The sequence below is a fragment of the Maridesulfovibrio sp. genome, from assembly GCF_963677005.1.
Lineage (GTDB): Bacteria > Desulfobacterota > Desulfovibrionia > Desulfovibrionales > Desulfovibrionaceae > Maridesulfovibrio.
This window is the reverse complement of sequence record NZ_OY781616.1, coordinates 2538014-2595684: the sequence shown is the minus strand read 5'-3', so window position 1 is coordinate 2595684 and position 57671 is coordinate 2538014. Positions and strand designations below refer to the sequence as shown.

54 protein-coding genes, 1 tRNA gene and 1 pseudogene (2 of these 56 running past the window's edge) are annotated in these 57671 nt (G+C 46.0%); 23 read left to right on the top strand and 33 right to left on the bottom strand.

The annotated features are described in order from the left end of the window. The 6 genes from ACKU4E_RS11520 to ACKU4E_RS11495 all read right to left on the bottom strand — a co-directional run. Positions 1-303, bottom strand: the start of a protein-coding gene (locus ACKU4E_RS11520; protein WP_320171218.1) for a hypothetical protein. The gene continues 642 nt to the left of window position 1, outside the view; the window shows 303 of its 945 coding nt (coding positions 1-303); it begins with the start codon at positions 301-303; its stop codon lies beyond the left edge, outside the window. Positions 304-471: 168 nt separating this feature from the next. After that, entirely contained in the window at positions 472-1731 is a 1260-nt protein-coding gene (locus ACKU4E_RS11515) for an alpha/beta hydrolase (protein ID WP_320171217.1), read from the bottom strand. Between the two features lie 12 nt (positions 1732-1743). Further along, positions 1744-3351, bottom strand: a complete 1608-nt coding sequence (locus ACKU4E_RS11510; RefSeq protein WP_320171216.1) for a prolyl oligopeptidase family serine peptidase — start codon at positions 3349-3351, stop codon at positions 1744-1746. A gap of 656 nt (positions 3352-4007) precedes the next feature. Beyond that, a complete protein-coding gene (locus tag ACKU4E_RS11505; RefSeq protein ID WP_320171215.1) occupies positions 4008-5138 on the bottom strand; it encodes a hypothetical protein in 1131 nt (376 codons plus the stop codon). Between the two features lie 32 nt (positions 5139-5170). Continuing rightward, complete coding sequence (locus tag ACKU4E_RS11500; protein ID WP_320171214.1) at positions 5171-5566, bottom strand: hypothetical protein; 396 nt, start codon at positions 5564-5566, stop codon at positions 5171-5173. A 28-nt stretch (positions 5567-5594) separates the two neighbouring features. Further along, entirely contained in the window at positions 5595-6542 is a 948-nt protein-coding gene (locus ACKU4E_RS11495; RefSeq protein WP_320171213.1) for a DUF4365 domain-containing protein, read from the bottom strand. A gap of 239 nt (positions 6543-6781) precedes the next feature. Here ACKU4E_RS11495 and ACKU4E_RS11490 point away from each other — a divergent pair, with 239 nt between their 5' ends. The 10 genes from ACKU4E_RS11490 to ACKU4E_RS11445 all read left to right on the top strand — a co-directional run bounded on the left by ACKU4E_RS11490 (position 6782) and on the right by ACKU4E_RS11445 (position 16645). After that, positions 6782-7402, top strand: a complete 621-nt coding sequence (locus ACKU4E_RS11490; RefSeq protein WP_320171212.1) for a leucine-rich repeat domain-containing protein — start codon at positions 6782-6784, stop codon at positions 7400-7402. 158 nt (positions 7403-7560) lie between these two features. Continuing rightward, the gene (locus ACKU4E_RS11485; protein WP_320171211.1) at positions 7561-8340 is read left to right on the top strand and encodes a type IV toxin-antitoxin system AbiEi family antitoxin domain-containing protein; all 780 of its coding nucleotides are present in this window, start codon (positions 7561-7563) and stop codon (positions 8338-8340) included. Next, complete coding sequence (locus ACKU4E_RS11480; protein ID WP_320171210.1) at positions 8337-9269, top strand: nucleotidyl transferase AbiEii/AbiGii toxin family protein; 933 nt, start codon at positions 8337-8339, stop codon at positions 9267-9269. Before ACKU4E_RS11485 ends, ACKU4E_RS11480 begins: the two co-directional genes overlap by 4 nt. Before the next feature lie 73 nt (positions 9270-9342). Further along, positions 9343-9789: a hypothetical protein gene (locus tag ACKU4E_RS11475; protein ID WP_320171209.1), complete on the top strand. Its 447-nt coding sequence runs from the start codon at positions 9343-9345 to the stop codon at positions 9787-9789. A 1-nt stretch (position 9790) separates the two neighbouring features. Further along, entirely contained in the window at positions 9791-10417 is a 627-nt protein-coding gene (locus ACKU4E_RS11470; protein ID WP_320171208.1) for a class I SAM-dependent methyltransferase, read from the top strand. A gap of 195 nt (positions 10418-10612) precedes the next feature. Beyond that, positions 10613-12094: a DNA phosphorothioation system sulfurtransferase DndC gene (dndC, locus tag ACKU4E_RS11465; RefSeq protein ID WP_320171207.1), complete on the top strand. Its 1482-nt coding sequence runs from the start codon at positions 10613-10615 to the stop codon at positions 12092-12094. Beyond that, on the top strand, positions 12085-14049 hold the full coding sequence (gene dndD / locus ACKU4E_RS11460) for a DNA sulfur modification protein DndD (protein WP_320171206.1): 1965 nt from the start codon (positions 12085-12087) through the stop codon (positions 14047-14049). The genes dndC and dndD overlap by 10 nt, the downstream gene beginning before the upstream one ends. 1 nt (position 14050) lies before the next feature. Further along, complete coding sequence (dndE, locus tag ACKU4E_RS11455; protein WP_320171205.1) at positions 14051-14413, top strand: DNA sulfur modification protein DndE; 363 nt, start codon at positions 14051-14053, stop codon at positions 14411-14413. Positions 14414-14459: 46 nt separating this feature from the next. Next, positions 14460-16154, top strand: a complete 1695-nt coding sequence (locus ACKU4E_RS11450) for an ATP-binding protein (RefSeq protein ID WP_320171204.1) — start codon at positions 14460-14462, stop codon at positions 16152-16154. Positions 16155-16159: 5 nt separating this feature from the next. Next, the gene (locus tag ACKU4E_RS11445; protein ID WP_320171203.1) at positions 16160-16645 is read left to right on the top strand and encodes a hypothetical protein; all 486 of its coding nucleotides are present in this window, start codon (positions 16160-16162) and stop codon (positions 16643-16645) included. Here the strand turns inward: ACKU4E_RS11445 and ACKU4E_RS11440 are convergent. The 3 genes from ACKU4E_RS11440 to ACKU4E_RS11430 all read right to left on the bottom strand — a co-directional run bounded on the left by ACKU4E_RS11440 (position 16642) and on the right by ACKU4E_RS11430 (position 18962). Beyond that, positions 16642-17367 carry a hypothetical protein gene (locus tag ACKU4E_RS11440; protein WP_320171202.1) on the bottom strand — a complete coding sequence of 242 codons (726 nt, stop codon included), beginning with the start codon at positions 17365-17367 and terminating at the stop codon, positions 16642-16644. The two genes, ACKU4E_RS11445 and ACKU4E_RS11440, sit on opposite strands and share 4 nt — an antisense overlap. 36 nt (positions 17368-17403) lie before the next feature. After that, positions 17404-18201: a restriction endonuclease gene (locus tag ACKU4E_RS11435; RefSeq protein WP_320171201.1), complete on the bottom strand. Its 798-nt coding sequence runs from the start codon at positions 18199-18201 to the stop codon at positions 17404-17406. A 242-nt stretch (positions 18202-18443) separates the two neighbouring features. Next, positions 18444-18962, bottom strand: a complete 519-nt coding sequence (locus tag ACKU4E_RS11430; protein WP_320171200.1) for a hypothetical protein — start codon at positions 18960-18962, stop codon at positions 18444-18446. Positions 18963-19142: 180 nt separating this feature from the next. Here ACKU4E_RS11430 and ACKU4E_RS11425 point away from each other — a divergent pair, with 180 nt between their 5' ends. Further along, positions 19143-19652: a hypothetical protein gene (locus tag ACKU4E_RS11425; RefSeq protein ID WP_320171199.1), complete on the top strand. Its 510-nt coding sequence runs from the start codon at positions 19143-19145 to the stop codon at positions 19650-19652. Here the strand turns inward: ACKU4E_RS11425 and ACKU4E_RS11420 are convergent. The 5 genes and pseudogenes from ACKU4E_RS11420 to ACKU4E_RS11400 form a co-directional block, all read right to left on the bottom strand. Further along, positions 19649-20832, bottom strand: a pseudogene (locus ACKU4E_RS11420) (IS3 family transposase). The gene ACKU4E_RS11425 and the pseudogene ACKU4E_RS11420 overlap by 4 nt on opposite strands. 18 nt (positions 20833-20850) lie before the next feature. Next, the gene (locus ACKU4E_RS11415; protein WP_320171198.1) at positions 20851-21132 is read right to left on the bottom strand and encodes a hypothetical protein; all 282 of its coding nucleotides are present in this window, start codon (positions 21130-21132) and stop codon (positions 20851-20853) included. Next, positions 21125-22081 carry a hypothetical protein gene (locus ACKU4E_RS11410; protein ID WP_320171197.1) on the bottom strand — a complete coding sequence of 319 codons (957 nt, stop codon included), beginning with the start codon at positions 22079-22081 and terminating at the stop codon, positions 21125-21127. Before ACKU4E_RS11410 ends, ACKU4E_RS11415 begins: the two co-directional genes overlap by 8 nt. After that, on the bottom strand, positions 22068-22319 hold the full coding sequence (locus ACKU4E_RS11405) for a hypothetical protein (RefSeq protein ID WP_320171196.1): 252 nt from the start codon (positions 22317-22319) through the stop codon (positions 22068-22070). The genes ACKU4E_RS11410 and ACKU4E_RS11405 overlap by 14 nt, the downstream gene beginning before the upstream one ends. Positions 22320-22424: 105 nt before the next feature. Then, on the bottom strand, positions 22425-23558 hold the full coding sequence (locus ACKU4E_RS11400) for a hypothetical protein (RefSeq protein WP_320171195.1): 1134 nt from the start codon (positions 23556-23558) through the stop codon (positions 22425-22427). 365 nt (positions 23559-23923) lie between these two features. On the opposite strand from ACKU4E_RS11400, the gene ACKU4E_RS11395 reads away from it, so the two are divergent. The 5 genes from ACKU4E_RS11395 (at position 23924) to ACKU4E_RS11375 (ending at position 29496) form a co-directional block, all read left to right on the top strand. Beyond that, a complete protein-coding gene (locus tag ACKU4E_RS11395; protein ID WP_320171194.1) occupies positions 23924-25102 on the top strand; it encodes a tyrosine-type recombinase/integrase in 1179 nt (392 codons plus the stop codon). Positions 25103-25158: 56 nt separating this feature from the next. After that, on the top strand, positions 25159-25437 hold the full coding sequence (locus ACKU4E_RS11390; RefSeq protein ID WP_136675751.1) for a type II toxin-antitoxin system RelE/ParE family toxin: 279 nt from the start codon (positions 25159-25161) through the stop codon (positions 25435-25437). Continuing rightward, on the top strand, positions 25437-25733 hold the full coding sequence (locus tag ACKU4E_RS11385; protein WP_320171193.1) for a HigA family addiction module antitoxin: 297 nt from the start codon (positions 25437-25439) through the stop codon (positions 25731-25733). Before ACKU4E_RS11390 ends, ACKU4E_RS11385 begins: the two co-directional genes overlap by 1 nt. Before the next feature lie 68 nt (positions 25734-25801). Continuing rightward, complete coding sequence (locus ACKU4E_RS11380; protein WP_320171192.1) at positions 25802-27154, top strand: hypothetical protein; 1353 nt, start codon at positions 25802-25804, stop codon at positions 27152-27154. A 41-nt stretch (positions 27155-27195) separates the two neighbouring features. Next, the gene (locus ACKU4E_RS11375) at positions 27196-29496 is read left to right on the top strand and encodes an ATP-binding protein (RefSeq protein WP_320171191.1); all 2301 of its coding nucleotides are present in this window, start codon (positions 27196-27198) and stop codon (positions 29494-29496) included. Positions 29497-29802: 306 nt separating this feature from the next. Here the strand turns inward: ACKU4E_RS11375 and ACKU4E_RS11370 are convergent, their stop codons facing one another. The 8 genes from ACKU4E_RS11370 to ACKU4E_RS11335 all read right to left on the bottom strand — a co-directional run bounded on the left by ACKU4E_RS11370 (position 29803) and on the right by ACKU4E_RS11335 (position 39132). Continuing rightward, entirely contained in the window at positions 29803-32220 is a 2418-nt protein-coding gene (locus ACKU4E_RS11370; protein ID WP_320171190.1) for a S8 family peptidase, read from the bottom strand. A 135-nt stretch (positions 32221-32355) separates the two neighbouring features. Further along, positions 32356-33318: an ATP-binding protein gene (locus tag ACKU4E_RS11365; protein ID WP_320171189.1), complete on the bottom strand. Its 963-nt coding sequence runs from the start codon at positions 33316-33318 to the stop codon at positions 32356-32358. 80 nt (positions 33319-33398) lie between these two features. Beyond that, complete coding sequence (locus ACKU4E_RS11360) at positions 33399-34871, bottom strand: relaxase/mobilization nuclease domain-containing protein (protein ID WP_320171188.1); 1473 nt, start codon at positions 34869-34871, stop codon at positions 33399-33401. Further along, entirely contained in the window at positions 34862-35161 is a 300-nt protein-coding gene (locus ACKU4E_RS11355) for a MobC family plasmid mobilization relaxosome protein (RefSeq protein ID WP_407944112.1), read from the bottom strand. The genes ACKU4E_RS11360 and ACKU4E_RS11355 overlap by 10 nt, the downstream gene beginning before the upstream one ends. Before the next feature lie 266 nt (positions 35162-35427). Then, entirely contained in the window at positions 35428-37467 is a 2040-nt protein-coding gene (locus ACKU4E_RS11350) for a bifunctional DNA primase/polymerase (protein ID WP_320171186.1), read from the bottom strand. A 14-nt stretch (positions 37468-37481) separates the two neighbouring features. Then, positions 37482-37721 carry a hypothetical protein gene (locus tag ACKU4E_RS11345; RefSeq protein WP_320171185.1) on the bottom strand — a complete coding sequence of 80 codons (240 nt, stop codon included), beginning with the start codon at positions 37719-37721 and terminating at the stop codon, positions 37482-37484. A gap of 46 nt (positions 37722-37767) precedes the next feature. Beyond that, a complete protein-coding gene (locus ACKU4E_RS11340; RefSeq protein ID WP_320171184.1) occupies positions 37768-38988 on the bottom strand; it encodes a hypothetical protein in 1221 nt (406 codons plus the stop codon). Positions 38989-39056: 68 nt separating this feature from the next. After that, positions 39057-39132, bottom strand: a tRNA-Thr gene (locus ACKU4E_RS11335). 282 nt (positions 39133-39414) lie between these two features. Between ACKU4E_RS11335 and ACKU4E_RS11330 the strand changes: the two genes are divergently transcribed. The 3 genes from ACKU4E_RS11330 (at position 39415) to ACKU4E_RS11320 (ending at position 41390) form a co-directional block, all read left to right on the top strand. After that, positions 39415-40392 carry a lipoate--protein ligase gene (locus ACKU4E_RS11330; protein WP_320171183.1) on the top strand — a complete coding sequence of 326 codons (978 nt, stop codon included), beginning with the start codon at positions 39415-39417 and terminating at the stop codon, positions 40390-40392. 182 nt (positions 40393-40574) lie between these two features. Then, positions 40575-40901 carry a carboxymuconolactone decarboxylase family protein gene (locus ACKU4E_RS11325; protein WP_320171182.1) on the top strand — a complete coding sequence of 109 codons (327 nt, stop codon included), beginning with the start codon at positions 40575-40577 and terminating at the stop codon, positions 40899-40901. A 102-nt stretch (positions 40902-41003) separates the two neighbouring features. Further along, positions 41004-41390 (top strand): PaaI family thioesterase, encoded by a 387-nt coding sequence (locus ACKU4E_RS11320; RefSeq protein WP_320171181.1) that lies wholly within the window; start codon positions 41004-41006, stop codon positions 41388-41390. 389 nt (positions 41391-41779) lie between these two features. On the opposite strand, the gene ACKU4E_RS11315 is transcribed toward ACKU4E_RS11320, so the two are convergent. The 6 genes from ACKU4E_RS11315 to ACKU4E_RS11290 are packed head-to-tail and all read right to left on the bottom strand — an operon-like array spanning position 41780 to position 46935. Next, complete coding sequence (locus tag ACKU4E_RS11315) at positions 41780-42088, bottom strand: DUF6506 family protein (RefSeq protein ID WP_320171180.1); 309 nt, start codon at positions 42086-42088, stop codon at positions 41780-41782. A gap of 26 nt (positions 42089-42114) precedes the next feature. Further along, positions 42115-43095, bottom strand: a complete 981-nt coding sequence (locus ACKU4E_RS11310; RefSeq protein WP_320171179.1) for an NAD(+)/NADH kinase — start codon at positions 43093-43095, stop codon at positions 42115-42117. A gap of 57 nt (positions 43096-43152) precedes the next feature. Continuing rightward, entirely contained in the window at positions 43153-44124 is a 972-nt protein-coding gene (locus ACKU4E_RS11305) for an alpha-ketoacid dehydrogenase subunit beta (protein WP_320171178.1), read from the bottom strand. A gap of 46 nt (positions 44125-44170) precedes the next feature. Further along, entirely contained in the window at positions 44171-45130 is a 960-nt protein-coding gene (locus ACKU4E_RS11300; protein WP_320171177.1) for a thiamine pyrophosphate-dependent dehydrogenase E1 component subunit alpha, read from the bottom strand. A 58-nt stretch (positions 45131-45188) separates the two neighbouring features. Beyond that, positions 45189-45578 carry a Lin0512 family protein gene (locus ACKU4E_RS11295; RefSeq protein WP_320171176.1) on the bottom strand — a complete coding sequence of 130 codons (390 nt, stop codon included), beginning with the start codon at positions 45576-45578 and terminating at the stop codon, positions 45189-45191. A 7-nt stretch (positions 45579-45585) separates the two neighbouring features. Next, positions 45586-46935: a dihydrolipoamide acetyltransferase family protein gene (locus ACKU4E_RS11290; RefSeq protein WP_320171175.1), complete on the bottom strand. Its 1350-nt coding sequence runs from the start codon at positions 46933-46935 to the stop codon at positions 45586-45588. Positions 46936-47255: 320 nt separating this feature from the next. On the opposite strand from ACKU4E_RS11290, the gene ACKU4E_RS11285 reads away from it, so the two are divergent. After that, complete coding sequence (locus ACKU4E_RS11285) at positions 47256-49328, top strand: sigma 54-interacting transcriptional regulator (RefSeq protein WP_320171174.1); 2073 nt, start codon at positions 47256-47258, stop codon at positions 49326-49328. Between the two features lie 158 nt (positions 49329-49486). On the opposite strand, the gene ACKU4E_RS11280 is transcribed toward ACKU4E_RS11285, so the two are convergent. Both ACKU4E_RS11280 and ACKU4E_RS11275 read right to left on the bottom strand, forming a co-directional pair. Then, the gene (locus tag ACKU4E_RS11280; RefSeq protein ID WP_320171173.1) at positions 49487-51076 is read right to left on the bottom strand and encodes a HEAT repeat domain-containing protein; all 1590 of its coding nucleotides are present in this window, start codon (positions 51074-51076) and stop codon (positions 49487-49489) included. Between the two features lie 35 nt (positions 51077-51111). Then, positions 51112-51573: a chemotaxis protein CheX gene (locus ACKU4E_RS11275; protein WP_320171172.1), complete on the bottom strand. Its 462-nt coding sequence runs from the start codon at positions 51571-51573 to the stop codon at positions 51112-51114. A gap of 332 nt (positions 51574-51905) precedes the next feature. Between ACKU4E_RS11275 and ACKU4E_RS11270 the strand changes: the two genes are divergently transcribed. After that, positions 51906-53147 carry a nucleoside transporter C-terminal domain-containing protein gene (locus ACKU4E_RS11270; RefSeq protein WP_320171171.1) on the top strand — a complete coding sequence of 414 codons (1242 nt, stop codon included), beginning with the start codon at positions 51906-51908 and terminating at the stop codon, positions 53145-53147. A gap of 23 nt (positions 53148-53170) precedes the next feature. Further along, positions 53171-54916: a chloride channel protein gene (locus ACKU4E_RS11265; RefSeq protein ID WP_320171170.1), complete on the top strand. Its 1746-nt coding sequence runs from the start codon at positions 53171-53173 to the stop codon at positions 54914-54916. Here the strand turns inward: ACKU4E_RS11265 and ACKU4E_RS11260 are convergent. Beyond that, the gene (locus tag ACKU4E_RS11260) at positions 54913-55593 is read right to left on the bottom strand and encodes a transporter substrate-binding domain-containing protein (RefSeq protein ID WP_320171169.1); all 681 of its coding nucleotides are present in this window, start codon (positions 55591-55593) and stop codon (positions 54913-54915) included. The two genes, ACKU4E_RS11265 and ACKU4E_RS11260, sit on opposite strands and share 4 nt — an antisense overlap. 76 nt (positions 55594-55669) lie before the next feature. Continuing rightward, positions 55670-55858 (bottom strand): hypothetical protein, encoded by a 189-nt coding sequence (locus ACKU4E_RS11255; protein WP_320171168.1) that lies wholly within the window; start codon positions 55856-55858, stop codon positions 55670-55672. 353 nt (positions 55859-56211) lie between these two features. Here ACKU4E_RS11255 and ACKU4E_RS11250 point away from each other — a divergent pair, with 353 nt between their 5' ends. Then, the gene (locus ACKU4E_RS11250) at positions 56212-57276 is read left to right on the top strand and encodes an HD domain-containing phosphohydrolase (protein ID WP_320171167.1); all 1065 of its coding nucleotides are present in this window, start codon (positions 56212-56214) and stop codon (positions 57274-57276) included. A gap of 44 nt (positions 57277-57320) precedes the next feature. Here ACKU4E_RS11250 and ACKU4E_RS11245 read toward each other — a convergent pair whose 3' ends face one another. After that, positions 57321-57671, bottom strand: the 3' end of a protein-coding gene (locus ACKU4E_RS11245; RefSeq protein ID WP_320171166.1) for an AEC family transporter. Its footprint extends 615 nt past the window's final position; the window shows 351 of its 966 coding nt (coding positions 616-966); its start codon lies off the right edge, out of view — the gene reads right to left on this strand; the stop codon is at positions 57321-57323.

The window sequence follows — 57671 nt, the reverse complement described above, 5'->3', positions numbered from 1 at the left end:
GAAGAAAAATTCCGCCGAAGCCCCCGATTCAATGCTGATAAGAACGTTACGTAGCGGCATGGGCGACATAACGCCCCGCAAAAAAGTCGCACCTGTTAAAGGACGGTAGGTAATTGTAGGCCGATCTGTATACTTGGCGGTCCCGCCCAGCTCAAAAACCGAGCTGGTACTGGCCAGTGAGCTGTCATATATTGAACGAGACGCCCCAACCGTTCCGCCTGTTTCCATGGAATAAGCCGCAACGATTTCCCCAACATCCATGAAAAAAATCGGCTCAACATACCGTATTTTGATAATATTCAATAATATCTGCTTCTTCCACGAATCTGTGAGCGACATATTATATTCAATGCGGTCCCGTTCCACTCGCGGCGGCCCAATGGCAGCACAACCGGCAAACAGGAACAAAATCAAAATCGATATAAGTATTCGAAAGCTGTTTTGAAACACTGTACTGACCTCACCCGGTCCTTATTTGAACACTACATCCAGCCAGTCAAACAGAACCTGTCCCACTATGCTGCGATTTTCCATGAGGCAGTGGTTTGTGGCTCCTTCATTGGAAGGAGTAACTACCAGGGCACTTCTTGGGTCCGTGAAGTTGTCCAAAGCCTTTTTTTGCTGCCGCTGTACTTCCTTGCTGCGATATTCACCCTCTCCGACGATAAGCAGGGCCGGAGCGGCTATTTTACCTGCATCAAAGGTATTGCCGTTGTTGGCTTCAATCAGTCCCGAAGGCTTATCCACGCCGTAGCGCCAGCAGATTGACTCGACCACATTACCGTGAAAAGAAGTCCATCCTTCCATATCCTTTTTCGAAGCCACTGCGGCAGGCATGTCAGCGAAAAGCTTATGGGCATCCACCACTGCCGAACTCATGGCGATGGCTTTGATGCGTTTATCGTGCATAGCGGCCTGCGGAACAAAAAGTCCGCCGCCACTGATGCCGTAAGCAGCCAGTTTAGCAGGATCAACATCCTTACGTTTCAGGGCGTAATCAACCACAGCCTTCATAGGCACATTGGTATCAGTGCGGAAAACATACCCTGCATGGGGCATCATGCCCTGTCCGGGCAGGTCGACAGTCATGAAGTTGTAGCCACGGTCATGTGCCTGCCGCGCTATGTAGAAAAAGAGGTCTTCAATGTAAGTCTCGCCCCCGCCAATCATAAGCAGAGTTTTGGTCGGCTTGCCTGAAGAATCGGCTTTACGAAAAAATCCCGGCAGAACCGTATTTTCAAAGGGGATTTCAAAATACTCCAGCGGCGGATCAAAAAGCTGTCCCGCCTTTATCATAAGCGACCGGCTCTTGAGGCCGCGCTTTTGCAGTTCCGGATTATCCGGCAGCATGGCCAGCAAAGAAATGCGGTAATAGTAAGCAGCGCGTAAAAGCTGATCCCGTGCGCTAACCTTGTGCCCCTCTTTCAATGAGCGCTCTCCACGAGCCTCTACCCGACGGGCAAGCTCATACCATTCTTTCTGCCAACTGACTGCATCCCCGTCTTTGATCTGCGAAGCAGCATAAAATGCCTCGCCGATCTCTACGCCACCATTCCCGGCAGAACCGAGAACAAGGTTGCCAAAATGAAAATCCATATCAGCATCCTTGAAGAAGTAGCTGAAGCTTGTGGCGTGGGCATCAAACTTTTTGCCGTCTTCAGCTGCCTGAACACCTGCTGTTGACACTGCCAGCATTGCGGCCAGCAATACGAGAACCCTGAATTTCATCATGATCAGTTCCTCTTACTTCTGTTTGGGTTTGGCCCGTTCATCAAGCCAGTTCAATATACGTTCACTGGATACAAACGGCGCGCCTGACTGGCAGTGAAATTGTGCGCCATGATCGGTGTTAAACTCAAAGTAGCTCTTCTTGCACTTAAGACCGTTATAAAACTTTTTGGCCTGTGCGTTGGACCCGGCGATCTGGTCATTACTGGAATTGAGTACCAGCATTTCAGTATCAATTTTACCGAACACATCTTTCATTGTGTACTTTTTAAGCATGGTGAACAAATCGTAAGGAGTGGCAGCGTCAAAGGTCCAGAGCATCTGGTTGATGAACTGTTTCAGGTCCGGGTGCTTTTCCATTTCCGCATAGGCAAGTTTGTTCACATCCTTTTTTCGGCTGGATTTACCCACTCCATCACGAACCTCCTTTGGGAACTTGGTCATGGTGCCGTCAAAAACACTGTAGACTCCACCGTCGACAATGCCCCACCGAATACGTTTCTCGAATGCCAAGGCGCGGGGAACCAGATAGCCTCCCATGGAATAACCGATAATGGCCAGACGGTCAGCGTCCACCTCGGAACGGTTCAATGCATAGTCGACAACCGGACTGACAACCTTCTCCCAATCATATCTGAAGGGCAGCTTCTCAACAGAAATTGCCTCGCCCTGCCCAGGGCCTTCATAGATGAGGCAGTTATAACCGCGCTTGGCCGCCTGTACACCGAGAATGAAATAAAGATCCTCGGCGGTACCGTCGAGACCTGTCTGAATCATCAGCAGCGGACGTTTTTTGCCGCTGTTATCAGCCTTGATAAAATAACCCGGCAGAGTCGTCTTTTCATAAGGAATACGCACAGGTTCAATTCGCCCGCCGGAAAGAGCGGCAGCCTTGAGAAAACTTTTCCGGCCATCATCCCAGGCCAGATGTTTGCGCGGGTCGTCTTTTGAGAGATAAATTTCACTGGCCCGGTAATAATTTGTTGCTCGAAAGTAGGCTTGCCCGGCACTGATATCATGCCCGGAGGCAACAAATTCATCCCCCATGGAACGAACTCTGGCGGCCATTGAATTCCAGGATTTATACCAGCTTTCTTTGTTAAAATCCTCAACCCGGCTGGTGATGGTCAAGAGTTCGCCAAGATCGGATGCTCCAGAAGCTATAATGCCGAAACGCCAGAGACATTGAAAAACAAAGGATGCATCATTGAACATAAACCTGTTCAAGGCCCGATCTGCCATATCACGGGGTTTGTTGTTGGGTTTACCTCGGTAGGTGTCCCATTTGGTAATGCCCCCGCCAATATAAACCTGTTCCGGCAGGGGGAAATGCGTATGGATGAACAGCCATTTGCGTTCGACCCCGGCGTGATCCACAAGAGCGTCGGCCACGGCATTGAGCATGCCTTTGACATCATCATCGCTAAAAAATCCGGGCACATAGAGGTCTACATAAAGCGGTTTGTCGGTTTCCTTGCCTTCATACACCACATTGTCAAAAGTCTGCCAATAGTAGGTGATGAAGGACTCCTTGATCCCTGTAGCTCTGCTGACATCCTTACTTACCGCCGCCAGCACTTTGTTTACGTCCAGATTACAGGGCGGCGATGTGACTCTGACCATTGGGTCAGCAGGGTCGATACCTCCCGATCCCATGGCGGGAGTTTGCAAAAAACACACTGTCACCAACAAAAATAAAACCAAAGCATACTTTTCAATATTTATGAAACGAGACATGCGTGTAGCCCCCTGCTGCATAAGGTGACTGAGCTGACACCTAAGTTAATGATCATAAAATGTTGCGAGATGGCCACCCAGGAAACAAACGTCAGCCACTCCTAATTCGCACTGTATATTCCGACCAAGACAGTGTTGGTTTGTCAATTTCATTTCACGTGAATTCACGTGAAAAAACACAGGTGTTTTACGTAAAAACAAATTCACGTTTTTCACGTTGGGACTGTTTGACAAGGCCGTACCGCCACCACAACCTCCACCACATTCGCAAAAAAAGAAAAAGGGCTTACACATTACGTGTAAGCCCTTGATTTTGTTATGGAGCCAACGAGGCGAATTGAACGCCCGACCTGCTGGTTACGAATTGTCTGGCGGGAGATCAAATTTTGCGCCGGAAATGCCCGTAATCCCATAATTCATGAGCCCTCCCCATATTTCAGCCCATTTCCAAAACTGCCGAAAACTACCTAAAACTACCGAGTTTTGTACGCAGATTTGCGTACAATTTGCGGACAATTCATCTGATAGGCTGGTATAATTTTTCAAACGCTAAAATTAAATGTATTTGCTCCTTGTGGAGACAACTTCATCATTGTCCTAAAGAGACTGTCCGCTTGGGTTTTGATAGTGATTTCATCCTCGTCCTTATCAAATGCCCAATCGAAAGGAGCCCATTCACAAAATGATGTGTTCATCGGATCGCGATTTAATTTTTTAGCAATATTTTGTACATGCTCGCTTTGGACGGAACCATTGAGAATAAGTTCTACCCTCTTTGGGGCAGCAAAATGCCATCTATAATCGCATTGAGAAATTGAATCAAATGAGTCCCGATAAATTACAATTGCAGAGATATTTTCGAGATCCTTATCTGATATACCTATTTGGCTTGCCGCTTCAGAACAGTGAATGATTCCATTAATGGGGTTGCCGATAAGCCCTATAGGTTCATTTACCCCTACGTTATAAAAATCTGACAATGTCCAATTAATAAACAATATATTGAAATGTTCAATATTATCAACCTTTTCAAACTTATTAGATGCACTTTTTATGAAATCTTTGATCTTCAAAACCCGTGGAGGCATAAATTCAATATTTGCATTTTGGCAAAGCTCTTTAGCTAATGAAAATTGCTCTCGAGTTAATACCATATTTGGTTTGAGAATACCCCTTTTATCTTTTGGGATTGTTATAATTTTGGGAAAACATGGCGTCTTAACTTCTACATCAAAGACAACCCCATCATTGTACTCAATTCTGGCCTCTGGATTACTTTGCCCTTGCAACTTTGGTTCATAGGTAGCTTGCACTACTTTCTTTCCGGCAAAATCAGTCAAGAACCCCAGAACCATTACTTCCGAAAAAGCCTGAACAAATTGATCTTCAGAGTAATTGTCCTTTCCTGCTGCGAGTTGTCCTTTTATAAATTTTTCAATATCCTTTTCACAGAAATGACTCGCAAGCCGCTGAAGACCACACGAAAAATTAGCAACAAAGGTTGAAGCGATATCCATCTTTGCCCTATTTACGGCAGAATTTGATTTTATATTTTGGTGCTCCTCAAAAAACATAGGAGTTTGTCCATTCATAGCCTGAATCAAAAAATGCTCAGGAGAATATTCTTTCAACAATCCATCAGCTTCTGCTTCGCGAAGAAAAGTATCAAACACTTTGATTTCCTATATATTTGAAGGCACCTGAGTTATTCTACCCGTCGTGATTTCAAAATGATATTAATTGCCTCAATATCACGGTGTTCGAATTTCTCATATGTATTAGGAGTAAGAACAGTCTTCAAACCCAAAAAGGTCAGTACGATAGACGTCAATTCCAGAATCCACATACTCAATTTGCTATTTCCTTTATAGAACTCATACCCAGCGAAACAAAAAACACAAACCATAATTAAAATGGCTGTACAAATTACTCTTTTGCTTTTTGCTTTAAACTCTCGACGAAGGTTCTCCTTCCGAAAACGTCGTTCTAACAATAGCTCTTCATTTGAGCATTGGATAAATGGCTTCCCTACCTCATTGCCATCCCCAACGACGACATCCCCATTTACATTAAATACGCCACTATTATTAAAATCTCGCATATCTTTACTCATCTCGGTTAGTAATATTTTACCGAGCCTCCGAAATCAGCATCTCTTCACTACGCAAGAATTCATCTAATTCCAGAAACGAAGAACCAATATCGTTCAAACTTAAAATGAGCCTGTAGTGAGCAGTTTCGCCATCCTCGGAGCACGGAACTAGTCCTTCGGGAGGCGTGTACCACTCGTCAAACCCCATTGTGTAATAAACAATATCGTCTTCTTTATCATATCCGCCGTAACATTCAGCACACCAAACACCCTCTGCCTCTTCACGGTGGAGATCTTCATCAACGGCAAAAGAAGCCCATGGAATGACATAAGAGAGCGCATCTTCTATCGACATCCCAGCCCCATAAATCATAGGCCATTTCTTTTCGCCAAAATCCTTATGGTCACTACCTATTTTAATTTCAAATCTTGCTAAGGATTTATTTACCCAATCATTGAACTCGATATAAACTTCCCATCCATCATGAATAAGTTCCATCCACTCATGATCTAGTCTCAGCTTATTCATCTTTTGTATATAATCTGGGTAATTAGACAGACCCGCAATTTCCGTCAAAGCATTTGCATCAAGTTTCTTAGAAGCAGGGACAGAAACTTTGTATCCTTTACCTGTTCTGACAATCGTAGAATCATTTAAAGCCTGCCATACAAGCTCTTCCTCTTCAGGGTTTATCATCACCAAAATCACAGGAAGACAGTGTTCAGCCCAATATTCAGCATGCCTTTGGTCAGTCCTGAAAATATAATTTCCACATGATTTTTCTGAGAAATAGCTTTTCCCTGTTTTAATCTGAATAGCTATGAGTCTTCCTGTTGCCTCTCCATCTATTACGACTTCAACATGGGCATCAATACCGTGATCATGAATCACCTGTTCTCTAAATAACCACCCTAGCTTATTGAAGAACAGCTCTAGCGTTGAAACCCCTATCCGGTCAGTTGAAGAATTCTTATCTACTCCCACACTCCCCCCAAGTCTTATTTAAATTCTGGTAATAATTACTCCCCCGTCCTGTAATGAGTCAACACATTATAACTTCCTGAAACAAGCCTCTGAGACTGATTTTCTTAAATAAAAAGGAATCCCCTTATACAGAAGGTGGATGAGAAACTAAACACAGAACCATGTTCCGGTATCTGGAACGCAGAAGAGTTAAAGTAACCGCTACATTCAGCCAAAACCTCAACTGTGTTAGAAAGACAATGCCCAAAACATCGCACATATATGATCACAAGGTAAAATTTTGCATCGCCGGAACTATTTTCTATAAAATTTTCACCGCGAAAAGAAGCAAACAAACCTCGCTAACAATTTCCAGCTACGAGCTAAAGGAAGAACCAATTTTCGCCCCAGTACAATTACCGGACTTAATTGGTGAACTCAGCGATCTTGAAGAACTAAAAATTATTGGCGTAAATTTAACGAGCCTCCCCACTTCAATCGGGAAACTGACCAAACTTAAAACACTGCATCTACACAAGAACTTATTATCAGACCTACCGCCTTCATTTGGGAAATTATCAAATCTTGAAGAGCTGGACATAAAAAACAATTTATTTACAAATCTTCCTGATCCGATATGCAAACTGCCTCAATTGAAAAGACTGAATTTGAGTAGTAATCCGCTCACAGGCCTGCCTGACAACATTACGAAATTACAACATCTAGAAGAATTGGGCTTGAGTATGAACGTCTTTCAAGGAAATCCCCCATGCGGTAAAAAAATGCCTGCCTTAGAATGGATTCAACTACAGGATAATAAAATATCATCATTGAAAAGGTTGAAAAATCTGTGCTTAGAAGGTCATTCCATTTCCGTTTGATAAAGGTACAAAGCTCCTTCCCTTCATTAACAACTGTAGGTGAAGCAGCCTATCGTTAGTTTAATTTTACCCCAGATAGCACTCTATACACATACTAATCAGCATATTTTTAAACCAATCACTTGCCCATAGTTTAAATAAAAGCTATTTAGTACAACATGGACCAAAGAAGAGGAACAAAAATAAACCAACTCATGCTGGCGTGGCCCAACGGGACCATAAAAAATTCCGAAGAGCTGGCGAAGCTGGAAATCAACAAGTCACTTGTCCAAGGATACATGGAGCAAGGCTGGCTTGTTTCCGTAGGTCGCGGTGCATATGCCAAATCGCATGACACCCCCACTTGGCTCGGTGGCCTGCATAGCTTGCAGCAAAAAGACAAACCATTCATCCATGCCGGGGGCAGAACTGCTCTTGAGCTTCAGGGCTATACCCACTACGTCTCAGCACAGAAGCGTGAAATATTCCTTTTTGCTCCCCCCAAAACAAAACTGGCGGCATGGTTTGCCAAATACGATTGGGGGCAGACTATCGTCTTTACTTCCACCTCCCTATTTCCTGACAACCTCTCCGACAGCTTCACTGAACACGATGCTGGAACTTTTACGGTAAAAATATCCTCCCCAGAACGCGCCATACTTGAACTGCTGCACCACGTACTGCAAAAAGTAGGTTTCGATGAAGCTTTTCAACTTATGCAAGGACTCGGCACTTTACGGCCCACGCTTGTCCAAACACTGCTCGAAGAGTGCAACAGCATCAAGGTCAAAAGGCTATTCCTCTACCTTGCTAGAGAAAGCGGACACCGCTGGCTTTCCCGCATCAAACGCGACAGCATCCAACTGGGCTCCGGCAAACGCGAGATAGTAAAAAACGGCATGCTGGATAAAGAATTCAACATCACCGTCCCCAAGCACAATGAAGAGGAACTGTTTTGAATAAATACGAAAAGCAGGTGCGTATCCTGCTGCGTGTCTTGTCCTTGATTGAATATGACCATCCCAACGGTGACGGTTCAGCATTCCTCGCTCTGAAAGGCGGCACGGCCCTGAATTTTTTCCTTTGGAATCTGCCACGCCTGTCCGTAGACATTGACCTTGCTTACTGCCCAATCAATGACCGCAAGACAGCTCTGCGCGATATTTCAGAAAGCATGCAAAAACTTGCGAAGCAGGTGGAAACAATCATGCCTGCCGCAACAGTAAATCTGACCGCGCCAAACAATGCCGCTCCCAAGGTCTTAATCAAGCACGATGGAGTAATGGTTAAGGTTGAACCCAATGCCACCATTCGCGGCACAGTATATGAGACAGAATATTCTGACCTACAGCCGGAAGTTGAACGCCGCTTTGAAATGGCAGCTGAAGTACGCCGCCTTTCCATTCATGATCTATACGGTGGTAAAATATGCGCGGCACTGGATCGCCAACATCCACGCGATCTTTTTGATGTAGCCCAGCTGCTCGACACCGAAGGGCTGACCGAGAAAACCCGAAAGGCATTTCTCGTCTATCTACTCGGACACAACCGCCCAATGTCGGAAATTCTGAATCCCAATTTCCAACCCTTAGCCGATGCCTACGAAAAAGAGTTCCGGGGCATGACACAGACTAAAGTTGCCCTTGAAAAGCTTGAAGCCACCCGCGATCAGCTGGTCCAAGAAATCAAGTCTGGCCTAAGCAATGGCGACAAGCAATTCCTGCTCTCCGTCAAAAAGGGAAATCCTGAATGGGAACTTCTGGGAATCCCTCACGCCGCGCAACTACCTGCCGTGCTTTGGAAACTGCAGAATATTGAGAAGTTGAGAAAGAATGAGAAGAAGCATGCTGAGGCTATTCGGAAGCTTGAGGAGTGTTTGGAAGTTTAGGACCAATCAAGATGTTGATAACTTTCACCATAGAGACTACAGGTCACTTGCATAGACAATCACCGAGAACAAAATGACGACCTTTGAGCAAGAAAAAGAGTTAGAAATTTACAAGCAGAATTGTGAACATTTCAGATCACTAAATGCCAAACTATGGAATATTCCTGCGATAGCCATGACCCTAAATGGTGGGCTATGGCTTGCTTTGGGAAAGATACCGTTGACGAGTTGGGCTTTCTTTGGAATAGCCATGATCGCGGTGATCTGTGACATTTGCCTTATTCCAGTGCTTCTACGGGTTAGAGGAGTTATGGACATCCTTTTAAATAAAACCTTAACGTTTGAAGACGAGCCTCCTCGCTCTGGATATGGCGTAGTAAAACTTTTTGCAGGTCTGCTCATTTTAGCTGCTATAATTAATTTGATCTTGGCTGCTTCAGCACTCCTTGGACTTGATGTTAACTTTTATTTTTCTAATGCCAATCCAGTAACAATAATGCAATCGAATGGAACCTTATAGCATGTCTGTGTTCCTTACAAATGACCAAATCATTGAAAGCTACAATCTTGAAATTGAGAATCGTATTAAAAAGTATGAAAGTTTAGATTTTGAAAGCTTTCATCCAGAAGTCTTACCCTACCTGCCAACGCCACCCGCCCATGTACTTGATATTGGTGCAGGCTCAGGACGCGATGCAGCCTTTCTCGTGAAAAAAGGGTTTCAAGTTACGGCTGTTGAGCCTGCAAAACGTCTTTTAGAAGCAGCACAAAAAAGGCACGCAGGAATAAAAATTAGTTGGGCTGAAGATCGCCTCCCAGAACTAGCGAAACTACCAAGCCCACCAGCCCAATATGATGTAATTCTCCTGTCGGCTGTGTGGATGCACTTGTCCTCTAAAGAAAGAAAAAAAGCGTTCTCCAGAGTGTCAGAACTACTTAAACATAACGGTATAATCATTTTCTCATACAAGATTGGCGGGAAGGAAGAAGAGGGGTTTTATAAAATTGACACTGCCCAATTCGACACTAGAGCTCACAAGGTTGGGCTTGAACTATTGTCTCAAAATATTAATTTAGATAGCCTCGGACGCAGTGAACTATCTTGGCGTTGCTGTATTTTCAAGAAAAATTCAATCTCAAAAACGTAACTCCCAAGCTGACTTTCATTTAGCACACGTAATCTTGCAGTAGCAACGAAGGTAGGCTAAACAGCAAAACAGAGTGCAACTGCTGCCTATATTTAGTAAAGATGAAACTCCTTGAAATGATAAGGGCTTTCATTTTTTTATTTTCCCAATCAATTAACTATATTAGATATTATTTCGTAAAGGTTTACCCTTCACATGACTAAAAAAGACAACCATCAGTACTCAGCATTCCAGTTGGAGGGAATGGGGTACAAAAAATATCTCTCCTTTTTATTTGAGGAGGTAAAAACTCTATACCAAGAAGACCCACATCCTTGGGTAATAGGCTATAGCGGCGGCAAAGACTCCACTGCGGTTCTTCAATTGATATGGCTTGCTCTTGAATCCTTGCCAGAGGCAGACCGTAATAAAAAAGTTTATATTATCAGTACCGATACCCTTGTGGAAAATCCGGTTGTTGCAAAGTGGGTAAAGCAATCTATTAATCTAATCAATTATCATGCAAAAAAACAGGGCATGCCCTTTGAGTCCCACCTTCTGCATCCTGATCCCACAAATAGCTTTTGGGTCAACCTTATAGGTCGTGGCTACCCTCGCCCTTGGTCAAAATTCCGCTGGTGTACAGATCGCCTTAAAATTGAGCCCTCAAACAAATTTATTGAAAAAGTTGCCAACCAATACGGTGAAACAATTCTAGCTTTGGGGACCAGAAAATATGAAAGTACAAAACGTGCAAGCAACATGCGGCGACACGAAAAACACCGCCTGCGTGATCGTTTAAGCCCCAACAAGCACGTTGAAAACTGCCTTATTTATACCCCGATTGAAGACTGGACCAATGACGACGTCTGGGCATTTCTTATGGATAAGGACAACCCATGGGGATTGAGCAATTCCGAACTGCTTGAGCTATATAAAGATGCGACTGAAGACCGTGAATGTCCGATGATCATAGAGCTGGACGAAAAAACCCCAAGTTGTGGGAAAAGCCGATTTGGCTGCTGGACATGCACTTTGGTTACTCGTGATAGCTCCCTTGAAAATATGGCTACAAACGATAAGGCAAATGAATGGCTTTTGCCTTTAATTCAGTATCGTACTCACCTTACGGTTAAAGATGACAAAAAGATGCGTGATTTCCGTAGGATGAAGGGGTCTGTAGAATTTTATAAAGGTAAGCCCATTCACGGCCCATATCTACAGAGTCAACGAGAAATATTTTTAAGACAACTGCTGAAAACAGAAAAAACTATGCGCCAAAACGCTCCTATGGACTTTGGCGACATAAGCCTGATCTCCATTGAAGAGCTGAAGGAAATTCGCCGTATATGGCTAGTAGAAAAACACGAAATTGAGGACCGCCTTCCTGTCATTTATAAAGATGAAACCGGCAAAACTTTTCCGGACACCAATCTTCAACATTATCATTGCTTTGGAGAAAAGGAACTTAAACTTCTTGAAGAGATTTGTGGCCCGGAGAACAGGCTGAGCTACGAAATGATACGCGAACTACTTGATTTAATGTGGGAATACCAGACAAAACTCAGGCGTGCAGGCTTATATGACAGGATGGAACAGGTGATCCGCAAAGCATTCTATGACAATAAAGATGATGCCGTTAACTTCACCAAACAATATAATGAAGTACGTACAGTTGAGGAAGATAAATGCTCTTAAGCGAACTTATTCTCGAAAACTTTAGCGTATACGGCGAAGTTCAACATTTAGATTTAAGCCCAAAGGATAGCTCGCATCCTATTGTATTGGTTGGAGGCTTAAATGGAGCAGGTAAAACAAGTCTGCTCACCGCCATCAGGCTTGTCTTGTTTGGCAAGAGATTGGTTCACCTTGACCCCAAAATTACGTCATACTCCGCTTTTTTAAAAAAGTTGATCAACGACCCGTCCATTGGAGAAAGTCGTGTCACATTATCATTTGCGACTTACTCTCAAGGGGTAAAAGACACTTATAAAGTAACCCGAAGTTGGAAAGAAGCGTCTGGTGGTCGGATTGCTGAAAAATTTGTCGCACATAAGAACGGAAAACATGATTCTGTCATATCATCTACTTGGGAAGAATTTATTGACTCATTTATCCCTGTAAGCATTGCAAATTTATTCTTTTTTGACGGCGAAGCAGTCGCAGACATGGCAAGTAAAGAAGGAGCCCAGTTACTTCTTAAGACAGGAGTTGAAGCCTTACTTGGAATCAACCTCCTTAATCGCCTGCAAGAGGACCTCTCCTCACTTATTTATAAGAAATCCCAAGAAACAGCAGACTCAGAAGTCAAGGAAAGGCTAGAGACTCTTGATAACGTATTAAAACAACAACAAATCGAAATAAACGACCTTAAAGCAGAAAAGAAATCTATTGAAAAAACACTCGCTGCAAAAGAAAAGGAACTTGCCAAGGCTGAGGGTGAATTCAAAACAAGCGGAGCGGAGCTTTTCTCCCACAGAAAAGGTATTGAAGAAGATTTAGGGTACGCGCAACAAGAGCTTGAAGTTATTTCAGCAGAACTTAGAGAGCTAGCAGCCGGAACTCTACCTTTAGCCTTGATCGGTAATCTGATAGCAGACACTCAGAAACAGGAAAAATGCGAACAGGACGCGATTAAAGCAAAGGCAGTACTTGAGGTGCTCGAAGAGCGAGATCAAACGTTCTTAGAAATTGTTAATAAAAAGGCACCTAGCGCATATGATGAATTGTCAAAACTTTTGCAGGCTGACCGCACGAGCCGAAGCGACACTGCCGCAACAGAAATAATTCTAGATATGTCTGAAGAAGGAAGCTCTCTTCTCCAGCATCTTCCCCAGCGCATTGAACATGAACAAAAGCAGGCTGCTTCACTCAAAAGCAAATATGAGCAGTGGAATGAAAAGAAGGATTCTTTAGAACGCAAACTTTCAATGATCCCTCCAGAAGAAAGTGTGGCGGAATCAATTAGAAAGAGAGACGAAGCAAAACAGGCATTAAGTATAGCAATAGATCAGATGGCGAGCATTGAGCGAAAGATTGCAGAGCTTGAGGGATCGCACAAATTTAAAACGGCTGAAAAAAAACGTTTCTTAGAAAAACAAGCAATAGAGGACGCAGAGCAACTTGTTCACGATAGAGTCATTAAATATGCAGGAATCGCCCGTAATCGAGTAGGAGAGTTTGGCGACGCGGTATTGAATAAGTCAGTTTCTCACCTTGAGGAACTCATACTGGAAAGTACGAATCTCCTTTTAAGGAAGAAGGGGTTCATTACTTCGGTCAAAATCAACACAGATAACTACGAGTTGGTTTTACGAGGACATAACGAAAGACATATTCCACTGACATCACTTTCTGCAGGGGAACGGCAGTTGGTCATTATCTCTATCCTTTGGGGGCTTGGTAGGGCTTCAGGGCGTCCCCTACCAATCATTGTTGATACTCCCCTTGGACGCCTTGATTCAATCCACAGGAACCTTTTAGTTGAATACTACTTTCCAAATGTCAGCCATCAGACAATTCTGCTCTCTACTGACACTGAAATCGTTGGAGAAGCAAAAGAAAAGCTCTCAGAATTTATTGGTGCAAGTTACACATTACAACACGACATTAAGCGACACAAAACTCAAATAACAAACGGATATTTCAGCTAATATGATTGAACACGTAAGACTTTCACAAAGAGCAAAAGATCAACTAGTTATGGTGAAAAGGCGCACCGGAATCACTAATTGGAATGTGCTCTGCCGTTGGGCGTTCTGCCTCTCCTTGGCTGAACCCTCAAAACCTAGAGATGAAGAGATTCCCAGCGATAGTTCTGTTGAGATGACTTGGAAAACCTTTGGTGGTGGGCACCACGAGGTCTATATGGCTTTGTTGAAACAGCGATGTGTGTCTGATTCTATTTCGGCTGATTCAAATAAGATTAACAGATATTTCAAGCAACACTTACATAGAGGAATAGGCTACCTTTTTAGTCGCAAAATAGATATATCTGGATTTTTAAATTTTTTATAGATAATGTCTTTCCACTTTTGATAATAACTTATGGAGGTTGGAGATTATGTCCGAACACGAAAACTCAAGAGAAGTCCTAATGGACCCTAGCAGAGTATGCAGAGCTATTTCAAAAATTGGCTACTCTGCTGTCGCTGCCGTTAAAGACATAATAGACAACTCAATCGCAGCCGAAGCAACTTCAGTTACAATAAATTTAACCTTAAAAGACGACACGTTTAGACATAATAGGAATAGTATATCTAAATTTGAAATAGTAGATAATGGCTGTGGTATGGATAACGAAGGAATATTTACAGCTTTTCAGCTAGGAAGTAATGTTACATACCATAAAGACAGCTTATCTAAGTATGGCATGGGGATGAAATCAGCCGGATTATCTTTAGGTAACAGAATTTCTGTCATATCTAAAACAAATGGTAACTTGACTGATCATCATCACATTGACCTCGACAGAATTGATGAGACCAAAAAATACAATGTTTACTCTCGCCCTCTCTCGGCAGAGGAAATCTCATATTATAACGAAATAATTGATGGAGAGCATGGAACAGTCGTCTCCATTGATAAATGTAATTTTTCCGATCAGGCTTCATTAAAGTCTGTTGTCGATGGTCTATCCGAAGAGCTTGGTGTCGTTTATTATAAGCAATTGACTGCCCCCGACAGCCAACTCAGTATCAGATTAAAAGAAATTGGAACCTCTAGAAAAGAGGAAATAATTGATGGATTTGATATACTTTTTAAGAGCATTGCCAAACAAGAATTTGACCCTGACAACTACGACTGCACACATCCATGCAAAGTCATTGATACTGAAATAGCTATTCCAGGTACAGAAGATAAGGCGACCCTTGAAGCAGTGATCTTCCCTCAAGCAGGAATGGCTACGGCTCAAATTCCACAAGAACATAAAGAGCTAATTAGAACCTACAAAGTCGGTAGAAGAAACATGGGTTTTTTTATTTATCGAAATGGTCGGCTGATAAGATGGGGTGATAGAATTTTCACTCCTTTCGGTCCTAAAGAGGCTTTAGTTGGCAAGGATGAATATGGATTCAGAGCAAGATTATGCCTGACTTCTGCTCACGATGATGTGCTGCATGTAGATGTTTCCAAACAGAAAATAAATCTACCAGAAGATGTTGAGCAAATACTTCGTTCAGAGATAGTTCAAGCCATCAAAGATGCGCAACATGCGTTTACACTGTGTAAAGATAAAAAAGAGGAGACAGGGAGAACAGAGGGAGACAATTTTAATATTGTAAACCAAAGTTTGGAAGAGGAGCTGCCTTCCGGTGAACTCTCAGAAGAACAAAGTGAAATCAGTAAAGAGAGAGGCTTGAACCTTGCAGCTGAAAGCGAGTCTTCTAAAGAAGAAGATGAACCTGATGTTGTCGAAGGGGATCGAGCTTTCAGAAGAATTCGATATTCAAGTAAAGTGTTGGATGCTGCTCTGTATTCTGCTGGATTTAGTCCTTCAGAAGGAACTTTCGTTAGAATAAATAAAAACACAGCATTTTACGAATATGTACTCAAAAAACTAAATAACAAAGACAACTTCCGACAAGTTGTTGAAGGACTGTTATGGGCCTTGGCTGTATCTGACAACCAGCTATACAAAAATTTATTTGATATTGAAGAAGAAACTCTCACCGCTTTACTACGTAAAAAAAATAAATTTTTATCCCATAATATTTCTAACTGGATAGATGACAATCCTGACATAATAGATGGGTAAAGACCATGAATGTCATCTCATTTAAAGGGAACTACACAGGTCCGTATATTTATTTTATATCTTGCAAGGGACATATATATATTGGAGAAAGTAAAAAGATACCATTAGTCAATTGGGCAAAGCATATTTTCTCAGAGAAAGAAGCAACTCTCTTATCAATTTTAAAAAAGAAAGAACTGGATGTAACGAAAGAAGATATAGCTATTGGATGCATCCCGTGTTCCAGACTTACAGAAGAAGTAGAAAAGGGACTGATGGGGATGGTTTTAAGAGGGTTAACACATAATATTTACAAAAAATGTCTACAAAGTGCATTATCACTAAACCGTGATTACGTGGTTCTATCATCTGGCGAAAGTGCTCCAGCAAAATCAAGCCTGCTTAAATTTAACTGGCTAGATGAATACTCTACCGATATTTTTAATCATTTTTGGAAAGCTTATACTACGCATACCCCTCTAACAAACGCTTGTGTGATAAATAGGATTTAGCCCTTGTTACCACTAATTTTGTCTAAAGTATTTGGGACAAAATGTTCGCTGAACCCAGCAACGCAAGAAATAACAAAGTAAGCATAGATGTTTTGTGGATCTCCAACAAAAGAGACTATACGCCCCTTCATTATAAAAAACACAATCATCCCACAGACCATTGCCAAAGAAAAACGCAGTACTCCGGTAAAAGCCAGCATTCGCCATGGAGAATGGATATCTATGTCTAATTCATTAATCCTCCAGACAATAGACATAAACCCACCTATCCCGCCAAAAAGAATACACGCTACTAGCAGTTTTATTTCGTTTTTTAAAATTACGGTAAACGAAAAATCACACGACCAAAACAAAAGGATCGCCCCAATAATAACCATAACAAAAAGAATAAACACGACTAAAGCATAGCGTAGACGCGAAAGTAATGTCTTTGTTTTTAATATTGTTTTTTCAAGATCATGAGCTGATTCAATAGCTTTTTGCACTTCTCCTGACACAGCCAGAACCAAAATATTTGCGGACTTATCAAGGTAATGAGCAAACGGCCAATCATAATTGTTTGCCACTGTCCGTATATTGGAAATTTTATCAACAACAGGACTAATTTCTTCGGCACTAATCGTAGATGAATCTTCAAGTTTTACAGAAAGGTAAGGACCTTGAGATGTCACACGATAGTGGGGGCTATTGGTATATGGTATAATTTTATCTTCTTCGGACATTTTCTACCTCATGCAAAACAAAAAGCTCTCTTAAATCTACCCGTCATCCACCAACATTCGGTCCAATTCAATAGAATACTTGGCAAAAAGTTCCTGCTGCACACCACACCGCTTTTCAAGCATGATGTCAACAATCCCATCTCCATTAACGAGAATAATAGGCACGGCCCCGACTCTGGTAGAAACTGCCTTAGCCCCAGATGTAAAAGTGGATGTTGTAAAAAATATACCTTGGTCAAACTTGCCTTGGATAGCACCTCTGAATTTGTCCACTTCACCCCTTCCGACTTTTCCTCCTTTCCATCTTTTGCACTGGAAAGCGACGCAAAGCTTGCTCAACCCTGCTTTCAAAATTCCTTCTCCGTCAATTCCACCATCCCTGCTGGGACTGGTAACCATGAGCTCTTTAACTCCATAGCTTTTCAATAAGTTCTTGCTGAATACTTCAAATTCATATGGTGTTAGATTCTTAAGTTCTTCCAGCAGTACTTTCTTGAAAGAAGCAATATATTTCTCATGAGCATTTTCAAGACGGTGTTCGAGTCTAAAATGCTCATTCTCTTCTTCAGCCAAAGGATTGGGAGCATTAGTCGCTTGAAAGCCAATTAGGGTATATTTGCCATCTGGATTACGTGTGAAAAATTTAGGACTTTTAGCCGAAGCAAAGTCAAGATTATTGCATCTGCGGCGAATCTCGGAATGGACAACATGCTTGGGATTCTTCGCTTTAAACTGGTAATACCCCTTCTTAACTATGTCCTCATACACTTCAACATAGGTTAAGGGTGCGTATGCTTCTTCCAGAACTTTCTTGACTGCTTGCCAAATTTTCATGTTGCCTACGTGTGTTTTTGATTAAACCAATAATTTAACAGAGAATTATTTGCAAATATTTTTTCCAGAAAACTGGTATTTATATATAATCGCAGACATATCTAATCACTCAGAAAATCACTTGATATTTTTAAAAGCACCCCATAGCTCTCCGCCATACATGGACAAGAAACAAACTAAAACAGGCTCCCCCGGAATATCCAAGGGAGCCTGACTCATTTTAAACGAACTCTTATCGCGTCTTACTTATTACAAAAGTTCAAAAGCATAACTGACACAAGCTCAAGCGGAACGTTTCGATAAACAGCTTCAATCGTTTCCATTTTCGTATCGGGAATTTTTTTCTGATGAAGCTTACCGTTTTCATCAACCCCGCCAACATTTATGCCACTGAAAATCAGCAAAAAGCGATTTCCTTTAACTGCAAACTGGGCAATAAAAGACATCTTCATATTTTCCATGTTCTTTTTTGCCTTGGTGACAATTTCAGAGCTAAGGGTAACACCTCCATAAATAGCCCCGACGTACTTGTCGTAATCCACTGATCCCGTAAATTCGACAATCTCCCTTCCTTTATTATCCTTGAACGATTTCCAACTGGTAGCACTGAAATACTTATAGCTATCAAAGGTCTGTCCTACGGTGCGCGAACTATCCAAAACCAAAGTCCCATCTTTTACAGTATCTATGGCAGAGGAAGTGCATGCCTGAAGGCCAGCCAGAACTGTTAACATAATGATCGCGGAAATTATTTTTTTCATTCTCGTATTACTCCTTTAAATTTATCCTCAAACGACTGACGAATATTCCCCCTCTAATGCCCGACAAAGGAAGAATTCTTCAGCCCAACCAAACTCACTCAGCTTGTTTGCAAGCCATATTTGGGATATAAAAAAGGAGCGTTCCAATTCCCGGAACGGGAAAATCTTAAAGAGAAAATTATGGCAAAAAAATTCAATGATGACGCGAGCCCATCGGAGAAAATCCTAGGCCTTTACGGACTGCTACTTTTCACAGGACGTAAATACAATCTATCCTCTCTGGCGGATAAATTTGATTGCTCAAAACAGACAATTCTGAGGATGGTGGAAACCATAGAACGCACCCATACTCTCCCCCTGATGACTGAGATGGAAAACGGCAGGCGTTGGTACTGGATAGAAGCCCAGAAAGAGAGCATGAATGTGTCCCTGAAGGCTGAGGACATCCGCTACCTAAATATGTGCAAAGACATGGTCTCCGACATCTTGCCGCAGGGCATCAAGCACGAAATTGAACAGGCATTCATAAATGCAGAGTCTTTTGTTCCAAGCAACACCGAGCCGACAAAGCACAAGACAACCTCTTTCTTCAGCAATGACCGGGGAGTGATTAATTATGATAAATTTCAGGATGAAATTTCACTTCTTCTGGAATGTGATCCTGCCACACTTTTCTGGACAGTCAGCTAAGCCACAAAGAAATTTTCCTGACAGTTGATTTCAAATTCAGCAGGTGACACCCATCCATTACTGGAGTGTCGTCTTCTGCGGTTATAATAGGCCTCAATGTATTGAAAGAGAGCAATTTCAGCTTCCTGCCTGTGGGCAAATTTTCTATGATAGACCATTTGCGTTTTAAGGGTATGGAAAAAGGATTCGGCAACCGCATTATCCCAGCAATTCCCTTTGCGGCTCATGCTTTGGGTGCAACCATATTTTGCCAGCAATTTTCTAAATTCTCGACTGGCGTACTGCACCCCTCGATCGCTATGAATCATCAATCCTTTCGGTGGTCGACGCCTTGCAATTGCTTTTTTCAAAGCGCGGATTACAGAGCTTCTATCTAATGAGGCACTCAAATCCCAGCCAACTATTATCCTAGAAAATAAATCTATAAAAACAGTGAGATAAAACCATTTCTTGCCAACTTTAATGTATGTAATATCCGTAACCCAAGCAGTATTCGGCTTGTATGCCGAGAACCGACGGTCCAGCAGGTTGGGGGCAACCGGCTCCTTGTGAGAGGAGTCTGTGGTGACCACGAACTTTCTTGTCGTTTTACACTGGAGTCCCATCGCCTTCATTTTTCTAGCAACTCGAGCACGACTGACCGAGCAGAACCGTTCTTCATCATGCAGGTCGGCTGTGATCATGGGACTTCCCGCCATTTGACCATGCTCATAATAAAGCTCCTGAATACGCTGGCACAATACTTTGTTTTCAATAGCTCTTTTTGATTCAGGTCTCGATAACCACGCATAAAAACCGCTCCTGGAAACGTCCAGAGTTAGGCACATCTTCTTCACCGGAAAACTGGAGCGGTTCGCTTTTATAAATTGGAACGTCATTTCGGTGCGCTGCTGAAGATGGCCAATGCTTTTTTTAGGATATCACGCTCAGTTTCCGCATCGCGTAATTTTTTCTCCAGCTCTTTGATCCTTCGTTTCTCATCAGTCAAAATTCCATTTTCCTGTCCGGTAAACGCATTCCCACCGTTACGGAAATATTCACGACGCCACCGATAAAGAATATTGGGGGAGATCCCAAGACTGTCTGCAACTTCGGTATGAGTTCGGGATGGATCTTCACTTAAAAGGACTGCATTTCGTTTAAATTCCGGATCGTAATTCCGACGTTTGGATTTGGTCATTCGCTTCTCCTGTGAAAGTCAGGATAGCGGCTTAAGTTCGTGTCCACAATCTTGTAGCAGGATCAAATGCCGCTTGCTCTCAAACTTTGGACGTAGGATTGCGTAATACCTTTGCGCTGCCGGACTAAGCGTGATGCGCGTGGTCCTCAAATCTTTGTCGCGGTACTCAGGAACCTTCGGAATATTGGGAGTCTTTTGAAAAAGGAACCACATTGCCCCGCTGGACTCCGCGATCATCTCTTTGTCGCGTAGATGTTCCGGCAGATCCACGAAGAGGGTTTTGCTTTTACGCTCATCCATTGCTGCCTCCCTGCTTGCTCAAGACATTCTTTTTCCAGTGATACCTAAGGTAAGCGTCATCAGGACCGCTTTTCCCCTTAAGAATTTCTTCTTTATCCTCAACAGGCAATTTAAGCAGCCAGAGTTCATACTGAGCATCCAACTCCTGCTTCTTGACCGCCTTAGCCTCTTCAACGGCGCGTTCTGTGATCGTTTTGTATCCATCAGGTCTTAAAATCGCCCCTGAGACCTTGAGAGCATTGAAAAAGTACCCATTGTAGCTTGAAACGATATCCCCGTATTTATCTGGCTGTTTGGTTTTAATCATGTATTCGGCATACTCAAGAGACGCTAGCAGCCCAGCTAGCGGCAAATTAAGCTTCTCCCGATGTTCTACTATCTGGCTTAACTGGCTACTTCCGAATCCAGCATCGGCAAGAAGTGGATATTGGGCTGCAATATCTTCATCAGTCACCGCAAGAATCTTCAAAGCCTCTTCAGAGTAAGTAGATTTATTAATACTACTTACTATACTAGGTTGAAATCCAGTAGCGGTTGCGGGTGCAGCCGACACCTCATTCAGGATAAAGTTCTGATAATGGTTGCAGACTGGCTTCAAGGTAACCTCAAGCCCTTGAAAGCGTCCGTCCCGGATTCTTTTTTTCGAAAGGAACCCTTCATACGCAAATTTTGTTAATATTCTCTGCACAGTATCAACACTAACACCTGTTGCGTAATGTATATCAATGCACCTTACTTTGAAGCATGACCCAACCCCGTACTCCTTGATCAGAAACGAGAGGACCACATTCATATTCTTGGTAAGGCTGGTAAAAACAGATTTCAGTAAGGCTTTATTTGCCTCGTCAATTGCACCGCGATTAGCGGCGGCAATTGCGGATGCATTGACATTTGAAGGGGCATCGGTGCGGGCATTTGCAGCGACTATTTTAAGCTTACCTTGGGGCATGGGTATTCCCCTTTTCAATGGCAAAGCTTCTTGCGCTTAACCACGTAAGCAACTCTTCGGTTCGGTAGGCAACTCTACCGCTGACTTTGATTCTGGGAGGACCTTCGCCAAGGCTGTCGAGATTCGCAAGGCTCTTGGAGGAAATTACCCCGCCAAGGAACTTTTCAACGTGGCTACGGCTGATGATGGGAGGCAGCTTATCTGCCAGATCAACAAGGGAGGTTTGAACTTTTGCCATACGATTTCCTTTTGTTTTTCCCTGTGTCTCCGTGGGGAAACTGTGGGTGTTTGAAACCGTATGGCAGTAGGGGGAAAACTTTGCAGTGAAAAATAAAAAATAATCTTATTTTTCACTACGAATAACAAAGTCATTGAGCGACAAGTCCTTATTAAAAGAGGCTTCCTTAGCCTTCTTCTTTGCCTCAACTAGATGAGCAATCTTTGCATACTCACTTTCACAAGGCTTTTTTACTTTCTTCTTACGATCTGAGACTTTCCCTGCATCAGGAAAAATACCACACTCAGCTTGATGTATATACTCCTTCGCTTTATTTAATTTATTGTAATAAGTTTTTTTGCGTGTATCGTAATTTTCGCACTTTTTGAAATCAGTATCCATCGTCTTTTCAATTGCTTCACGCTTTGTTTTATACTTTGTCTGACTATGAACGAAAGCTAACACTTCAGAATATTTTTCAAACTGTAATTTTCCAGTCGTATAAAATGGCTTTGTCGCAGCAATCCTAGAATTCGTGGCAGACTTTGGACAGACTTCTGTCAAATAATCCTTAAAGCTATCCATAATTAGTTGCACAGGTGCATCTGGATTAATTCTTACAAGATATCTATATTCATGACCGCCAAAAATACTCTCAGTACATCCTTCACGAGCTAGATCCATATAAAACATTAAATGATCACTATGTTCTCTTAAAAAGACAGGCGAATCATCATTACTATAAAATCGGTGCGCTTCCGCTGAAATTGACAATATAGTATCATCAGGACTTTTAAGACCCACTGTATTATTTAACTCGTAGAACAGTCTAACTCGATGTAGTACGTCTTCAAAACCATCATTAAATACATCCTGAAACAGAGGGAAAACACCACTCAAGACTGTTTTAACATTTACATCTCTATTAAACTTAAGCAGCAATTCTTCGTCAGAGAATGCCTTTTGTACCCAATCTTCAAAGGGAAACCTTAAATAATTATCACAAATACACCACGAATGAATTAACTCATCTTCAAAAGGATACTTTTTCTTTTTTTCATTAATTAGTGAGCATAAGGATTTATAATTTTTGCTAAGTTTCAAAAATTCACGATAAAATCTAAACTTTTTAATTTCGTCTTCAGATAATTCAAGTCTCATTCCGCTGGCCCTTTGCAACATATGAACAATTCCTACTTCACTCTGCTTCTCTTTGTGATCCGATATTTGATCTCGACCTGCATCTAAATAACGCTTCACTTCACGCCACTCTATTTAGTGAGTTCAGATGCATTATTAATCGACAAATACAAAACTTACAACATAAATGGGGACAAAAACGGGGACAAAACATATTTTAGACAAAACAAAAGGGCTTACACATTACGTGTAAGCCCTTGATTTTATTCTGGAGCCAACGATGCGAATTGAACGCACGACCTGCTGGTTACGAATCAGATTTACTTTTTTTCCTAACTACGCTATTTTTTCACATATATACTTAGTTTACTTAACTTTTAAGCGAACTAGACTTTCAGAAATGTTCATGTCATATCAGGTTAAACCACATAAAAGTGGTACCAAACTGGTACCTGATTTTAACTCTGAATTTTCAAGGTGAAGAAATGCGTAAATGGATTACTTCCTCAAAGTACCCCGGCATCCGCTGGTATGAACACTCCACCAGAAAGCACGGCCCCCACCCCGACCGCTGCTTTGGCCTTCGTTATTCACATAAAGGCAAACGATACCAGCCTACCTTAGGCTGGGCATCAGCAGGATGGACCGAAGCAAAAGCAGCCCTAACTCTGGCCGAACTAAAAGAGAACATCAGGACCGGTGAAGGCTGTATCTCCCTGACAGAAAAGAGAGAGCTCGCTGAGCAAAAACGAGAAGAGAAAGTCCTCAAGCAAGAAAGAGACAAAAAAGCCAGCATCACTTATTCCCTGTTCTGGGAGCGTTACTACTGGCCGCACCAAGCTCACAAGGCATACGGTTCTACACGAACTGAAGAAGGGCTCTACCGCAACTGGATTGCTCCAGCCATCGGAAATATGCCGCTTAGTGAAATCCGCCCCAAAGATATTGAAAAGATAAAAACCGCCCTCCTCAAAAAAAAGCGCACGACTTCCACAATCAAATACGTCTTTGGGACAATTTCTCACCTTTGGAATATGGCTAGACGCGATGAATATGTACACGGAGACTCACCTACCACAAAAGTATCAATCCCCAAAAGAGACAATCGCCGAGAACGATTCCTTACACCGGAAGAAGCCCAAGAACTATTAGATGAACTGAAACAGCATCGTGGTCATACACATGACATGGCTCTGCTTGCTATACGCTGCGGCCTACGCTTTGGAGAGATTGCAGCACTGACATGGCACGATGTAGATCTTTCAGGTAAAAAGCTCTCAATCAGGGACACAAAAGGCAAGGTCAACAGACAAGCTTATCTACTTACAGACACATTGAAAATGCTCGCTCGCCGCCTTGAGGAGTGTAAAGGGGTAGGCTCTGAACTGATCTTCCCCTCAAGAAATGGCTATATAATGAAAACCGTATCCAAAATTTTTTATCGCACCGTTGACCCCATGTTCAACGAAGGAATTGATGATCCTCGGCTACGAGTATGTTTTCATACCCTTCGCCATACATTCGCTTCATGGTTGGTCCAGCGCGGCGTGGATTTGTACAGTGTAAAAGAGCTTATGGGTCATGCTGACTTTAAGATGACCCAACGATATGCCCACCTTTCGCCGGATGGACTTATGCGGGCAGTAGAAGTGCTGGAAGAATAGTATTCACATCACCTTGACAAAGCGTTGCGCAGTGCGCAACATACAAATGAAGAACAATGATCAAAACATTTAAGCACAAAGGTCTGGAAAAATTTTATCGATCCGGTTCAACAGCCGGGATACAGGCCAAGCATTCCAAGCGGCTCAGAATTCAGCTTTCAGTCATCGATACGGCTCAGGAAGCGGAAGACATTAACCTTCCCGGATTCAGACTGCATAAGCTCAAAGGAAGCCGTGCGGACCTCTGGTCCATAACCGTTAACGGTAATTGGCGGCTGACCTTTGAATTCCGCGACGGGAATGCCTACATTTTAAACTATGAGGATTATCATTAATGACTATGTACAATCCCCCCCATCCCGGTGAGCTGATCAGCTCCGTATACATGGAAGAATACAATCTCAGCTGCCGCAAGCTGGCAATGATGCTCGGTGTGGCTCCGTCCACTCTCGCCCGTGTCCTGAACGCCAAAAGCGCGGTTTCCCCAGAAATGGCCCTGCGCCTCTCAAAGGTTCTCGGACGTACCCCCGAAAGCTGGCTGGCTATGCAGGCCAACTATGACCTTGGCAAGGTGCGTAGTCAGGTTGATTTGTCTGGGGTTACTCCTGTTGAGCGTGGGGCGGTGGTGTAAAAGAGCACACCTCTAAGAGCCTATAACCAAAGAGAAAACCATTACCCAAACTAGGATAAAGTAGCCTCATGCTTACATTAACTTCTCGCGAATGGGCTATTGTAACTTGGTTTGTTCTCTGCATAGGCGGCATAAGCTATGCTCCTCGCATGGCAGAAGCCAGAGAAGCATTTAAAGATGCGGCTCACTCCTTATTGCAATACAAAATAGTTATAATAACAACCTTAATTGCTGCCTACACTTGTGCAATAGTATATCTATTACATAAATATGGACTTTGGGACTTTTCACAAATTAAAGACACAACTATATGGTTCTTTAGTGTCGCTCTATTTTCCCTATTCAAGCTGTCAGGCAATGACAATACTTCTATCAACTTTAGACAGCTGCTAATGGACAACATCAAGCTTGTCCTTTTCATAGAAATTATCACCGGCACATATACTCTTCCTTTTTTAGCAGAAATGCTACTTATCCCCGTAGTCACTTTCTTAGGTATGATGGCAGTCGTCGCTGAACGCAATGAGCAATATTCTCTTGTCAAAAAAATTATCAGCTACACTATTTCAACAATTGGTTGGGGCTTGATCATTTATTCAGCAGGAGAATTAATTTCATCTTTAAGCAAAGAAACTGTCCAAGGGCTGGTTACAGATTACTCGCTGCCTCCTTTGCTTACATTGCTTTACATTCCCTTTTTATATTTCATGCAGTTGGCTTTGACGTATGAAAATATTTATTATCAAATCTATTTTAAAATCCCTTCAACAAAAATAAGATTTTTTGCAATATTTGCTGCCCTCATCGCCTTCAATGTAAGAACAAAATTATTAAAAAGGTGGGCAGATAGAATCTACTTCGCTGACAGAGAATCTTACAGTGGAATTTTTGATTCGATCATTTTCATGTTCAAAATGTTGCACAAGGAAAAAACGCCGCAAGTAATCCCAAAATCAGATGGCTGGTCTCCGCACTTAGCAAAGGACTATTTGCGCTCAGAAGGAATCAAAACAGGGTATTATGAACCCGCCATCGACAATCTTTGGCATGCTGATTCTATCGAGCCTAAGCAGATGGATTTCAAAACAGGAAATTCCTTCCGATATCGACTAGAAGGAGGCGAGGAAGCCGCGATACACCTGAAGCTAACCTTGGACATGAAAAATGACGCTGTATCAGAAGAACTATGGGATAAATTTTACACCTGCTCTCAGGTACTTTTTGAAAAATCCATGGAGCGTTCATTCCCCTTTGAGCTCAAAGAAGCTCTGTTATGCAGGGAGAATAAGGCAATACGAATTGATCAAATCTGTGTCTCCTTTTCTGTTGAGGATCTTTTTGACTCCACGGGGTACTTCTTCGCCCTCACAGCTTCACCTGAGCACATATATTACTCTTCGTGTAGGGAAATGAACGGATAACCTCACAGACAAACATTAAGATATAACACCACAATAAGCACATGCCCGACTACGACTTTAAGAATCTAGACCCCATCGACTTTGAGGAATTAACAAACGACCTGTTGTCAAAACACCTGAACGTTCAAGTTGAGAGATTTAAGCCCGGCAAGGACATGGGTATAGATGGTCGTTTTTATATAACGAAAGACCAAGCCTGCATCATCCAAAGCAAGCACTACGCTCGTTCTGGGTATAATTCATTGCTGACGACCTTAAAAAATACGGAAAAGGATAGAATAGAAAAGCTCGCTCCTAGTAGGTATCTCCTATCCACATCAGTCCCGCTCTCGCCGCAAAACAAGGATAAAATAAAGGCCGCACTTGCCCCGCATATCAAATGCACATCAGACATATACGGCAAAGACGACCTTAATGCCTTGATAGGTCAATTCCCCGGCATAGAACGCCAACACTATAAGCTTTGGATTCAAAGTTCCGGTGTTTTGGAAAGATTTTTAAATGCAGCCACATACAATCTTAGCGATCAAATCCTTCAGGATGCATTGGACTCAAGCAACAGCTATGTTGTCACAAACGCCCACAAGCAAGCTCTAAAAAAAATTACTCAAACAAACACACTTGTAATCACCGGAGAGCCCGGTGTAGGCAAAACGACCCTTGCTGAACAGATTTGCCTGCACTTTGTTGCAGATGGATATAGCCTGATAGCAGTAGAGGAAAATATCCAAAATGCACGAGCTACCTATAATGTCTCTGAAAAACAAATCTTCTATTTCGATGACTTCTTAGGCAGAAACTTCCTTGAGACATTGCGTTTCAACGAAGACACTCAAATAATGAGATTTATTAAGTTAATACAAGGCACTGGCAACAAGAAGTTTATTTTAACGTCAAGGACTAACATTTTAGACCAAGGATATTCTTTAGGCCAATTCAACACTCCAACAAAATTAAAAAACAAAGAATATATACTCAAAATTCAAGAATATACAGAAGAAGAAAAAACCCGAATTCTATATAGTTTTATGTGGAAAAGTGGATTGCCTCAAGAATACATGGAGAAAATTATCTCCAACGGGAAATATAGCAATATCGTGCGGCATCCCAACTATAACCCACGTATTCTGGAATTCATTACTTCCCAAGACCATTGCCAAGGCATTTCAAGTGAAAAATATGGTGATTTCATAGACAGATCCTTAAACAATCCCGTTGATGTCTGGGAACATCCATATTCTGCCCAGTTAGATGACTTTTCACGCGGCATGGTTGACCTTGTAGTCCTTGGAGGATCTTTTGTAAGTGAAGAAAGTCTGCAACACGCGTACAACAATTTTGTGGCAGCAGGGCAACATCTTGTAAGGTCAACAAGGCCAAATGATTTTTATTCCGTTTCAAAAGATTTAGCGCGAACTTTTATCAATAGAAACGAAATCCATTCTGGTTATGCAGGCAATCTGAAACGCGAAATCAAATATACCCCTTTCAACCCGTCCATCTCTGACTATGTATTAAATAAATATAAGAACAACCCCACACATTTCTCGGAAATGTTATTGTATTTCAAAGACGATGAAGGACTTGCAATTCTAAAACGGTTGTTGCTGAAGGATAAAAGCTTAGTTAATAAAGTAGCAGGATTAATTGCTGCAAAACTAGCAGATAGTATATTTACAAAAGGGATATATTTTGCGACCAAGCTAGGTATTTTGCTTAATAAACAAGACTTTAAGAAAACATTTAAATATGTTCCAGTTGAATATATCAAAAATGAACTTCAAAAAATCGAAACAGATAGCAGCACAATTGAATTCTGTAATCTCTTTTTCGCCATCAAAAATTGTTCTAAAGATGATACCTTTCAAATCTTTTGTATAATTTTTCGTAATACAAATAAATATAGTGACTTAGAAGAAGCCTCTGAATATGCCCTTAAATACTCATGGGACGATTCTCAATTATCAGAATTAAAAAATGCCTTTGCTGTAAACTATATACCTGCATGGACATATGAATGCAGCTATGACTTTATTAGTGAAAATATGACGGATTGTCCTAGTTATTTCGAAACACACGACTATGGAGATGGGCCTGATGTTTCCGTGTGTTTAGATGAATCCGAACTTGCACTGCTAATTTCTGAATCAACAAAACAAACGATTAGGCCAATAGCAATAGACGAGGCGTTAGATATTATTGCTGATTATGATTTGGATGAGATTGCCATCGAATTATACTCAGATAACGCAGGCGTAGAAGGTTTCTCCAGCAGCATAAAATCAAGTAATTCAGGTATAGATAATATTTTTGATGGATTTCTTGAGTCAAAATATAGCTAAACCAGCAGTTTTAAAATTTTTCAATACCTACTCAGGAAACTCCCATTCCCCATCACCAGTGCGACGAAATTCACCAGTATCCTTACATTTAGGGCAACGCATAATGCGCACACTCTTGCCTTTTATTTCACCACTAATCAAAGGGAGACTTTCACATTCAAGATTACACTTGTCACAATAAGCATCGGGGACACTGCCGTTATTTTCAACATGCTCATTTAAAACTATCATGGCTTACCTATAATGATTTGTATATTCACGAAACAAGGCCGCGCAAAAAAATGTCCACGGCAAGCATCAGACGTATTAAGTCTCAATAGGAACTTCCGTAGTGATTCCGACCTGATTTGCCACAGGAGTATAAATATCAATGGGCTGGTCAATGTTTTGCTCTGGTGAATGAAGCGATACAACGAGGGAGTATCGAGCTTGCTGGTTCCACCGACCAAGCCATGCCCTTTCACGCCACCATCCGATTACGGGATAAATCCCCACAAGATTACAAGCAGCCAATTCTGCGGCTGAGCCAGTCCAAATATCAGAGCTAATAGATCCTCTCGACCGACCATTGGAACCTATTGTCCAGCGAGCACTTCCGCTGTCCGTCTCAACTACTTCATCTTCGTCTCGTGCTGCGGCACTGAGTCTTATCCGAAATTGATCTTTTGTTTCTAAAGGACTGTTTAAATCAAATCTTAGCGCAAAGGAGGCGTATCTATATTTGTCTTTCCAGCCAACTTCCCCCGGTCCAGGCTCTATAAAATATGACAGCGTTATACGCATGGTGATTTGAGTATCACCAAGACTTTCAAGCACATCTTTAGGCCAAGGCAACTCATGAATGTTCATATCTTTAGTTCTGTATCTTGATCCTCTTTCCGCTCTATCGTAGGGCTGTAATGAACTTTGGGCAATTAATGTAAGTCGATTAGAAGCGCAGTTCAAAGCTCTATCAAGAGCAGGTACGCCATAGCCGCAAACTCTTAAAAGACGTGCGTAATCTGTTCTGTTTTGCGAATCTAAGAACTCGCTCTTCATTCTTTCTGGCCAAATAGCAGAATGTACCATCAAAGCACGCACTGTCTCAGGCCAAGCTTCAGGATATGTGTCTTGGATCTGCGCTGCCATCCAAGAAGCCTGTGCTGTAGCCGCACTTGTTGCATTAATCCAATCGAATTGATTCTCCCTAGGCAAATGACTTAAAGACAGTAGCGAAGTATCCTCACATTCAGAACAAAATCCATCAGGGGCTTTAATTAAATTTCCCCCCTCCATCACAATATCAGGTTTGTTGGGCCATTTATTTTCCCACATGCACGATGTTGTGCTATACGGAGACAGACTTCCTGAAGGGGCTACAGTCGTGTACTCAGTTAAATTTGTATCAGATATATAATCCTTTTCGGTATAAGCCCCAACTGTAAGTGCATTCCATGATTGTGCAGGATCAAGAAGAGATGAATTTTTATTGCTATCGGGATAATTCTGCCATTCTTCCTGTCCTTCAAGATTTCCCGCAGAAACAATGTATAAACGACGCTCACCCAAAATAATTTCACTGTCATCTCTGCCACGAACTAATTGATCGATAGAAAGCCCAGCAGCAAGAGCATCAATTGCAGCAGACCAAGAAGAAGGTTTGCCCTTATCTCTTCCATCATCGGCAGTTACAGCCATACAGTGAATATGGGTTCGATCTGGGGCTTGGATTTCTACAAAACTTGTCGCTTGCGAAGTAATCGTGCCGTATAAAGTTGGGACATTATGCCCACGTGGCGGCAAAATTTTAACGGACTCAAGGCAATGTGAGATCGTTACGGCATGATCAGTCTCAAGACATTGTTGGAGATTTCCATATGCAGCCAATCCACTCATCAAAGTCCCATGGCCCTTATGGTCATCTGTTCCCCAATCTGGTGAATAGGCATGCTTATCCGTATCCTGTAAAACAGGAGCAAGCAAATCATGCCCATTATTAACACCCGTATCGAGGATATTTATGGCTACACTGGGATCAGGAGAGACAGAGAGTCTCCCTTCAAGATTCTCAACCCATTCACTCTGGTCAAGATTCTCCAATTCTATCCAGAAATTAGCTGTTTCTTTTGCTTTTCTGAATTCTGCCAAAGAGTCTGACGACTCAAGCAATTGGGTTAGCCCTTCCTGATTGACCTGCACAAGAATAACAGTCCTTTCAGGAAAGACAAGACACCCTTCTTGGGTTGGATAATTTAATCTAGCGGCAAGAGATCGAAAATCGGATACAACTTCCGGAGTATCACCGCGAAGCCAGACCTCACACCAGACAGGGTCATCATTAGGGATTAAAGCAACGTCATCAGTCCAGAGAGACTCAAGTAGAGCTAATTGGACATTTTCAATACTAGTTAGCAGATTAAAGTTTTTCGGCTTACCACGTGAGGTTTCTTCCTCTACAAACTGCCGAACTCGTTCGACAAAATAGCCCTCCTCCCCTGATGGTATAAAAACAGTTGCCTTTGTTACTATCTGTGGGGAGTCCTCATTATCACCAGTATTGACTGTACGAACATTCAGTAAACGGATGTTCTTGCCTCTATTCTCCAAACTCTTCGTAATAAGATCAGAACCGGGCGCACTTTCAAATTCGAGATATGTTCCTTGGCGTGTAGGAAGAGAGAATGCAGTTCTACTCTCTGATCGCTCTAAAGTTGCTTGCCGTGCGGCCTCAAGCTTAATTTGCACGGCTTCTCCGTGTCCGGCTCTATTACGAGCTTGTAAGACAGGTCTTCTTCCTCCTGATGCAGAACTCGTATAAGGGTTGACTTCCGCAGTCCCAGACACAAAAATATGAGGTAATTCAGGCATGGTGTGTAATTTTTAATTCGATTTTCCGTAAGCTGACTTGCGCTCTTGAAGCATATTTTTCAGAATTCCAACTGTAACCTTACTCTTATCGGATAATATAGCATGCTTTATTGAATCATCGCAAGCCTGAACAACTTCCGCATGACTTAACCCCCGTACAGCATCACCTATTGAGGATAAGATTAATCGGGCAGGCTTGAAGTTCGCCAAGCGATTTTTGACTAACTGAAAAGCTTCATCTTCAGAAGGTAAGTCATAGTAAAGGACGTCGTCAAAACGTCTAAAAAGAGCTTGGTCTAAAATATTAGCATTGTTCGTTGCGGCAACAATCAAACTATCTGAATTATCTTGCTCAATTAGCTGTAAAAATGAATTTAGAACGCGCCGCATTTCACCGACATCATTTTCCCGCCCCCGTTCGGCCCCAATGGCATCAAATTCATCAAAAAGATAAACCCCTCTTTGTGATGAAATTATATCGAAAATTTGACGCAACTTGGCACTAGTCTCACCCATAAATTTTGTGACCAATTTGTCCATCAAAATGGTATACAGCGGCAGTTTCAACTCTCCAGCCAGAACTGAAGAGGTCATAGTTTTACCTGTGCCGGGAGGACCTGCGAGAAGGATTTTTCGGCGGTTTGTCATACCGTGCTTTTTTAGCTGATCCTGTTTATGGTACTCAAGAACAACTCTCTCGATTCTTTCGATTTTACTTTTTTCAAGAATTATATCTGAAAGTCGAGTGTGAGGAGTTGACCCCAAAACAAGATCATTAAAATCACGATTAAAAGGTATTACTTTTTGAGTGGAGGACTTTGCTTTATCAACTAAACTTTTTATATCGTTGGCTATAGCGGAGTGCCCCTTTCTGGCCTCATGAGCTGCAACCTGAAGGGCTATAGTTAAAAATCTGTCCCTATCTTCATCGACATGCGACCTGATCAGGGATTTAATTTGTTCTGCTGTAGCCATTATTATCTCCTAAAAAAATATACCATGTTCGTATTTAATTTTCCAGAAAATTGCTACCCCTCTGGGCTTCACACCAAAATTCACATCCTGCTGATAACTCTTACAGAGTTTTGTTTGCTTATTGTTTTTCGCTTATTTATTTTAATGTATTTAGACACACCTTCTCCAACTCGCTCAAAACACCTTCCAATCCGCTCAGCAAATCCCGGCAACCTTGGACCTCCTGTTCCAGCTCGGAAATCCTTTGCCCTTGTGCGGTTATCTTGCGGTCTTGATCTTTCAGCTTTTGCCTTTGCTCCTCGCTTAAGCGGCTTAGTGTCTCCGATAAGCTCCGACTTAACTCGTTCATGATCTACCTCGTTAGTAAAACGGCTGGCTGGCCGCTGTTTGTTTTGGCTATTTCCAACTTTATCCCTTTGGGGAAGACCAGATATTTCTGGCTGTCGTTCTGGTAGGCGTTGATGCCCCATTTCGTAAATTTGCTTTCTTTCTTCTTCTGGATTGCTATTTGCGCGTTGATGCTTGTTAGCTCCTGATGCTTTTCTTTGATTCTCCAGCCGTAGAATTCGGTCATGCAGACAGATATTGTTACCAACAACAGTGCGGACACGAAGTTCACCAAAATGCTTTGCCTCCAGTAGTGGGCCGAGATCTTGGATTGCTTTTTCTTGAGTTCCTGAAGGCGGTCCTCCATATCTTTGGATATGATATTCAGCTCGGACGCTGCGCACTTCCTCAAGCTCTCGCTCAAGTCTTGAAATACGCTCTGTACGGCTTGCTCCAGCTCCTTGGATTGGGCGTCCACCTGTTCCTTCAATTTGTTGCTCAGCTCGCCAAGATGCTGCATATATCCCTCCCTTCATCCTTATGCGTTGGCCGTCCTGTGGTGACTCCAGCGTGATGTAATTTTTACCTTTGCGCGGAATGGCAAAACCTGCGGACTCTAGAGCTTGAATCAGATCATTCCTTTCTTGATAAATGCCTTTAGCAATACCTTCGGCCAGATGACTTGTAATCTGATCCTTAAGTTCAGCCCGACTCTTGTTACTAAACTGGATTACCTTTCCGGGCTGAGATACTCGCGCCCGGTTCGGGTCATCCGGTCTTGCCCACTCCATTCGCTCATTCCAAAGATCCCGCCAGACATCATATTGCTTCTGCCATCCCGGCGGGCATGGATTCATGGCCTTGTCTTGGTGAAGCTCAGTGCGCGGAATGATGAAATGCAATTCATGATGTCCGGCATGGCTATGCCGAACCCAAAGGATGGAATATTGATCCGACTCCATTCCTGCAAAAGCTGTCTTTTCAAAGTCATCCATGACCTTGCGCTCAACTTCAGGGCTGACTTTGTCTTCAGGAGCCCAAGACAGCACACCGGATGTGTACTTCCATTTTCGATCTGTTGAGCCTATTACCTGTTGGACCATTTCCGGATCACCACGCAGGACTTCCGGCGGGGACTCCTCACGACCTTTCCGTTTCGGGTCAATCACGTACCCCACGGCCTGAGCACCATTACCCTGACCATGAGCGAATACCTTCATATACATTTCAGCTCCTGCTCGATGGAGGCCAGCTCGGCAAGGATCAGCAGAGCGTCCGCGCTGTTCTTGTGCGTATTCGCCCAGCGTGCAATTTGGTTCAGATTGTTTCCGATACGCGCCAAGTGGAGCAGCTTCTCTCTTTCTATTCTGCTGCGGCGCAATCTGGTCTGCCCCAACCGCACGCGCACAAAATCAGCCATGCTCATTCCACTTTCAGCAGCCATAGCGAGAATTAACTCTTTGTCCTTCGAACTAACTCGCATGGATAATTTTTCAGTTTTTTTGGCGTCAGTCATGTCTTTCAAAATCCAGAGGGTTTGAAGGGAGGCGGAGCAACTCCCTCACCAGCCCCAATGTTTTTGCGGAGCAAAAGTCCGACATTGGGTAGGCTGGCTTAACAGGATAAGCACACTCCACCAGCGAAGCCCTTTCAGTAGGTGCTACATCCACTTTTTTTATTTTATATTGCTAATTTCGCGAACTTTGCGAATTTACTAATTCAATATGAAGCGTGCGAATTTTGCGAACTTACTCGCAACGCACTTTGAGTAAATTCGCAAAATTAGCTTTTTTCGCATAAATAAAATATTTTTCGTGGTCGCCCTCCTCCTTGCGGCTTCAACTCCTCAACTCGGATGTTTTTGCTGGCAAGGAGATTATTCAGGGCCACGGTCATCTTTCGCTTTGAAATGTGATTCCCGAAAAATTTATACAGCCCGGAAGTATCCAGCTTTCCGCCGGACTCCTCCAAAGCTTCCATAATTTTCTGACAGGTCGAATCACTTTCCAGTCCTGCAAAGATGAACCGCGCCGACTGTTCACAATAATCCCAAAGAGCAAGAGCCGCTTTCAGATGAGGGAGCCGAACGCAGTCACTTCCATCAAGCAAGGCGTAAATCAACGCAATACGCCGGACATAAGCTTCAGAGCGGTTCAGCACAGAACCGAGCAAGTCAGCACGTTCTTTCGCCAGCAATGGATATATGTTTCCCCATTCCGTTTTAGCCTCAGGATCAAAATCCATCTGGGAACGAACTTTAGATGACTCCAGCAATGAAAGGAGCTTCTTTTGAAACGCTCTCACCTGCTGACTGTCCAAAGGTTCCGGGAAGGGGATCAATTTTGTTCTGCGGACGCAGAGCCATAGGAAACGGTTTGCAAAGCCATTGAAGATCTCAACCCGATCAAGTCGAGCGTGCAGCTCCTGCAAGGTAATGTGGGTCGTAATGGCAACATGGGGATCTGTTGCCACCAGCTTGCTTGTTTTGGTCAGCGGCTCGATGGTTCCGCCATCAAACAATGTACGGACAATGGTTGAAAGAGTATTGCCTTCACGTTTTGTACAAGCCAGAGCCCCTGCAAATTCTTGGTCAAGGATGAAAAGACGCTTGTCTTCAACTCCGGGGTCTATAGTAATCTGCTCACCAACCCCGGTACTTTTATCCACGTGATATTTCAGCTCCGGGTCACGTATGGCATGGATTAAGCCCTCACCACTGGACAGCGGTCCTTGAGAAGTTTGTGCCGGAATCCATTCCTTTTCATTGAAGGCGAACAGTTCCCTAATAGGAATGGAAGATGTCCCTTTACGCGCTTTTGAACTCTGCCCGACCAGCACTGCATTAATCCTGCTGTATTGCTTTTCTCCGGCAAACATATGAGGAGACTGCCCGACCTCAACACCAAACCGACACAGGAAAGTAGCGAGAACCGCAATAGGATCAGCTTCAGATTTCTCCACAGCAAATTCCGCAAATTCACCAGCAAACCCGTAAAAGGCGGCTTTATCCGGGATCGGCCACGCAGAGGTGGTTAGCCCTGAATATGGATTGCTTTCTTCCACAACTTTCTTCCCGGCCTGCACGCCGCTCTGAAGAGTTCGTTGAACTTCCTTCGGTCCCAAACCAGTTTGTAAAGCTGCTTTAGCAATAGCTTCAACATTCCCGCCATTCGCCTTACCAGAAGCAATGTCCCTCCCGACTTGAAAAGCAGCCTTATTTAGCGAATCGTTGCGAGTCCCTGTCTCGGCCTTCAGCAGAGATTGAACGTATGCAGTTTGGTTTGTCTGTGAGTTGGACGCTGAGCCATTAAGAATAAGCTCAACCAGCCAAGCAGGAGCTTCAGCGGGAGAACATTCGGTTATCCATTGGTAAGAATCACCCGAAGCATGAACCGATGGCGGTAGGATGATATAACCGCCAGTTCCACGGATATCGAGCCCCTTGCCGATCTTGCTGGCAGAGTTGCGGATCTCAATATCAGCAGGCTGTATGAAGAATAGATGCCGTCCCCCACTCCCGGTTCGCTGGGTCAGTGTCTCGGGTAGTGGTGAGTTCTGGCTTTCAAGCAAAGCAAGCGACTCTTCTCCGTGCGGAGGATCAATATCCAGAACAAAACTGTTCGCTCCGGTCGGGCTACCGATATTTGCCTGTGGGAATTGCTGCCACCATTGGGTGATTTGATTCGGATCAGTAATCGCGCTCTTGAATCCACCGGAAACGCAAGGCCGCTTTCCTGTGCATGGAAAGACGGGAATACCTAAAGTGGCATATTCCAAAACCGCCTTGCTAACGTCTAGGCCGTTAATATCAATAAGGAGCATATTATCTATACCCTCTACTGACTACGTGCTTCGAGCCACTGCACAAGACTTTCACGGGTATAGACAACACGGCCACCTATCTTAATAGATTGCGGTCCGAGTCCGGCGGAATCGAGATTCGCCATATGCCCAGTGCTGATCAGTGAACCTAAATATTTGGGAAGATCCTTGCGGGGAACAAGAGGAGGAAGTGTTTCAAGAAGGCTCTCGAAAACTGTCTGCTGGGAATATTTTTTTAACTTTTGTCGTGCCATTGGGCTACCTCCAAATTTATTTGTTAATCTGAAGGTAGCTGAAGAATTAGGGAATAATAGGAATATTCCTGATCTTTTTTTCTTCGCAAAACTCCTTTATTTTTGGCAGGATAGCTTTGATTATGGGACCATTATTCTTTTTGAAAGAATTTTTTTGTATTGAACTTTCTTTTGGCACAATATCCGACAATCCTTTATGACTTAGAACCTCACCAGTTATAAATATTGTGACTTTATTCCCGCCGGGAATACGGGTTAGATAAGGACTATCTCTTCTAAAATGATCACCCATCAACTCCCACAATTCATCATATTTGCCCAAAGAGGTCTGAGTCGATTCAAGCAAATCGTGAATGGCAATAGCTAAATAGATATTTATCAAATTGAAATCAGCACGCTCCCTTTGCAATTCATCTATAAAATCGAGAAGTTCATCCTGCAAAGAAATCTCACTCTCTTCAGTCTTCTGTTCAAAGAGATCATTGGCAAGTGCACTACTAATAGTACTGGCCTGCCTTTGCGCTTCTCTTCTGCGATTTAAAAAATGTACAATATCTTCTAATGAACTGGGGCCAGTGTAAGCACAAGAATTCAAAGACTTCCTAAAAGTCAGCAGGTTATTGACAAATTCCTTTTTAACCACTCGGTCCTTTCTGTACTGATTCAAGAAAAGCTGTGAACATATAAGGACCTCAAGGACAGGCCGAAAGAGTAACACCCTCCTTTTCTCATAAAAACTACGGCCCCTCAAAAATGAATCAGAAACAAAAATTTCCTTTGGGAAGTTACCGCGTGCTAGTCTGTCTTTTGCGAATCCGTTAATAGCCGGATCATAATAATTACGTTCTTCAATAGTTACAAAACTAGGATAGATGCTCACCATTTTATTTTCAGAAAGTATCAGGTGGAAAATAAACCCATCTGTGAGAAGCGTCTTCTTGGCTAAAGTATTGATTCTTGCCACAGCTCTTAGAACGTATCTTTTTTGGGCTTGAGCATATGCTTTTTCAAGAGAACTAAATTCTATTAAAATATTGCATACAATTTTAGAAGTCTTTTCAAATTCAACCTTGCCTTCAGGTTCACTATTCAGAACAAGACGAATAAAGCTTGGCAGACCTACAATGATAGATGCAAAGTCAAAAATTTTGTCACGATAACTTTTCAACATAGAAAATAAAGGGCTAAAAATTAATATGTAATAATCTGAGATACTCTTAAAACCCAAACTCCAAAAGGTAAATATAGCCCACAAAAGTGGTACCAAATTGGTACTCAGGTCACTAAACACAAAAAAAGGTCTTACATCTATACGATGTAAGACCTTGATTTAACTGGAGCCAACGATCGGAATTGAACCGACGGCCTGCTGGTTACGAATCAGCTGCTCTACCGACTGAGCTACGTTGGCATTTGATTGATCAGGCTTTTATATCAATGGCTGAGGTCCGGTCAAGCCCAAATTATAAGCTACCCGAAATTGCCGATTACTGCCAGTGTTGCGTGCTTTTGATCCGAGTTCAATTGGTGTTGTAACTCGTCTCGGTCATATCCTTTCATATCTTCGCGATTCATGTTTTCCGTTGTAGTCCTTGAGGGTGTGGGCGCCGGATGGTGCGGTAGCCTTGTTCGGGTCTTTGTGTTTAACAAGGTCCGTCTTTTGCAGTGATTCGACTTTAAAAAAGGAGTTTGCATGCGGTATATATATAACCAGTCCACGGACCCGGCTTTCAATCTGGCCGCGGAAGAGTGGCTGCTTGGCAACGACAGTAATGAGATTTTCATGCTCTGGCGGAACGAACCTGCTGTTATTGTCGGCAGGAATCAGAACACCCTTGCCGAGATTGACGAATCCTTCACCCGTAAGCGCGGAATACCGGTAATCCGCAGGTTAAGCGGGGGAGGGGCTGTTTTTCACGATCTGGGCAACATCAATTTTACATTTATTCAGAATGCCACTCCGTCCGGCGGTCTTGATTTCCAGAAATTCACCGCCCCCATACAGGCTGCTCTGGGGCATATGGGCGTGGAGTGTGCCTTCAGCGGGCGGAATGATCTGCTGATAGAAGGGAAGAAGTTCTCCGGAAACGCACAGCACTTCCACGGAGGAAGAGTCCTTCACCACGGAACACTGCTTTTTTCATCTAAAATGGCCGACCTCTCCGGCGCCCTGCGTGTTGATCCGGAAAAATATCGCGACAAGGCCGTCCGAAGCGTTCGCTCGCGGGTAACGAATATTTCCAGCCACCTGCCCGTGCCGATGGAAGTTCCGGAATTCATAGAAAGGCTGATGGATTATGTCTCCGGCAGCGCGGCAGGGGAGGACATGTCCCTGAGCCGTGAGGAGGCGGATAGCATAGGAAGCCTGGCTAATGAGCGTTACCGCACCTGGGAATGGAATTTCGGTTCCTCACCGGCTTATAATTTCGAAAAACGCACCCGTACTCCCGGTGGCCTGCTGGACGTGTGCATGTTCGTAAAAAAAGGTCATATCCAGACAGTTCGGCTCTTCGGCGATTATTTCGGGGTTCGGGATATCAACCAGCTTGAAGGATTGATCGTCGGCAGCAAGCATCGTCGCAGTGCTCTGGAGGAGTGTCTGGCCGATGTTGTTTTGGAGGAATACATAAAGGATGTGAACCTGCCGGTCTTTCTGGATTGCCTGTTCTGATTGTATGAAGTGCTGCTGTTCGATTTTCGATCAATGTTCATGTCCTGAACATCGGCAGGCTGCGGCAGGACGGTCAATATGCAATGTTTTATCGCCTGGATAGGGGGCTGGCGGAGCGGGGCGGATGAGGCATGCTCTTTGCTTTATCACTGCATCAAACAATCTAACCAAGGAGAAGAGTTATGGATGCAGCGGAAAAAGCGGCAGATACCCTTGCCAAAATGACACAAAGGGCCGGGAAGGTCTTCCCCAACTATCTTGCCTTCACCAAGGAAATAAGTGAATACGGACCGATCGATCATAAAACGCAGGAACTGATTCACGTTGCCTGCTCCATGATGTCCCAATGCGAAATGTGCATTTCCCTCCATATTCAGGGAGCGGCAAGCCATGGCGCAAGCAAGGAAGAGATCATGCAGGCCGCCATGCTGGCCATATCCATGGGCGGATCGCCTAAGGTTATGTACATGCACTACGTCTTCGATGAACTGGACGACCTGTTCGATTAATTCTGACATCCACGCCCCTTCCGGGCCGGAAGAAGTTCCTTCCGGCCCCGATGTTCTGCCGCCGGGATATCCGAAACAAACAACAGCCTTAAAGAGTATTGTATGGAAATCAAAACACATGAGAGCATAGACAGGTCGCTTTGCGGCGAACCGGTCATGGTCGCTGATGGAGGCTCCGAGGTTCGGATGGAATGTCTGCAATGCATGGCAGCCGATGCAAGCGGACTGGTTCACGGCGGATTCATTTTCGGCATGGCCGATTACGCGGCAATGCTGTCGGTCAACCATCCGAACGTGGTTCTTGGTGCGGCTGAAGTGCGGTTTATGAAGCCTTCACGCGTCGGGGATGTTCTTGTCGCCAAGGCAAAGGACACAACCCCGGGCGAACGGAAGCATTTGGTAATGGTCGAGGTTTTCTGTGCAGAAGAAATCGTTTTCAGCGGTTCCTTCACCTGTTTTGTCACCAAAGAACACGTTCTTGCCGGATAACAGTCGAGAAGTATCCGAACGGATGCTTCTGACGATCCCAAAAGGGACCAGAAGGGGGAACCGATTCAATCGGGACCCCCTTTTGGAATTTTAAAATTCTTTTTCAAATCAGGTTATTGCAGTCGTTCCGCGAATCTTGTGCTTTGAATTGTTGTTCTTGTAGCAACATAATTTAACTACTAAGGATTCCAAAGGCCCATCAGCTCTTAGGCGAGAAGCTTTGCTTCAAGTCTTAGAGCTGTGGAGAGCAGAGATAGATTATCTCCTTTGGCCGCCGGCGGCGAAATCAAATGATCAAAAGCGCGAAGCGCATCAGAACTTGAAAAAAATGGCCCCCGGCAGGATCGCCGGAGGCCGTTGACGGGACTTGGCATAAACAGGTTGGCTGCTTATCCGAAGAGGGTGTCTCCGCTAACGTTGTTCAGGCCGGGGTGCACGTCAAAGCGTACCACGCCTACCGGAACGTCTACGGCAGCGGCAACCATGGCGGTGCCTGCCGCTCCGAATCCGCCGCAAAGCTCAATGGCGGCAATTCCTTCATTTTCAACCAGATCCTTGGCCAGTTCTGCGGCCTGGGCATAGTTGCTCACGGCCACGGCCAGCAGTTCCACACCTTCGGTGAGAACCCAGTTACGGTGCTGTTTGGGGTCTCCGCCGGGGGCGACGAATATAAATGCGGCTTTAAGAGGACTGCTCATGTCGATCTCCTTTCAGGTGTTGTCTGTTAACGGAACAAAGCATGCTCCATGGCCAGGGACATTGTTTTCTGCACGTCTATGACCAGCGGCCCGTTGGTGTTCAGGCGTATTCCGGCATGTGAACCGTTGCGGATTTCCACTTCGCGCTCACCGTCCAGTGCGATAAGTCCCGGGCATGATGTAATTGGGAATATAACATCGGGGGGCATCTCCGCAACATCCATTACAGGAATTTCGGCAAACATCCCCGGAGCAATGGAGGCTGTCACTCTGTGCGAAGCCGGTTCTCCGATGGTCATGACCATGCCGCAGGGGTCCTCCGGGCTTATCTCCCGAATCTGGCCGCCGATGGCCGATAGACCTATTGAGGAAGCGCAGCATCTGGTGAGGAAGAGTTGCGGAACCTTTTCCATGTGCCAGACCGCTTTTGAGGCTATGAATACATCCGTGTAGACTGCGGCGTCCACCAGGGCGATATCAACCGGGGTGTCGTCCATCAGAATGTCGAACATGCAGCTGCGGTAACAGCAGCTTTCCCTTGGCAGCCTGCCGCAGGCAACAAGACCTGCCGCGAGTCCCGCCACCGTTGCCTCGCCCATGAAGGGGAATACGTTGTTCGTCCCGGTGGAGAGCGGCAGCAGGGGAATGGCTACACTCCCCTTGCATGCCACTCTGCTTGTGCCGTCGCCGCCGAGGACGATGAGGCATTGCGCTCCGAGGGTTTCCATGATGCCTGCCGCAACAGTGGTGTCGTTCTGGTTGTTGAGCACGGGCATCTCCACCGCATCCACGGGAATGGATGGCGAAATGGAATTGAGCGCACGGGGGATGATGCTGTAGGAGTCCGGCATGTAAAGTATGCGTGTTACACCGGCGCGTTCCAGACCTAGAATCAGTCTTCGGACAATGCGTACCTTTTCCTGATTGTCGAAAACGCTGCCGTGAGCCACAAGACGGCGGATATCCTTACCGGAAGCGGGATTGGCTATGATTGCTGCAACACTCAATTGTTCGCCCTTCTGAAAAAGTAAGGGGAAACGACCGGAGTCGTTTCCCGTATATGTTTAACGGATGCTCTTGACGGCCTCGATGATGTCGGCCGCTCCGGGAATGTAGTGCTGTTCCAGAGGAGGAGAGAAGGGAACAGGGCAGAAGGGAGCGCCGACTCTTTTTACGGGGGCGTCCAGATATTCGATTGCTTCTTCGGCAACCATTGCGGCAATTTCGGCACCGGGTCCGGCGAATTGAACTGCCTCGTGGGCTACGACCAGTGCATGCGTCTTTTTGACGGACTCAAGAATGGTATCCTTGTCCAGCGGCAGCAGGCAGCGCGGGTCGACCACTTCAACGTCGATTCCGTCCGCTTTCAGCTTTTCGGCTGCTTCCAGGGCGGAGTAGACCATCTTGGAGGTTGCCACGATGGTCACATCTTTGCCCTCGCGTTTGATGTCTGCTTTACCTATCTCGATGGCGTAGCTTTCGTCCGGCACTTCTCCGCTCACTCCGTAGAGCAGTTTGTGTTCCAGAAAGACCACCGGGTTGTCGTCGCGTATGGCGCTGATGAGTAGCCCTTTGGCGTCATACGGGCTGGAGGGGATGACCACCTTGAGTCCGGGGATGTTCATGAACCATGATTCCAGGCACTGCGAGTGCTGAGCGGCAGCGCCGATCCCTGCACCCTGGGGCATGCGCAGGGTCATGGGGACGGTGGTTTTGCCGCCGAACATGAAGCGCATCTTGGCAGCCTGATTGAAAAGCTGGTCCATGGATACGCCGATGAAATCAACGAACATCAGTTCCGCAACAGGACGCAGACCGCAGGCTGCAGCACCGGCGGCAGCGCCGACAATGGCACTTTCGGTGATGGGGGTATCAATTACCCGGTCTTCGCCGAAAGTGTCGAAAAGACCCTGGGTTACGCCGAAGCAGCCGCCGAACTGGCCCACGTCTTCGCCGATGATGAAGACGTTTTTATCACGCTCCATTTCCTGCTTCATCGCTTCGTTGAGTGCCTGAAGATATGTTTTTTCGGACATTGTTTTCTCCGTTGGATTTAAATTCGTGAAAGGTAACGCAGCCTGTTTACGCGTATACGTCGTCCATCAGTGCACTGGAGGGCGGCATGGGGCTGTTCTTGGCGAAATCGACGGCTTCGGCAATCTCATCGGCGATACGGGCCTTGATAGCTTCCGCTTCATCCTTGGTGACAGTCTTGCCTTCGATGAGTTTTTCCTCAAAACGGGGAATCGGGTCTTTGGCCATCCATTCTTCAAGTTCCTGAGTGCAGCGGTAGGTGCAGGCGTCACCTTCGAAATGTCCGCGCCAGCGGTAGGTCTTGCATTCAACCAATGAGGGGCCTTCACCTTTGCGTGCGCGCTTAACTGCTTCGGATACAGCTTCGTACACGGCAAGGACATCGTTACCGTCCACAACCACGCCGGGCATGTCGTAGGCGGCGGCGCGGTCGGCGATGTCGACCACAGCCATGGATTTGCACTGCGGGCATGAAATGCCGTAGCCGTTGTTTTCATTGATGAAGATCAGGGGCAGTTTCCAGGCGCTGGCCATGTTGAGGGATTCCTGAGTGGTTCCCTGGTTGGATGCACCGTCTCCGAAAAAGCACATGGCCACATCTTCGCTTTTCCTGTATTTGGCAGCCAGGGCAGCTCCTGCCGCCAGCGGACCGCCGCCGCCGACAATGCCGTTTGCTCCGAGAATTCCGAGGTCCAGGTCGGCTATATGCATGGAGCCTCCCTTGCCCTTGCAGTAACCGGTCTGCCTGCCGAAAATTTCCGCCATCATCAGCTTCAGGTCTCCGCCTTTGGCCAGCAGATGTCCGTGCCCGCGGTGGGTACTGGTTATCATGTCGGCATCGGTGAGGGCCGAGCATGCTCCGGTGGCCACGGCTTCTTCGCCGAGGTAAAGGTGTACGAAGCCGGGAATCTCGCTTGCTGCGAAAAGCTCCTGCAGCTTCAGCTCGAACATCCGGATCCTGTTCATGGTTTCATACATCTTGATCAATGTCTTCTTGCTGAGAGCCATTGTTTAAAACTCCTCTGGGTTGATAGGCCCGGCCATGGTATCGCCGGACCCGTTACTCCTATGCTCCTGTTTCAGCGCCTTCAGGGTCCGTCTCGACGTAGACGGTCAGGGCGGCACAAGCCACGACTATATTGCTGACCCCGGGGGCGAAACACGGGACCTCGATTCCGGGGACGCTCATGCCTCCCTTGACGAGTTCCAGCGATGGTTCGCCTATGGGGATGCAGGCCAGGACCGCTTCCCGGTCAACTCCATCCGGATCGGGAACGGCAAGAACCGCATGGACGTACACGCCCTGAAAACGGTCCCGCCCGCATATCTCCACAATCCCGCACAGGCATATCCGTGAAACAGCGTCGCGGACTGCGCGAACAGCGGCCTTGGTCATGTCTTCCCCGTGAAGGTCGGCTGCGTAGCCGAGTTCCACTGCAAATCTTTTTCTGGACATGGTCTGCCTACATGATCATCAGGCCGGGATTTTCCAGCATGTCTCCAAGCTCGCGCAGGAAGGTCATGGCCGGAGCTCCGTCCGTGGTCATATGGTTGAATGTCAGTGAAAGGGTCATCATGCTGCGTATTTTTATTTCACCGTCTTTGACAGCAGGCTTTTCGATAATGCGTCCTATGCCGAGGATGCCTGTTTCCGGCGGATTGAGAATGGGTGTGAAGCCGTCCACTCCGAGCATGCTCACATTACTGATGGTGAATGTTCCGCCGGATATTTCGTCCATGTTCAGGCCGCCCTTGCGGGCACGTCCGGCAACATCGCGGACTTCGGTCCTCAGTTCTTCAAGGGTCATGGTGTCGGCCTTCTTGACGTTGGGAACTATGAGGCCGTTGGGCAGGGAGACGGCGATGCCGAGGTTGACGTGCGGGTGAAGGTGAATCCCGTCTTCCTGCAGGGTGGAGTTCATGATCGGATGCCGTTTGAGAGCGCGGCATACGGCGTAGGAAATGATGTCGTTGTATGACATCCTGTATTCGGGATTGCGTTTGTTGCGGGCCAGCAGGTCTGCGCGCAGGCGGACCATTTCGGTAACGTCAAGTTCCACAAAAACCGAAAGCTGGGCGGCAGAGTTCAGGCTTGCGTGCATATTGTCCGCAATCAGCTTGCGAACACCGTCCATGGGAAGGATGGTGTCCTGTGCTTCCGCCGGTGCCGCCTGAGCCGGCTGTTCGGCAGCGGGATTCATGGCTTTGAGGATATCCGCCTTGGTGATGCGCCCGTCTTCTCCGGAACCGGTTACAAGTGACAGGTCAATGCCTTTCTTGCGGGCAAATTCGATTGCCTTGGGGCTGGCGTTGATGCCGTCAAAAGCCGCATCCGCAGCAGACTGGACATCTTTCATGGTTATGGCCCCTCTGGGCCCGGTTCCGGCAACCGTGCAGAGGTCCACTCCGAGTTCTTCAGCCAGTTTGCGCGCTGCGGGCATGGCCCTTGCGAACTCTCCTTCACCGGCAGGTGCGGATGCGGGAGTTTCCTTTTTTTCCGGTGCGGCTGCGGCGGGAGCCTCACTGGGGGCTTCCGCGCTTGCTGCACCCCCGGCTGATTTTTCAGGTGTTTCGCCTGGAGCGGCGATGATTGCCAGCACGGCCTTGACTTCGGCCGTTTCTCCTTCCGGTACGATGATCTGAAACAGGACGCCGCTGGCAGGGGCTTCCACCGAGTTGGTTATTTTATCGGTCTCCACCTCAAAGAGAGGTTCTCCGGCCTCCACCGAATCTCCTTCGCCTTTGAGCCAGCGAACGACTTTCCCTTCTGTCATGGTCAGGCCCCACTTGGGCATGATCACTTGTTGAGCCATGATCGATCCTCCTGATTTATTAACGTGGTTGGAATCCCGGATTGCAACGGAGGTGCCAAGGCGTAAAATCAAATTATTACAGTATGATGATCAGGGTTATAGCTTTGTGCGGCACCCGGCTGTGTTCAGGAGTGGAACAATACGGCGGAAAAGGTTCGGTGGAAGGGTTATTTTTGATCTATTCATATGATATAAAAGGATTAAATATGGATGTTCGGATGGGCTTGTGTTCGAAATGTGAACACTTGACAGTCTGGATATGCATGAGTCAGATAGCCCAAGCTGGGGTACTTATTTTCACCTTGTCACGGAGAACGCATATGTATTTACTTCTTAGGGACGGTGACAGCTTTGAAATACGCACATCAGGAAACTCCGCTCATATTCCCATGGAATTCCCGTTGTCCGGTTCCTGCGGGCAGAAAGGGTCACGGGTTGACTATTCCAAATGGAAAAATTTCGTGGATGGGCGTCCGGTGGTTTTTGACGGACTCGACGAGGGGATAGTCGATTCCTGGAACAGATGCCGGAAGATGGAGATTGATCCGGCGCCGAGAAGCTGTTGGGATTTTATGCCCATGGACCAGCTGGAAGCGTTTTCCTCCACTCTGCAGAAGATCTGCGGAGATGTGGAGCGCACTGCTTATGAATCAATTCGCGGCAGGGGACTGCTGCTTACCTTTACCAATGCCAATGCCCGTGTCGTAAGAACCTGCGGCGATCTGGAAGTGCTCAGGCAGGCGGACAAGCTCAATTTCGGGCCCGGCGCCAACTGGGCCGAGGAATGTGTAGGTACGAACGCCATCGGGACCTCTCTGGTTACGGGACGTCCGATGCAGGTCTTTGCCGAGGAGCATTTCTGCAGAAGCCATCACAGCTGGTCATGCACAGCCGCGCCGATAATGGACCCGCACGGGCATATCTGGGGCTGTTTCGACATTTCAGGACCCGCTTCGTCCGATCACAGCAAAAGCCTTGAACTTGTGCTTCAGGCCACAAGATCGCTTGAGCAGCGTCTGGGCAGGCTGTACTGCTCGGAACTTGAAGGGCAGCTGGGTTCCATCTTTTCCTCCATGTTCAATTCCGTAATGACCGGAATACTTTCGCTGGACAGGACAGGACATATAGTAAGCGCCAACGGAGCAGCGGAAACACTGCTGGGAAGTCCGTGGGAAACCCTGCGCGGTCGCAAGGCCGACGAGTTTTTCGACTATGGTGATTTTCTTGTCCGGGCCAGGGAATCGAAGAATGGCGGCCCCATCGTGATGCGCTGCCTGAGCAATCCCGAACTTTTTGTCCGGGCTCTGGTGGTCGGAAATGCCGGAGGAACCTGCCTGAACACAATGGTTACCATCTGTGAGCCCCAATCCGTCCATCAGGTCGCCGCGGCCTGCGGTCATGCTGCGGATAGCCACGTTGATGACAGCGAAGACATACCGGCCGGATTTGAGCATGTGCTTCATTCCAGCCGGGCCATGCGCACAGCAATACTCAAGGCCGCAAGGGTGGCCAGAACTCCGTCTACAGTTTTGCTGCAGGGAGAGTCAGGAACCGGCAAGGAGTTGTTCGCCCGTGGAATACACCGGGCCGGTCCGAGAGCCGACAAGCCTTTTGTTGCCGTAAACTGCGGCGCGTTTTCCGGCGAACTGGTTCAAAGCGAATTGTTCGGATATCGTGGCGGTTCATTCACCGGCGCTTCAAAGCAGGGACGGGAGGGCAAGTTCCGTAAGGCCGACAAAGGGGTTCTTTTTCTGGACGAGGTTTCCGAAATGCCTCTGCAGCAGCAGGTCAACCTGCTCCGGGCTCTGGAAGAACGGTCCGTTGTCCCTGTGGGTGGAACCACCCCGGTGCCGGTGGATGTGAAGATTATTGCCGCCACCAACAAGGACCTCCGGGAGCTTGTGCGGCAGGGCCGTTTCAGGGAAGATCTTTTTTATCGCCTAAACGTTGTGGGCATAGGGCTTCCTCCACTCAGAGAAAGAGGGACGGACATTGTCCTGCTGGCTGAATATCATCTGGAAAGGCTTTGTGCCGAGTTCGGAATCCGCTGCGAAGGGCTGAACAGCCGGGCTGCGGAACGGATGCTGGCCTACGACTGGCCCGGTAATGTACGCGAACTGGTCAACTGCATCGAGTATGCCGTGAATACCATGTCCGGTCCGGTGCTTATGGAAGAACATCTGCCGCACTACCTGCTGGAGAAAGCCGTTGTGCCGTCTTCCGGAAGCCCTAAGGCTGTCGGCAGCGGGTTTCAGCTCAAGGACAGGGAGGCTGATGCTATCCGGGAAGCACTGGATTTCCATGGCGGGAATATCAGCAAGGCCGCCAAGGCGCTGGGGATCGGCCGTAACACCCTGTACGCCAAGATGGAGCGTCACAGCATACAGGCGTGATACCTGCCGGGGGTATGTCCGTGTCATGGATTTTCCGGATTGCACGGAACTTGTCTGCACTGCCTGCTTTGAAGGATTTTTATAAACAAATACGCCCCCGAAAGATCTTTCGGGGGCGTATTTATATTTTTCGTATTGAATGAAAAGCGGCTCAGAAGCTACTTGACGTATTCGGCGATTTTCCCTTTGAGCTGATCCGCAGTGAAGGGTTTGGTGATGAAATCGTTCACCCCGGTTTTCCTTGCCAGATCCTGCTGGGAGTATTCCGACTCCGTAGTGACCATGATCACCGGGACGGACTGGAATCCGTCCGTCTGGCGCAGTTTGGAAACCAGTTCCATACCGTCCATGACCGGCATGTTCATGTCGGTTATGATCACATCGAAAACAGCACCGTTTTCCACATGAGTGTATGCGTCCTGCCCGTTTTCGGCAACGGTGGGTTCATATCCCGCCCCGGTCAGGATGCTGCGGTAGAGGGCCAGCATGGATTTCGAATCATCCACTGCAAGCGCTCTGCGTCCGGTTCCGGAATCCATTACCGGCAATCTGGCGATATCTGCTTCGGCTTCTTCGCCTCCGATTTCGCGCAGTTTGTCCCGGAAAGCATCGTGGACCACATGGTCTTTGGAGGCCGCAACCGCGTTCATCAGAAAGCGGCCGATTTTGCCTTCTCCGTAAAGACCTGCAAAAATATTAACTGCCCTGGCAGTGACAATGGCCCGCAGTATTTTGCCGCCCTTGCTTCCGCCGCTGTTGATCATTTCGATCAGCTTTTTAAGCACCCCGGCATTTACTAGCGAGTCCAGACCGGTCATGACCGCCACGGTAATAAGCTCATCACCGTCTTCAAGGCCGTCGATAAGGCTTATCACCCCTTTCATTGTCCCGATGCGACCCATTGCTTCGTATATTGCGTACCTTACGCTTGAATCATCGGAGTAGCCTTTTTCCACCGCGTCCATCAGAACGTCCAGCCCGTCCTTGTCGCCGATGAATCCGAGTACGTTGGCGGCAAGGATCATGTCGTCCTTTTCTGCCTCCGGAGTGATTATTTTCTTGAGGAAAGGAACGGCAACGGGACCCAACGAAGTCAGGGAGTCCGTTACAACCCTGCGCACAGTGGGGTTGCGGTGGTGCAGGTTGTCCACCACGAATTGCAGCGCGTCTTCAGAGCCTATTGCGCTCAGAGCTTCAACCGCCTTCCAGGTGGTCAGATCACAAACTTCGTAGTGGCCGTCCGCGTTGTTGCGGATGACAAATTCTTTGAGGGCGTCTATGGAATCCTCGTCCTTCAGTTCGCCGATCATTTCAATGCACATTACTACAACAAGGTCATCCTTGTTATTCAGGTTGGCACGGTAAAGCGCCAGCGCTTCGCTTCCTCCTATTTTGGAGAGAGAGGTGAGGACTTCGAAAAGAAGGTCTGTTTCGGATGTTTCATCCGCCATCTTCAGCAGGGCTGGTACGGCGCTTTTGAACCTGAATTCACCGCATATTCTGATGCAGAGAATTTTCAGCTTTTCGTCCTCGGATTCCAGAAGCTTGACTGAACTGGCTTCATCTGCGGACAGAACTCCGTTCAGAGCGGTCACCACCATGTAATCTACCGATGTATCATCCAGCGGAGTCCTGAACAGCTCAAGCAGTTCTTCCAGCTCTGCTGCATCCTTGCCCATGGCAATTTCATTAAGGATGCTGATTTTGTCCAAAAAAGATTTTTCTCTGAAACCTGTTAACATAGACATATCAATAACTCACCTTTTTATGCTGAAGCTGATTCTTATTTCTGAAAGCAGAATTCAATTGTAAATTCCCCGGCGTCCGTACTGAACGGAATGGCCATTATCGGAGAGGTGGCAATGTGGGTAATGGAGTGGTTGTCTCCCATGATTACAGAAGGAGTTGAACCGGAAAAAACCATGCCCTGTTCCGCCAGCCCGGCCCTGGCCTGACCGGAAACCATGTTTACAATTTCGCCTACGGCATCCTGCACATCCTGGACTATATCCTGGATGTCATCGCCGAGCATGTTCTTGACGATGGCAACAGCACAGCTTTTGCTGAAAGTAATGGAGATCGTACCGTTCATGTCCCCGGTGATGCCCACAAGACCTGTAACATCACCCATGGCGGTATTGGTTTTTTTTACATACGGTTTACCGGGGTTCGGTGTAATCATGGCCATCATTGATAATACGTCTACAGCGGCCTTGATAAAAGGCTTGGCTAATTCCACATTCATAACAGGTCCCTTTCCAGACGTTCTTCCCCAAGTCGGGGCTTCAGCTCTACTTTATCCGCGACATAAGCCAAAAAAAATTTTTATGATATTAACGATAAAAACAGAAAGGTTCAAGAAGGATGCTTATAATCTGCGTCTTTTTTGTTGCAGGCTGTTATTGATGTACGGATACGGTCCTGAAGATATGACCGGGAAATACCTTTTTCAACAGTATGGGCTCCGGGATCTGTCGGTGAACGCCAAGGTTGCGTGCCGTATGGCTATGGTGTAACTCTGCTGATATAAATACAAATATACCTGCCGTCGGCAGACTGCCTGTGAAAGGGAAAAATATGGTTCAAAGCATTGCAGGATTGATCGGACTGATTGGTGTCGCCTGGCTGTTCAGTGAAGACAGACGAAATGTCAGTATAAGAAATATGGTTGCCGGTATAGCTCTTCAACTGGTGGTAGCCGGATTGATGCTTAAGATTCCTGCTTTCAGCAAAGTCATGCTCTACCTCAACCATGTGGTGGACGCTTTGCAGGAAGCTACAACCGCCGGTTCGAGTTTCATTTTCGGATACATAGGAGGCGGACCGCTGCCTTTTGTGGAGACTTCCCCCGGTGCAAGCTGGACGCTGGCCTTCAGGGCTCTGCCTCTGATTCTGGTGGTCAGCGCTCTTTCGGCCCTGCTTTTTCACTGGAGAGTCATCCCGGTGGTCGTGCGAGGGTTTTCATTCGTCCTGCAGAAAACAATGGGAATAGGCGGGGCCTTGGGGCTTGGGGTGGCATCGAATATTTTTGTCGGTATGGTAGAGGCCCCGATTATTATTTCACCCTATGTTAAAGGTATGACCCGCAGTGAACTGATGACCCTGATGATAAGCGGCATGGCCACGATTTCCGGGACCGTGCTTGTTCTTTACGCCAGCATTCTGAACCCTGTTATTCCGGGGGCCATAGGCCATATACTGACCGCTTCGATCATCAGTGCTCCGGCTTCCATATTGATCTCAAAGCTTATTGTCCCGGAAAAATCAAAAATTTCCAGCGACAGCATTGTTGAGATAGGCCGGCAGTCTGAAAGTTCCATGGACGCAGTCGTGAGAGGAACGTCTGACGGTGTGACCCTGCTTATAAATGTGATTGCTCTGCTGCTGGTGCTGGTGGCGCTGGTTTCGCTGGGCAATCAGGTTCTGTCCTTTCTGCCGGATGTCTACGGGGCTCCTCTGACTCTGCAGCGGATTCTGGGTTTCATCATGTGGCCCATCGTCTGGCTCATGGGTATTCCGGCAGGAGAGGCCTTTACAGCATCCTCGCTTATGGGCACCAAGACGATCCTGAACGAATTTCTGGCTTATCTGCAACTGGCGGCTCTTCCTGCCGGTGCGCTTTCGCCTCGTTCTACCATGATAATGACGTATGCAATGTGCGGGTTCGCCAACCTCGGAAGTCTGGGTATTCTTATCGGTGGTCTCATTTCTATTGCTCCGTCACGTAAGGCGGAGATTGTCGAGCTCGGCGTGAAGTCGGTTGTGGGAGGAACCCTGGCCACCTGCATGACCGGAGCTATTGTGGGAATGCTTTATTAACCTCAACCTGCGAGGCACGTGAATTGTTCCACCATACAGATTACAGTCCGGCACAGCTGAGGGCTTTTCTTCATTTCCGCAGTCCTTCCAAAAATGCCCTGCTTATTTTTGCGGCTATTCTTGTGGGGGCCTGTTCGGCGTTGGCCGCAGTCGCCCTGAACAGAGCCCTGGATTATCTTGCCACCATGCGCGTAACTCATTCCGGACACTGGTGGGTCTTTATGCTGCCTGCTGCCGGAGCTGCGGCCGCAGTTTTTTTGAGCAGGAATATTCTCAAGGAATCCGGCGGGCACGGGGTGGGGGAGGTCATCGCAAAGGTCGGGCTCAAGCAGGGGTTTCTGCGTCCCGTTTCCATTATAAGCGCTCTGGTGACCAGCCTGCTGACGATTGCCAGCGGCGGATCTGCCGGACCTGAAGCTCCGGTCGTACTCAGCGGCTCGTCAATGGGCTCCAACCTTTCCCGGCTGCTCCGGATGGGCGGTCAGTCGCGCATGACCCTGATCGGCTGCGGTGCCGCGGGATCAATTTCAGCAATCTTCAATGCGCCGGTTACCGGGATGATTTTCGCGGTTGAAATAATCCTCGGAGAGTGGACTCCGTACCATCTTATCCCCATAGCCATCTCCTCGGTGGTGGCAACCCAGACATCTCGGTTGCTGCAAGGCAATGTGATTCCTTTCAGTCAGGATTTTCCACCCATGAGCTTTATTGATCTGGGCGTTTCCGTTCTGCTGGCCATGCTGGCTTCATTGGTTTCGGTCGGTTTTGTCCGGGCCATAAGGCAGGTAGGGTCAATCTGGGCCGGGATGTCCGGTGTGCAGTGGATCAGGGCCGGAATCGGCGGGTTGTGCGTGGGGTTGATCGGGTTGGTATTCCCCTATTCGCTGGGTGAAGGATACAACTCCATCAAAATGGCGATACACGGAACCCTTCCAACCGGTTTTCTTGTAGTAAGTCTGATGCTTTTAACCCGGATAGCCACAACATCACTTACCCTTGGCAGTGGAGGGCTCGGCGGAATATTCGCCCCCTGTCTGGTAATAGGTTCCCTTTTCGGCGCTCTTTTTTACCGGGGCGCGGCCATGGTTCTGCCTGTACATTGGCTTACCGGAGAGGGGTCTTACGCACTTATGGGCATGGCCGGAGTTCTCAGCGGAGTGATGCAGGCCCCCTTGACCAGCGTTTTTCTTGTTCTGGAGATTACCAACGGCTACCATGCGGTAATGCATATAATGACGGTCACATTTCTTTCGTCCATGTTGACCCATGCCTTTGAGCCGTCCTCTTTCTACTTTAAGGACCTGGTTGAGAAAGGTCAGCTGCTGCGGCCGAAGACCGATGCAAAGATTCTGGCCGATATCGACCCCACAACTCTTGTGCATAGGGAATTGACTTCGGTAAGCCCCCAGATGCCGGTGAGCGATTTTATCGGGGTGCTTACCAGTACGCCGCAGACCCACATACCTATTGTTGACGGCGATGACGGCAAGTTCATTGGCATGGTGGATGTTGTCGCTGCCAGATCTTCCATACTTGATCCGGGACAACGCAGCAGCAACATTGGGGAAGTGGCTGTGGACCGGAATGCTCCGGTCATAGACGAGGACATGGGGGCGGAAGAAATTCTGGAGATAATGAACCGCAGCGGAAAGCGGACTCTTCCTTTTATCAAGGGGGGAGAATTTCAGGGTTTCATAACAAAGGAAGACATCCTATCCGCCTATCGTGGAGAAATGAAATCCTACGGGGCAAGTGACAATCTTTTTTAATGCAGCGACACACCCTGCTGGTTCGCCAGTTCATTAAGAACACCGAATTCTTTCATTGAGCCTAGAATCTGATCAAGCTCATCCGTGCGGGACATCAAGGGCGATTTTCTGGACACGCCTATATATACGGGCATCAGTCTGGGGACATAGCTGAACAGACACTTGCGGATCGTGTTCTGCGCTCCCAATTCCCTTATGTAGTATTCTCCGGAAACACCGGAGCACACAGCAAGGTCTACTTCCCCTTCTGCAAGGGCCTTGAACGCGGCTAATTGAGAGGGATAGGCTCTTTTAACCATCCGGTCATCCATGTCGAATACGGGAAAATATCTTACACCTTTACTTATGGCGATTTTGTAACCGGCCATATCGATGTATTTGTTTATCCGTATACCGGAACTTTTTCTGGCGTAAAACCGGACATCTGACTGAGTCCTGTAAGGTGGTGAAAGATAGCGGATGTACTCATTGCGGTCTCGCCTGAAAAGCAGGCTGGCGGCAATGTCTATTTCTCCGGATTTCAGGCCGTTCAGCAGGTCACTGAATTTCATGGGAAGAAATTCCGCCTTGAACCCGATACGTTTGAGCAGACGATCCACCAGTTCCGGATCAAATCCTCCTGCTTTGCCTTCGGTCACAGTTGCCCACGGCGGGAAGTGTGCAACGCCGACCTTCACAGGCGCTTCCGAGCTTGCCGGAGCAGTGTATAGGATCAGGATAAATATGCTGGCCAGTATTGTTCGGAGTGCAAGCTTAAGATTTTTTATTATCAATGCTTTTACCCTTTTCCCCATTACCGTTGTTTGCAGGTACGTATTTTTTCTTAACTACGGAATCGGCCACATTGCCCATGGTTTTCTGCAATTGTTCCTTAAGCTCCGGGTTTTCATCCATGATCCTGCGGGCGGCGCCCATGAAATTTCCGGGGATTTTATCCTTCATCAGCAGTCTCCATCCGACTTGCATGATTAATTTTAAAGGCCGTTGCCCAGCGGTCCGGGCAAGTTTTGTTCAGACTGTTGTACAGGGTTACTTAAGTTTGGGCATTCCGGCCCGGAGCTGAACAGTATGAAAATCGTAAGTATGGAAATTAGCCTATTTATTAAATCACTTCAAGGATTGTTAGATAAAGAATAAAAATGAAGATGTCTGTATGCGAGGTAGGGCGGAAAATATGAAATGATGAATGCCTGAAGTTGCTAATGTAATTTACATTTTATTGTATCTGGCATACGGTAAAAATTCTTAAAATAAAACATCTTTATTTATCTTAAGTTTTTACCAAGGATGCCGGGATGGGAAACAATGCAGCTCCTCAGGACATTGGCTCGGAAGAATTTTTGCAGATCAGCACCAACATCGTAAGTACATTCGGAAGCAGGCTGCCTGTGCCTCTTTGTATTTATGATGAGGAGGTTGAAAGAGTGGTTTCGCTCTTTGCAAAGGATACAAGGCTGTCCGATAAAAAGCAGGAACAGTTGCGCCGTTATGTAAATGAAGGCAATCTTTTCATATTAAAAGATGATTATGAGAAGCTTGCCGGACACATCAGCAAGAACCTGGGCGCATTGCTGACAGAGCACTATCTTGATGAAGCGGATGCAGCAAAGATTTTTTACGACGGTGTTCTGGAAAAGGTGCGGGCCTTTTACGGCAATCCTGTCGGCGAAACCCTGGAGGAAGTCCGGGCAGTGCTCGCGATCTACTGTGAGTATGTCTGGATTGACCCGAACAGGTGGACACATTTTTTTAATGCTCTCCGGCGTGATATGGATCTTTGCAATCACATTGTGAATACGCTTTTCGTGGGCACGGCTATTCATCTCAAACAGGCGTATAATCCCGGTGAAAAACAGAATATGAATCCGTTGGCAATGGGGCTGGTGCTCCATGATCTTGGGATGACCCAGATTCCTTCCGCCCTGCTGGGCAAGAAAGGTCCCTTCCTCTATAAAGAAAAGATGCGCATGCAGGAGCACGTCGATATTGCGGAGAAAATGCTCAACAGGCTGGATATTCAGGATGAAATTGTCAAAGCATGTGTGATGGACCACCACGAACGTCTGGACGGCAGCGGATACCCCAAGGGAAGAAGAGGGGATGCGCTGTCCACCGAGGCCAGGGTCTGCGCAATAGCCGATGCCTTTTGCGGGATGATAGAGGAACGCAATCAGCGTGCAGCACTCAACCCGATTTTAGCCGCGATTATCCTGACTGAATGCAAGAAGAAATATGATCCGGGTCTGACATCTTCACTCATCTCTTTCATTATTTCAAACAACCCTGAAATGAAGGCTCTGCTCAAAAACAAGGAAAAAATGCAGCAGCTCCGAGCCATTGCCCTGCAGAAAATGGGGTAAGCAGAATTGAAGTCTTTGAGACCGCTGTAAAAGCGTAAACAGGACTAACCAGCCACCAACTTGAAGCCGAAATGTTCGGTGATCATCAATGTAAAGAGCATGGCCGGTATGTACAGGATCATGGAAACCAGCATAGTTGCCGATGTTTCCGTTTCGCAGGTCCGGTATGTCTCGGCCAGAATGCATGAAAGGGTCGCTGTGGGCATACCGGCAAGTATTATTCCCATCAGAAGCATCTGCCCACGCACCCCGAATGCCAGCAGGCATATTGCGGTCAATATCGGGTGCACAATCAGTTTGAACACATTCACAACACCGATATTCAGCAGTTTCATTTCCATTTTCTGACGAACTATCAGGATTCCGATTGCAAAAAGGGCACAGGGAATGGAAGC

Coding starts and splice junctions, on each gene's coding strand:
- ACKU4E_RS11285 (WP_320171174.1), top strand. CDS start 47,256: ATGTATTTACTTCTTAGGGACGGTGACAGCTTTGAAATACGCACATCA.
- ACKU4E_RS11500 (WP_320171214.1), bottom strand. CDS start 5,566: ATGCGAGATTTTAATAATAGTGGCGTATTTAATGTAAATGGGGATGTC.
- ACKU4E_RS11320 (WP_320171181.1), top strand. CDS start 41,004: ATGGAAATCAAAACACATGAGAGCATAGACAGGTCGCTTTGCGGCGAA.
- ACKU4E_RS11470 (WP_320171208.1), top strand. CDS start 9,791: ATGTCTGTGTTCCTTACAAATGACCAAATCATTGAAAGCTACAATCTT.
- ACKU4E_RS11435 (WP_320171201.1), bottom strand. CDS start 18,201: ATGAAAATTTGGCAAGCAGTCAAGAAAGTTCTGGAAGAAGCATACGCA.
- ACKU4E_RS11385 (WP_320171193.1), top strand. CDS start 25,437: ATGACTATGTACAATCCCCCCCATCCCGGTGAGCTGATCAGCTCCGTA.
- ACKU4E_RS11255 (WP_320171168.1), bottom strand. CDS start 55,858: ATGAAGGATAAAATCCCCGGAAATTTCATGGGCGCCGCCCGCAGGATC.
- ACKU4E_RS11415 (WP_320171198.1), bottom strand. CDS start 21,132: ATGGATGAGCGTAAAAGCAAAACCCTCTTCGTGGATCTGCCGGAACAT.
- ACKU4E_RS11445 (WP_320171203.1), top strand. CDS start 16,160: ATGAATGTCATCTCATTTAAAGGGAACTACACAGGTCCGTATATTTAT.
- ACKU4E_RS11330 (WP_320171183.1), top strand. CDS start 39,415: ATGCGGTATATATATAACCAGTCCACGGACCCGGCTTTCAATCTGGCC.
- ACKU4E_RS11325 (WP_320171182.1), top strand. CDS start 40,575: ATGGATGCAGCGGAAAAAGCGGCAGATACCCTTGCCAAAATGACACAA.
- ACKU4E_RS11475 (WP_320171209.1), top strand. CDS start 9,343: ATGACGACCTTTGAGCAAGAAAAAGAGTTAGAAATTTACAAGCAGAAT.
- ACKU4E_RS11390 (WP_136675751.1), top strand. CDS start 25,159: ATGATCAAAACATTTAAGCACAAAGGTCTGGAAAAATTTTATCGATCC.
- ACKU4E_RS11375 (WP_320171191.1), top strand. CDS start 27,196: ATGCCCGACTACGACTTTAAGAATCTAGACCCCATCGACTTTGAGGAA.
- dndE (WP_320171205.1), top strand. CDS start 14,051: ATGATTGAACACGTAAGACTTTCACAAAGAGCAAAAGATCAACTAGTT.
- ACKU4E_RS11250 (WP_320171167.1), top strand. CDS start 56,212: ATGGGAAACAATGCAGCTCCTCAGGACATTGGCTCGGAAGAATTTTTG.
- dndD (WP_320171206.1), top strand. CDS start 12,085: ATGCTCTTAAGCGAACTTATTCTCGAAAACTTTAGCGTATACGGCGAA.
- dndC (WP_320171207.1), top strand. CDS start 10,613: ATGACTAAAAAAGACAACCATCAGTACTCAGCATTCCAGTTGGAGGGA.
- ACKU4E_RS11350 (WP_320171186.1), bottom strand. CDS start 37,467: ATGCTCCTTATTGATATTAACGGCCTAGACGTTAGCAAGGCGGTTTTG.
- ACKU4E_RS11295 (WP_320171176.1), bottom strand. CDS start 45,578: ATGTCCAGAAAAAGATTTGCAGTGGAACTCGGCTACGCAGCCGACCTT.
- ACKU4E_RS11360 (WP_320171188.1), bottom strand. CDS start 34,871: ATGTATATGAAGGTATTCGCTCATGGTCAGGGTAATGGTGCTCAGGCC.
- ACKU4E_RS11345 (WP_320171185.1), bottom strand. CDS start 37,721: ATGGCACGACAAAAGTTAAAAAAATATTCCCAGCAGACAGTTTTCGAG.
- ACKU4E_RS11410 (WP_320171197.1), bottom strand. CDS start 22,081: ATGCCCCAAGGTAAGCTTAAAATAGTCGCTGCAAATGCCCGCACCGAT.
- ACKU4E_RS11365 (WP_320171189.1), bottom strand. CDS start 33,318: ATGGCTACAGCAGAACAAATTAAATCCCTGATCAGGTCGCATGTCGAT.
- ACKU4E_RS11425 (WP_320171199.1), top strand. CDS start 19,143: ATGGCAAAAAAATTCAATGATGACGCGAGCCCATCGGAGAAAATCCTA.
- ACKU4E_RS11515 (WP_320171217.1), bottom strand. CDS start 1,731: ATGATGAAATTCAGGGTTCTCGTATTGCTGGCCGCAATGCTGGCAGTG.
- ACKU4E_RS11440 (WP_320171202.1), bottom strand. CDS start 17,367: ATGTCCGAAGAAGATAAAATTATACCATATACCAATAGCCCCCACTAT.
- ACKU4E_RS11450 (WP_320171204.1), top strand. CDS start 14,460: ATGTCCGAACACGAAAACTCAAGAGAAGTCCTAATGGACCCTAGCAGA.
- ACKU4E_RS11395 (WP_320171194.1), top strand. CDS start 23,924: ATGCGTAAATGGATTACTTCCTCAAAGTACCCCGGCATCCGCTGGTAT.
- ACKU4E_RS11485 (WP_320171211.1), top strand. CDS start 7,561: ATGGACCAAAGAAGAGGAACAAAAATAAACCAACTCATGCTGGCGTGG.
- ACKU4E_RS11315 (WP_320171180.1), bottom strand. CDS start 42,088: ATGAGCAGTCCTCTTAAAGCCGCATTTATATTCGTCGCCCCCGGCGGA.
- ACKU4E_RS11300 (WP_320171177.1), bottom strand. CDS start 45,130: ATGGCTCTCAGCAAGAAGACATTGATCAAGATGTATGAAACCATGAAC.
- ACKU4E_RS11510 (WP_320171216.1), bottom strand. CDS start 3,351: ATGGTCAGAGTCACATCGCCGCCCTGTAATCTGGACGTAAACAAAGTG.
- ACKU4E_RS11380 (WP_320171192.1), top strand. CDS start 25,802: ATGCTTACATTAACTTCTCGCGAATGGGCTATTGTAACTTGGTTTGTT.
- ACKU4E_RS11305 (WP_320171178.1), bottom strand. CDS start 44,124: ATGTCCGAAAAAACATATCTTCAGGCACTCAACGAAGCGATGAAGCAG.
- ACKU4E_RS11275 (WP_320171172.1), bottom strand. CDS start 51,573: ATGAATGTGGAATTAGCCAAGCCTTTTATCAAGGCCGCTGTAGACGTA.
- ACKU4E_RS11290 (WP_320171175.1), bottom strand. CDS start 46,935: ATGGCTCAACAAGTGATCATGCCCAAGTGGGGCCTGACCATGACAGAA.
- ACKU4E_RS11280 (WP_320171173.1), bottom strand. CDS start 51,076: ATGTCTATGTTAACAGGTTTCAGAGAAAAATCTTTTTTGGACAAAATC.
- ACKU4E_RS11405 (WP_320171196.1), bottom strand. CDS start 22,319: ATGGCAAAAGTTCAAACCTCCCTTGTTGATCTGGCAGATAAGCTGCCT.
- ACKU4E_RS11270 (WP_320171171.1), top strand. CDS start 51,906: ATGGTTCAAAGCATTGCAGGATTGATCGGACTGATTGGTGTCGCCTGG.
- ACKU4E_RS11355 (WP_407944112.1), bottom strand. CDS start 35,161: ATGACTGACGCCAAAAAAACTGAAAAATTATCCATGCGAGTTAGTTCG.
- ACKU4E_RS11490 (WP_320171212.1), top strand. CDS start 6,782: ATGCCCAAAACATCGCACATATATGATCACAAGGTAAAATTTTGCATC.
- ACKU4E_RS11430 (WP_320171200.1), bottom strand. CDS start 18,962: ATGAAAAAAATAATTTCCGCGATCATTATGTTAACAGTTCTGGCTGGC.